General features: G+C 39.7%; 50 protein-coding genes. 28 read left to right on the top strand and 22 right to left on the bottom strand.

What is annotated here, in order from left to right:
• Window positions 1–74: 74 nt before the first annotated feature.
• Complete coding sequence (gene nagB / locus Q4D72_RS07435; RefSeq protein WP_303077128.1) at window positions 75–2018, bottom strand: glucosamine-6-phosphate deaminase; 1944 nt, start codon at window positions 2016–2018, stop codon at window positions 75–77.
• A gap of 379 nt (window positions 2019–2397) precedes the next feature.
• Here nagB and Q4D72_RS07430 point away from each other — a divergent pair, with 379 nt between their 5' ends.
• The 4 genes from Q4D72_RS07430 to Q4D72_RS07415 all read left to right on the top strand — a co-directional run bounded on the left by Q4D72_RS07430 (window position 2398) and on the right by Q4D72_RS07415 (window position 6420).
• The gene (locus Q4D72_RS07430; protein WP_303077126.1) at window positions 2398–3552 is read left to right on the top strand and encodes an OmpA family protein; all 1155 of its coding nucleotides are present in this window, start codon (window positions 2398–2400) and stop codon (window positions 3550–3552) included.
• Window positions 3553–3746: 194 nt separating this feature from the next.
• On the top strand, window positions 3747–4625 hold the full coding sequence (fabD, locus tag Q4D72_RS07425; protein WP_303077125.1) for an ACP S-malonyltransferase: 879 nt from the start codon (window positions 3747–3749) through the stop codon (window positions 4623–4625).
• 64 nt (window positions 4626–4689) lie between these two features.
• Complete coding sequence (locus Q4D72_RS07420; RefSeq protein WP_303077123.1) at window positions 4690–5589, top strand: ABC transporter ATP-binding protein; 900 nt, start codon at window positions 4690–4692, stop codon at window positions 5587–5589.
• Between the two features lie 6 nt (window positions 5590–5595).
• A complete protein-coding gene (locus tag Q4D72_RS07415; protein WP_303077121.1) occupies window positions 5596–6420 on the top strand; it encodes an ABC transporter permease in 825 nt (274 codons plus the stop codon).
• Window positions 6421–6514: 94 nt separating this feature from the next.
• Here the strand turns inward: Q4D72_RS07415 and lipA are convergent, their stop codons facing one another.
• The 6 genes from lipA to fmt all read right to left on the bottom strand — a co-directional run bounded on the left by lipA (window position 6515) and on the right by fmt (window position 13629).
• The gene (gene lipA, locus Q4D72_RS07410) at window positions 6515–7399 is read right to left on the bottom strand and encodes a lipoyl synthase (protein ID WP_303077119.1); all 885 of its coding nucleotides are present in this window, start codon (window positions 7397–7399) and stop codon (window positions 6515–6517) included.
• 69 nt (window positions 7400–7468) lie between these two features.
• Entirely contained in the window at window positions 7469–9892 is a 2424-nt protein-coding gene (locus Q4D72_RS07405) for a glycoside hydrolase family 95 protein (protein WP_303077118.1), read from the bottom strand.
• A 127-nt stretch (window positions 9893–10019) separates the two neighbouring features.
• Window positions 10020–11201, bottom strand: a complete 1182-nt coding sequence (locus Q4D72_RS07400; protein ID WP_303077116.1) for an OmpA family protein — start codon at window positions 11199–11201, stop codon at window positions 10020–10022.
• An 81-nt stretch (window positions 11202–11282) separates the two neighbouring features.
• Window positions 11283–11573 carry a ribosome-associated translation inhibitor RaiA gene (gene raiA, locus Q4D72_RS07395; protein ID WP_303077115.1) on the bottom strand — a complete coding sequence of 97 codons (291 nt, stop codon included), beginning with the start codon at window positions 11571–11573 and terminating at the stop codon, window positions 11283–11285.
• A gap of 29 nt (window positions 11574–11602) precedes the next feature.
• Window positions 11603–12517: a tyrosine-type recombinase/integrase gene (locus Q4D72_RS07390; protein ID WP_303077113.1), complete on the bottom strand. Its 915-nt coding sequence runs from the start codon at window positions 12515–12517 to the stop codon at window positions 11603–11605.
• Window positions 12518–12678: 161 nt separating this feature from the next.
• Window positions 12679–13629: a methionyl-tRNA formyltransferase gene (gene fmt / locus Q4D72_RS07385; protein WP_303077112.1), complete on the bottom strand. Its 951-nt coding sequence runs from the start codon at window positions 13627–13629 to the stop codon at window positions 12679–12681.
• A gap of 137 nt (window positions 13630–13766) precedes the next feature.
• Here fmt and Q4D72_RS07380 point away from each other — a divergent pair, with 137 nt between their 5' ends.
• The 9 genes from Q4D72_RS07380 (at window position 13767) to Q4D72_RS07340 (ending at window position 23296) form a co-directional block, all read left to right on the top strand.
• On the top strand, window positions 13767–14591 hold the full coding sequence (locus Q4D72_RS07380; protein ID WP_303077110.1) for a purine-nucleoside phosphorylase: 825 nt from the start codon (window positions 13767–13769) through the stop codon (window positions 14589–14591).
• A 138-nt stretch (window positions 14592–14729) separates the two neighbouring features.
• Complete coding sequence (locus tag Q4D72_RS07375) at window positions 14730–16133, top strand: thioredoxin (RefSeq protein ID WP_303077109.1); 1404 nt, start codon at window positions 14730–14732, stop codon at window positions 16131–16133.
• 66 nt (window positions 16134–16199) lie between these two features.
• Window positions 16200–17738 carry a YifB family Mg chelatase-like AAA ATPase gene (locus tag Q4D72_RS07370; RefSeq protein WP_303077108.1) on the top strand — a complete coding sequence of 513 codons (1539 nt, stop codon included), beginning with the start codon at window positions 16200–16202 and terminating at the stop codon, window positions 17736–17738.
• A 28-nt stretch (window positions 17739–17766) separates the two neighbouring features.
• On the top strand, window positions 17767–18321 hold the full coding sequence (locus Q4D72_RS07365; RefSeq protein ID WP_303077107.1) for a hypothetical protein: 555 nt from the start codon (window positions 17767–17769) through the stop codon (window positions 18319–18321).
• 2 nt (window positions 18322–18323) lie between these two features.
• Complete coding sequence (locus Q4D72_RS07360; protein WP_303077106.1) at window positions 18324–18788, top strand: hypothetical protein; 465 nt, start codon at window positions 18324–18326, stop codon at window positions 18786–18788.
• Entirely contained in the window at window positions 18788–20461 is a 1674-nt protein-coding gene (menD, locus tag Q4D72_RS07355; RefSeq protein WP_303077104.1) for a 2-succinyl-5-enolpyruvyl-6-hydroxy-3-cyclohexene-1-carboxylic-acid synthase, read from the top strand. The genes Q4D72_RS07360 and menD overlap by 1 nt, the downstream gene beginning before the upstream one ends.
• Window positions 20462–20498: 37 nt before the next feature.
• Window positions 20499–20843 carry a DUF2853 family protein gene (locus Q4D72_RS07350; protein ID WP_303077103.1) on the top strand — a complete coding sequence of 115 codons (345 nt, stop codon included), beginning with the start codon at window positions 20499–20501 and terminating at the stop codon, window positions 20841–20843.
• 107 nt (window positions 20844–20950) lie between these two features.
• A complete protein-coding gene (gene ligA, locus Q4D72_RS07345) occupies window positions 20951–22942 on the top strand; it encodes an NAD-dependent DNA ligase LigA (protein ID WP_303077129.1) in 1992 nt (663 codons plus the stop codon).
• A gap of 102 nt (window positions 22943–23044) precedes the next feature.
• The gene (locus tag Q4D72_RS07340; RefSeq protein ID WP_303077102.1) at window positions 23045–23296 is read left to right on the top strand and encodes a GlsB/YeaQ/YmgE family stress response membrane protein; all 252 of its coding nucleotides are present in this window, start codon (window positions 23045–23047) and stop codon (window positions 23294–23296) included.
• A gap of 86 nt (window positions 23297–23382) precedes the next feature.
• On the opposite strand, the gene Q4D72_RS07335 is transcribed toward Q4D72_RS07340, so the two are convergent.
• Both Q4D72_RS07335 and lpxK read right to left on the bottom strand, forming a co-directional pair.
• Window positions 23383–24117, bottom strand: coding sequence for a biotin--[acetyl-CoA-carboxylase] ligase (locus Q4D72_RS07335; protein ID WP_303077101.1), 735 nt, complete (start codon window positions 24115–24117; stop codon window positions 23383–23385).
• Between the two features lie 26 nt (window positions 24118–24143).
• The gene (gene lpxK, locus Q4D72_RS07330) at window positions 24144–25145 is read right to left on the bottom strand and encodes a tetraacyldisaccharide 4'-kinase (protein WP_303077100.1); all 1002 of its coding nucleotides are present in this window, start codon (window positions 25143–25145) and stop codon (window positions 24144–24146) included.
• 77 nt (window positions 25146–25222) lie between these two features.
• Here lpxK and Q4D72_RS07325 point away from each other — a divergent pair, with 77 nt between their 5' ends.
• Both Q4D72_RS07325 and Q4D72_RS07320 read left to right on the top strand, forming a co-directional pair.
• The gene (locus Q4D72_RS07325) at window positions 25223–25894 is read left to right on the top strand and encodes an HAD family phosphatase (RefSeq protein ID WP_303077099.1); all 672 of its coding nucleotides are present in this window, start codon (window positions 25223–25225) and stop codon (window positions 25892–25894) included.
• On the top strand, window positions 25887–26762 hold the full coding sequence (locus Q4D72_RS07320) for a hydroxymethylglutaryl-CoA lyase (RefSeq protein ID WP_303077097.1): 876 nt from the start codon (window positions 25887–25889) through the stop codon (window positions 26760–26762). The genes Q4D72_RS07325 and Q4D72_RS07320 overlap by 8 nt, the downstream gene beginning before the upstream one ends.
• Here the strand turns inward: Q4D72_RS07320 and truA are convergent.
• From truA to azu, 6 genes are all read right to left on the bottom strand, one after another.
• A complete protein-coding gene (gene truA, locus Q4D72_RS07315; RefSeq protein ID WP_303077095.1) occupies window positions 26754–27497 on the bottom strand; it encodes a tRNA pseudouridine(38-40) synthase TruA in 744 nt (247 codons plus the stop codon). The two genes, Q4D72_RS07320 and truA, sit on opposite strands and share 9 nt — an antisense overlap.
• The gene (locus tag Q4D72_RS07310) at window positions 27497–28879 is read right to left on the bottom strand and encodes a tetratricopeptide repeat protein (protein ID WP_303077094.1); all 1383 of its coding nucleotides are present in this window, start codon (window positions 28877–28879) and stop codon (window positions 27497–27499) included. The genes truA and Q4D72_RS07310 overlap by 1 nt, the downstream gene beginning before the upstream one ends.
• Window positions 28880–29007: 128 nt before the next feature.
• Window positions 29008–29766: a rhomboid family intramembrane serine protease gene (locus Q4D72_RS07305; RefSeq protein WP_303077093.1), complete on the bottom strand. Its 759-nt coding sequence runs from the start codon at window positions 29764–29766 to the stop codon at window positions 29008–29010.
• Window positions 29767–29773: 7 nt separating this feature from the next.
• A complete protein-coding gene (gene mutL / locus Q4D72_RS07300; RefSeq protein WP_303077091.1) occupies window positions 29774–31606 on the bottom strand; it encodes a DNA mismatch repair endonuclease MutL in 1833 nt (610 codons plus the stop codon).
• Window positions 31607–31672: 66 nt separating this feature from the next.
• Entirely contained in the window at window positions 31673–31957 is a 285-nt protein-coding gene (locus Q4D72_RS07295; RefSeq protein ID WP_303077089.1) for a hypothetical protein, read from the bottom strand.
• Window positions 31958–32119: 162 nt separating this feature from the next.
• Window positions 32120–32647 (bottom strand): azurin, encoded by a 528-nt coding sequence (azu, locus tag Q4D72_RS07290; protein WP_303077087.1) that lies wholly within the window; start codon window positions 32645–32647, stop codon window positions 32120–32122.
• Between the two features lie 373 nt (window positions 32648–33020).
• Between azu and Q4D72_RS07285 the strand changes: the two genes are divergently transcribed.
• The 3 genes from Q4D72_RS07285 to Q4D72_RS07275 are packed head-to-tail and all read left to right on the top strand — an operon-like array spanning window position 33021 to window position 37198.
• Complete coding sequence (locus Q4D72_RS07285) at window positions 33021–34403, top strand: regulatory iron-sulfur-containing complex subunit RicT (protein ID WP_303077086.1); 1383 nt, start codon at window positions 33021–33023, stop codon at window positions 34401–34403.
• Window positions 34404–34409: 6 nt separating this feature from the next.
• Window positions 34410–34883, top strand: a complete 474-nt coding sequence (locus Q4D72_RS07280; RefSeq protein WP_303077085.1) for a gliding motility lipoprotein GldH — start codon at window positions 34410–34412, stop codon at window positions 34881–34883.
• A gap of 14 nt (window positions 34884–34897) precedes the next feature.
• Window positions 34898–37198 (top strand): penicillin-binding protein 1A, encoded by a 2301-nt coding sequence (locus Q4D72_RS07275; RefSeq protein WP_303077083.1) that lies wholly within the window; start codon window positions 34898–34900, stop codon window positions 37196–37198.
• A gap of 307 nt (window positions 37199–37505) precedes the next feature.
• Here the strand turns inward: Q4D72_RS07275 and mtaB are convergent, their stop codons facing one another.
• Window positions 37506–38831, bottom strand: a complete 1326-nt coding sequence (gene mtaB / locus Q4D72_RS07270; RefSeq protein WP_303077081.1) for a tRNA (N(6)-L-threonylcarbamoyladenosine(37)-C(2))-methylthiotransferase MtaB — start codon at window positions 38829–38831, stop codon at window positions 37506–37508.
• 264 nt (window positions 38832–39095) lie between these two features.
• On the opposite strand from mtaB, the gene rimO reads away from it, so the two are divergent.
• The 7 genes from rimO (at window position 39096) to Q4D72_RS07235 (ending at window position 46813) form a co-directional block, all read left to right on the top strand.
• Window positions 39096–40397, top strand: a complete 1302-nt coding sequence (rimO, locus tag Q4D72_RS07265; RefSeq protein WP_303077080.1) for a 30S ribosomal protein S12 methylthiotransferase RimO — start codon at window positions 39096–39098, stop codon at window positions 40395–40397.
• A gap of 80 nt (window positions 40398–40477) precedes the next feature.
• Window positions 40478–40966 (top strand): DUF3127 domain-containing protein, encoded by a 489-nt coding sequence (locus tag Q4D72_RS07260; RefSeq protein ID WP_303077079.1) that lies wholly within the window; start codon window positions 40478–40480, stop codon window positions 40964–40966.
• 2 nt (window positions 40967–40968) lie between these two features.
• Entirely contained in the window at window positions 40969–41625 is a 657-nt protein-coding gene (gene aat / locus Q4D72_RS07255; protein ID WP_303077078.1) for a leucyl/phenylalanyl-tRNA--protein transferase, read from the top strand.
• Window positions 41626–42014: 389 nt separating this feature from the next.
• Window positions 42015–43088 carry a peptide chain release factor 1 gene (gene prfA / locus Q4D72_RS07250; protein ID WP_303077076.1) on the top strand — a complete coding sequence of 358 codons (1074 nt, stop codon included), beginning with the start codon at window positions 42015–42017 and terminating at the stop codon, window positions 43086–43088.
• A 461-nt stretch (window positions 43089–43549) separates the two neighbouring features.
• Window positions 43550–44335: a DUF6261 family protein gene (locus tag Q4D72_RS07245; protein ID WP_303077075.1), complete on the top strand. Its 786-nt coding sequence runs from the start codon at window positions 43550–43552 to the stop codon at window positions 44333–44335.
• 30 nt (window positions 44336–44365) lie between these two features.
• The gene (gene pyrF / locus Q4D72_RS07240) at window positions 44366–45184 is read left to right on the top strand and encodes an orotidine-5'-phosphate decarboxylase (RefSeq protein ID WP_303077073.1); all 819 of its coding nucleotides are present in this window, start codon (window positions 44366–44368) and stop codon (window positions 45182–45184) included.
• Window positions 45185–45367: 183 nt separating this feature from the next.
• Window positions 45368–46813: an Ig-like domain-containing protein gene (locus tag Q4D72_RS07235; RefSeq protein WP_303077071.1), complete on the top strand. Its 1446-nt coding sequence runs from the start codon at window positions 45368–45370 to the stop codon at window positions 46811–46813.
• 168 nt (window positions 46814–46981) lie between these two features.
• Here the strand turns inward: Q4D72_RS07235 and Q4D72_RS07230 are convergent, their stop codons facing one another.
• From Q4D72_RS07230 to Q4D72_RS07215, 4 genes are all read right to left on the bottom strand, one after another.
• Window positions 46982–47422: a 6-carboxytetrahydropterin synthase gene (locus Q4D72_RS07230; RefSeq protein WP_303077069.1), complete on the bottom strand. Its 441-nt coding sequence runs from the start codon at window positions 47420–47422 to the stop codon at window positions 46982–46984.
• Between the two features lie 15 nt (window positions 47423–47437).
• Window positions 47438–48115: a GTP cyclohydrolase I FolE gene (folE, locus tag Q4D72_RS07225; RefSeq protein ID WP_303077068.1), complete on the bottom strand. Its 678-nt coding sequence runs from the start codon at window positions 48113–48115 to the stop codon at window positions 47438–47440.
• A gap of 261 nt (window positions 48116–48376) precedes the next feature.
• Complete coding sequence (locus Q4D72_RS07220; protein ID WP_303077067.1) at window positions 48377–49558, bottom strand: dicarboxylate/amino acid:cation symporter; 1182 nt, start codon at window positions 49556–49558, stop codon at window positions 48377–48379.
• A 42-nt stretch (window positions 49559–49600) separates the two neighbouring features.
• Entirely contained in the window at window positions 49601–50611 is a 1011-nt protein-coding gene (locus Q4D72_RS07215; RefSeq protein ID WP_303077066.1) for a 3-oxoacyl-ACP synthase III family protein, read from the bottom strand.
• Window positions 50612–50771: 160 nt separating this feature from the next.
• On the opposite strand from Q4D72_RS07215, the gene Q4D72_RS07210 reads away from it, so the two are divergent.
• Window positions 50772–51737: a lytic transglycosylase domain-containing protein gene (locus Q4D72_RS07210; protein WP_303077065.1), complete on the top strand. Its 966-nt coding sequence runs from the start codon at window positions 50772–50774 to the stop codon at window positions 51735–51737.
• Between the two features lie 61 nt (window positions 51738–51798).
• On the opposite strand, the gene Q4D72_RS07205 is transcribed toward Q4D72_RS07210, so the two are convergent.
• Together Q4D72_RS07205 and Q4D72_RS07200 are read right to left on the bottom strand one after the other, a co-directional pair.
• Window positions 51799–52656, bottom strand: coding sequence for an NAD-dependent epimerase/dehydratase family protein (locus tag Q4D72_RS07205; protein ID WP_303077064.1), 858 nt, complete (start codon window positions 52654–52656; stop codon window positions 51799–51801).
• Window positions 52657–52692: 36 nt separating this feature from the next.
• Window positions 52693–54033, bottom strand: coding sequence for a UDP-glucose/GDP-mannose dehydrogenase family protein (locus Q4D72_RS07200; RefSeq protein ID WP_303077063.1), 1341 nt, complete (start codon window positions 54031–54033; stop codon window positions 52693–52695).
• 198 nt (window positions 54034–54231) lie between these two features.
• Here Q4D72_RS07200 and Q4D72_RS07195 point away from each other — a divergent pair, with 198 nt between their 5' ends.
• Complete coding sequence (locus tag Q4D72_RS07195; RefSeq protein WP_303077062.1) at window positions 54232–55596, top strand: DASS family sodium-coupled anion symporter; 1365 nt, start codon at window positions 54232–54234, stop codon at window positions 55594–55596.
• 30 nt (window positions 55597–55626) lie between these two features.
• Window positions 55627–56118, top strand: a complete 492-nt coding sequence (locus Q4D72_RS07190; RefSeq protein ID WP_303077061.1) for a metallophosphoesterase — start codon at window positions 55627–55629, stop codon at window positions 56116–56118.
• Window positions 56119–56396 lie beyond the last annotated feature (278 nt).

The following is a 56396-nucleotide window of genomic DNA, read 5'->3' as shown; positions in this document are numbered from 1 at the left end:
CCTCTTTTTATTTTTATCACAACAAAAAAGTTGGGCATTTTTGATACCCAACTTTTATCTATGAAAAAAAATCACTAAAAAATCCAACGTTTAAACGCCTCAATAGCAGCATAATCTGCCATACCTAAGGCTCTGTAACGACGGGCTGTTTCGCTGTTGCGAGCTTCGGCTCGTTGCCAGAACTCGCGTAAATCCTCCCCTTGAAACATCGCCCCGTCCTTTTGTGATTGATGGAAGAAAATAGCCTGACGTTTTTTAAGCACTTGATCCGGACTCATCGGTACCGCCATTTCAATTTCGTGAATATCCCACTCGTGCCAAGCGCCTCGATAGAGCCACAACCAGCAATCTTTCATATAATCTTTATGTTTGAGATTTTTCAAAGCAGCAAAAATGGCATCTAAACACACTTTGTGTGTTCCGTGTGGGTCGGCAAGGTCACCTGCTGCGTAAATTTGATGGGGTTTCACTTCCTCAATCAAATCCATAATTATCTTAATATCAGCCTCTCCAATAGGGTTTTTCTTAGCCGAACCTGTTTCGTAAAAAGGCATATCCAAGAAATGAACTTGATTATCAGGAACACTCTCATAACGCGTAGCTGCCAATGATTCGTGACGACGGATACTTCCTTTTAAAAGGCGTACGGCAGGCGCATCAGTTTCATTGGGTTTCTTATTATTGATGGCATCAATAATCTCATTAAGCATTTGAGTATCACCCCCGTTCTTTTTGGTAATATGCTTAAATACTTCGGCAAATTTGAGTGCTTCGTGATTTGAAACGGCAAAATTTCCGGAAGTTTGATACGCTATGTGAACCTCGTGCCCCTGTGAAACCAATCGGTCAAAAGTTCCGCCCATTGAAATAACATCATCATCAGGATGCGGACTGAAAATAATCACGCGTTTTTTGTGAGGCAACTCTCTTTCAGGGCGATGCGAATCATCTGCATTGGGTTTTCCTCCGGGCCAACCGGTAATGGTGTGCTGCAAGCGGTTGAACATCGCGATATTCATATCGTATGATGAACCCGATTCTGCCAACAGTTTCGACATTCCGTTTTCGTTGTAATCCTTATCGGTAAGTTTCAAAATAGTTTTGCCCAAATGCTCACAAAGCCAAATGATTGCTTTGGCTTTCAAATCTTCATTCCATTGACAATCAGCCACAAGCCAAGGTGTTTTAATTCGGGTAAGTTGTGCCGAAGCCTCCTCATCTAACACAAAAGTGGCGTTGTTATGCCCTTGCAAATAAGTTGCCGGCACTTCGGAAGTTACATCGCCTTCAATGGCTTCTTTCACGATTTTGGCTTTGCTGTTACCCCAAGCCAAAAGCACCACACGGTCGGCTTTCATAACGGTTCTAACACCCATCGTAATGGCTTGTTTAGGTACGTTGGCAATTCCGTGGAAAGCGCCGGCTGCATCGGCACGGGTGATATGGTCAAGGGTGATGATACGCGTTCCGGAATTGCGGTGCGAACCCGGCTCATTAAATCCGATATGCCCCGTACGACCAATTCCAAGCAACTGAAAGTCAATACCTCCAAATTCTTTTATTTTTTTATCATAGCTCAAACAATAGTCTACCAATTGTTCACGCGGAACCATTCCGTCAGGGATATTGATATTTTCTTTCGGAATATCAATATGGTTAAACAAATGCTCGTGCATAAAATGCCAGTAACTTTGAACATTTTCCTTTTCCATCGGATAGTATTCATCTAAGTTAAAGGTAATTACATTGTGAAAGCTAAGCCCTTCTTCTTTGTGCAAGCGCACTAATTCTTCATATACTTTAATAGGAGAGGAACCGGTTGCCAAACCCAAAACACATTTTTTGCCTTTGGCTTGCTTGGAGCGTATTAAGTGAGCAATTTCGTGAGCGACAGCCACTGAGGCAGCTACCGAATCAGAGAAAATAACATTGTGTATCTTCTCGTAACGTGTTTCTTCAAACAATCCGGCTGGTTGGTGTTTAATGGATTGTACATTTTTTTCGATTGTTGTACTCATTTTTATTGTTTTATTGATTGTTTATCTTTTTCTAAAAACGAGGTCAAATATACGAATTAAATCTGAAACAGCAGTACAATTTATGAAAGTTTTTTTCTGTTTTTGTAACCGTTTATCAATTAGTAAATTAAAAACTAAACTGAAAATTACTTGCCGCTACATCTATTTTCATTGATAAAGAACACATTTTTTCAGAAGAACAAAACCTCTTTGTTGCTGATTAAAACTTATTTACACAAATTATTTTTCATATAAACAAATAAATTTCAAGAATTTACAAATTAAAAATCAAAAAAACGCCTATTTTTTTAGTTTTTTTTCGCACGCTACTATTTTTTTTATATATTTGCCCCGGATTATTAACAATAGTATTTTTTTTATGAAAAAAATTATTCTATCAGCGATGATGGCTGTTGCGGCAATTACCGCTTCGGCACAAGAACAAGGGCTTAGCCAAAGTAAATTTTTTGACAATTGGCAAATTGGCGTGAATGCCGGTGGGTATCTTCCTACAAAAGGGTATGATTTGATTAAGGATGTTCGTTTTAATTTCGGAGCGGAATTGAGCAAACAAATTTCACCTGTTTTCCGTTTAGGTTTTGATGCAAATGCTTACCTAAACCAAAACTGGAATGGAGCAGAAAGAAATCCATTAGTGATTGAAGAAACTAATGTGGCACTTATTGGTGCTTTTAACCTTAACAACCTTTTTGCAGGTTATAACGGTATGCCACGCAAATTTGAAGTGGAGGCTTTTGCCGGTCCGGGTTGGTTACACAAATTTGAGATGGGTGATAACAACAATTACAACGTGATGACAGCCAAATTCGGAGCTAACTTTATTTTGAATTTGGGTGAAAGCAAAGCGTTTGCTATCAAATTATCACCGTCAATTTTGTATTTTGTTGATGCCCCAAGCTCAGATGCTGCTAACAGTTTGAACATCAACTATTCAAATTCACAAGTGAATTTAGGAATTGTGTATCGCTTCAAAGGAAGCAACGGTGCACGTCACTTCACTACTATTGAAGGGAGAAACCAAGCTGAAATTGACCAACTTAACAGCAATATCAGCAGCCTACAAAGCCAGGTAAACGGCAAAGAAAGTGAACTTAACAGCGCTAAACAACGCATTTCACAACTTGAAAGTGATTTACAAGCTGCCAAAAACCAACAGCCTGTGGTGCAAACCGTTACAAAAACAAAAAACACCTTGGAATCTGTGGTTACTTTCGGTTTAGGAAAATCAACCGTTGATGCTTCACAATTACCTAACGTTGAGCGTATTGCTACGTATTTGAAAAAATATCCTAACAGCCGTGTGGTTATCAAAGGATATGCCTCTCCGGAAGGAAATGAAGAGAAAAACATTGCCTTGGCTAACGCACGTGCCGAGTCAGTTAAAAAAGTGCTTATCGCTCGTTACAAAATTGCTGCTGACCGTATCGTAGCGCAAGGAAACGGTATCGGAGATATGTTCTCTGAACCAGAATGGAACCGCGTAAGTATCGCAACTATCGAAGAAAATAAATAGGCTCGATTTATTTTAAATGTTATACAATTAATTGAAAAAACAGGTTAAATCATTATGATTTAGCCTGTTTTGCATTTGCAGAAAAACTGTAAATTCAGCTGCGAGCAAACCAAATTATTTTTTTTGACGAAAAAACTTGCATTTGAACAAGATTTAGAATAGGTTTGTAAAATAAAAATTTTAATTAAAAAAGTATGAAAGCATATATTTTCCCCGGACAAGGGGCACAGTTTGTTGGTATGGGACGTGATTTGTACGAAAAATCAAATGAAGCAAAAAAACTGTTCGATGCGGCAAATCAAATTTTGGGCTTTGACATTACCAAAATTATGTTTGAGGGCTCTGACGATGATTTAAAGCAAACAAAAGTAACGCAACCCGCCATTTTTTTACACTCCGTGATTTTAAGCAAAACATTAGGCGAATCATTTCAGCCTCAAATGGTTGCGGGACATTCATTAGGCGAATTTTCGGCATTGGTTGCCAACAAAACCCTCTCTTTTGAAAACGGATTGCAACTGGTTTACAAACGAGCGATGGCAATGCAAAAAGCCTGTGAATTACAACCCGGAACAATGGCTGCCGTTTTAGGTTTAGAGGACGCTGTGGTTGAGGAAGCTTGTAAAAAAATTGACGGAATCGTAACGCCGGCAAACTACAATTGTCCCGGTCAGTTGGTGATTTCCGGAGAACTTTCGGCAGTAGAGAAAGCCTGTGAAGCAATGAAAGAAGCCGGAGCCAAACGAGCGCTAATTTTGCCTGTGGGCGGTGCTTTTCATTCCGTTTTGATGAAACCTGCCGAAGAAGAACTGGCAAAAGCCATTGAAAACACGCCTTTCAACAAACCAATTTGTCCTGTTTATCAAAATGTTACAACAACTGCGGTTTACAATCCGAACGAAATCAAGAAAAATCTGATTAATCAACTGACCGCTCCCGTAAAATGGACACAAAGCGTGCAACAAATGATTAAAGACGGAGCCAGCGAATTTATTGAAGTCGGTCCGGGAAAAGTGTTGCAAGGACTGGTAAAAAAGATTGATAAAGAAGCAGTTGTAAGTTCTGCCGAATAATTATTTTCTTTGAGATTGTTAGCAAAACATTTTTCTAACAATCTCTTTTTTAGTTATTTTATCTATGAAAACGATTTTAGAAATTCAAAATCTCTGTAAAAAATTCGGGGCTTTTAACGCCGTAAATAACGTTTCATTTCAAATTGAAAAAGGAAATGTGTACGGCTTGCTCGGACCTAACGGAAGCGGGAAATCAACCACTTTGGGAATGATTTTAGGGGTAATAAACAAAACATCAGGAAGTTACAAATGGTTCAACGGAAGTCTCAGCAATCAGCAAGCTCTCAAACGAATTGGTGCAATTATTGAACGCCCTAATTTCTATCCGTATATGTCTGCCTACCAAAATTTGAAATTGGTTTGCAAAATCAAAGAAATTTCCGATGAAAAAATTGAAGAAAAATTAAAATTGGTAGGCTTATGGGAGTATAAAGACCGGAAATTCAAGGCTTTTTCCCTCGGAATGAAACAGCGTTTGGCGATTGCTTCGGCTTTGCTCAATGACCCCGAAATTTTGATTCTGGACGAACCCACCAACGGACTTGACCCACAAGGCATTCACAAAATCAGAGAACTCATTCAATACATTGCTTCACAAGGAGTTACTGTACTTTTAGCTTCACATTTGCTGGACGAAGTTGAAAAAGTTTGTTCGCACGTAATTGTACTTCAACAAGGAAAAATGCTCTACAACGGACGTGTTGATGAAATGATTACCAACAACGGATTTTTTGAATTGAGCTGTGAAAATAACGAAACCTTAGGTTATCTCTTAACAAATGACCCTGATTTTGAAAAAGTTACTTCTGAAAATGGAATCATCAGAGCCTTTCCAAAAACAGATTTGGAAGCATCAGAATTAAATAAATTGCTTTTCGAAAAAGGTTTTGTACTTTCTCATTTGGTAAAACGAAAAGAAAGTCTTGAAAATCAATTCCTTAAATTAACAAATTCACATAACTAATTCATTATGATACGATTATTACAAATAGAACTTATCAAAATTTGGAACAGCAGAAGCAGCCGCATTTTAATTCTTTCGTATTTCGGACTGCTCACCTTTCTTTCATTGTTTTCAATGATAAAAATTGATTTTGGTGATTTTGAATTCCATTTGGCAAAACAGGGCATTTTTGATTTTCCGTTTATTTGGCATTTTAACACCTTTTTTGCCGATTATTTCAAATTGTTTCTGGCAGTGGTCATCGTATCGATGATTGCCAGCGAATACAGCAATAAAACACTGAAACAGAACCTAATAGACGGATTAAGCAAAAAAGAATTTATTTTGTCAAAATTCCTCACAGTGGTTTTATTTGCCTTAATTTCAACGGTTGTTGTTTTTGTTATCTCAATGATTTTAGGCTTGATGTATTCCACCTTTAACGAAATCGGAATTATATTTTCACAAACGGAATTTCTGTTGGCTTATTTCTTAAAATTGGTCGGTTTTTTCAGTATTTGTTTGTTTTTTTCAGTTTTAACACGAAAATCGGCCTTTTCGCTGGGTTTTTTGATTCTTTGGTACGTCATTGAAGCGATTATTTTAGGAATTTCACACTATAACGACGGCGCTTTAAAACCGTTTACCCGTTTTTTACCATTGGAAGCAATGGGAAACCTCATCAAACAGCCTTTTACCAGAATGTCAGCCATCAAAGAAGCCGCTAATCAGGTGGGAATCAATGCCAACTACAACTATGCCGTACAATGGACAGACATTTTCATTACCCTCGGCTGGACATTCATTTTCATTTATCTTTCATATTATTTGATAAAACGACGTGATTTATGACAAAAAAAACTCCGTCAGAGTTTTAAAACTTTGACGGAGTACCAATGAACGAACAAAAACCAATTTTTATTAAAAAACGAATTCTATTTTTTCTTTACAAAACGTGTTTATGAGCTCGGTATGACGAACGAACCAAAGCACCGCTTTCCACGTGTCGGAATCCCAACGACTCCCCTATTTCTTTGTATTTGGCGAACTGCTCAGGCGTAATAAACTGTTTTACAGGCAAATGTTTTTTTGATGGTTGCAAATATTGCCCTATGGTAAGCACATCTAAATTAACGCTTTTCAAATCGTGAATGGTTTCAATCACTTCCTCTTCGGTTTCGCCAAGACCAAGCATAATCCCTGATTTTGTGCGTTTTGCACCATTTTCTTTTAAATATTTCAACACTTGCAAACTTCGGTCGTACTTGGCTTGAATGCGCACCTCACGAGTCAAACGCCGAACCGTTTCCATATTATGAGAAATCACCTCTGGCTCAACCGCAATAATACGATTTATATTTTTTCCAACTCCTTGAAAATCAGGAATCAATGTTTCAAGTGTAGTTTCAGGATTCATCCGGCGGATTGCCTTAATGGTTTCTGCCCACATAATGCTTCCCATATCTTTCAAATCATCACGATCCACCGAAGTAATTACGGCGTGCTTGATATTCATCAATTTAATGGAACGAGCCACTTTTTCGGGTTCTTCCCAATCCAACGATTCAGGGCGACCTGTTTTTACGCCACAAAATCCGCACGAACGCGTACAGATATTACCCAAAATCATAAATGTTGCCGTACCTTCACCCCAACATTCGCCCATATTAGGGCAACTTCCTGAGGTACAGATAGTATGAAGATTATATTTATCAACTACATTTCTGAGTTCGGTATATTTTTTTCCCGTCGGGAGCTTCACGCGAATCCATTTCGGTTTGCCCTTCGGCGGAAGTACACTACTTTCAACTGCAACATTGTCAATACTCATAATTTTATTTGCTATTAAATTGCCCCCAAAAATACGTTTTTTTTCTGAAATAACAATATTTTACACGATTTACTCAATGCTATACGTGCTTCCTTTTGAGGTTTTGAAAGTAACCACACCGCCTTTTTTGCGTTTTTTCACCAACACTTTTCCGTTGTGAAAAATACGTTTCCCTGCCGGAAGAAACACCTTGCATTCTTTGGCGTGCAACGACAAAATTTGAGCTTTTTGCAAGGAATGATTTTTCCATAAGAAACTCACTTCAAATCCATTACGGGTTTTCATTCCGCGCATTTCGCCGTCTTTCCAATCGGGGTGCGAAGGCAGGGCGGGCAAAAAACGAATCGCGTTATCTTTGCCGTGACTTTGCAAAAGCATTTCGGATATTCCGGCAGCTCCGCCAAAATTTCCATCGATTTGAAACGGCGGATGGGCACAAAATAAATTCGCATAAGTGCCTCCTTTTTGTCCGTGAGTTTCTCCCGACGAAACGGGATAGAGCAACTGACGCAACAAAGTCAAAGCGTGGTCTCCGTTTTGCAATCTTGCCCAAAAGTTTATTTTCCAAGCTCTTGACCAACCCGTTCCGCCGTCGCCACGCATTTTCAAAGTTTTTTCGGCGGCTTGGGCAAGCTTAGGCGTATCCCAAGGCGTAATTTCGTCATACGGATATAAGCCATAAAGGTGTGAAACGTGTCGGTGCGTAGGTTCGGCATCGTCCCAATCATCAAGCCATTCGTTTAAATCTCCGTTTTTCCCGATGACATTCGGTGCCGTATTTTTGATGATATTTTTCCATTTAGTTCGCTTATCCTTATCAATTTTTAGTATTTCGGAAGATTTTAAAACACTGGAAAACAATTCTCTAACAATCTGCATATCCATAGTCGGTGCCATACAGGTAAACCCGATTTGCTTTTTCCCGTTTTTCAATTCAGGAAGAACGTACGCATTTTCGGGCGAATTGGACGGAGCCGTTACCCAGTAGCCCGTTTTGGGGTCTTTTATCAAAATATCTTCAAAAAAGCGGGCGGCTTCTTTCAAAACCGGATAATATTCTTTCAGAAAATCAACATCTTGCGTAAATTTGTAATGTTCCCAAATATGTTCACACAGCCAAGCTCCGCCCGTGAGCGTAGAGCCCCAACTTGCCCCCTCGCCGGGTGAGGTAAAAAACCAAGGATTGCTGATAACGTGAGCCACCCAACCATCGGCATTGTAATAGGCTTTTGCTGTTTTTTTTCCGTTGGGAATCAGATTTTTAGTAAAACGGTGCAACGGTTCTGCCAAATCGGAAAGATTAGTTTGTTGTGCCAACCAATAATTCATTTGCAGATTGATATTCAGATGATAATCCCCATTCCAAGGCGTTTGGTACTCTTCCGCCCATAAACCCTGTAAGTTAGCGGGTAACAAGCCTTTTCGGGAAGACGAAATAAGCAAATAACGCCCGAAATTATAGTACAACACGGGCAAAAGTGCGTCGTTTTCTCCGCTATAAAATCGTTGCAAACGCTCAAAAGTGGTGAGTTTTTCAGTTTCGGCATTGGCGGGCATCGTCCAACGGTTTCGATTGAAAACAGATTGATATATTTCAGTGCTTTCGGCTTGTGAGGTTTCAAAATTTTCAGCGGATTTTGACAAATAACGCCGTGTTTTTTCAGTTATATTTTCATCGGAAAGTGTTCCGTTTTGATGAACATAATTTGTTGCAGCACTGATTTTTATAACTATTTGCTTGGCTGATTTGACCGACAAATGCGTTTCTTTACTTTCCAACATTCCATCAGTTTCAACCGAAGCGATGGCGGCAAATCGCATTCCGCTTTTGTTTTCATTAGAGAGCGTACCTTCCAAAATGATTTCTTTTTCATTGTAAAAAACTTGTGCATTTTTTTCACGAGAAAGCGCAAGGTCAAGTTCCAAAGGCTCGGTTGCCGAAATTTTTATCCAAATCAAATCGTTTTTAAAATCGGCAAAAGCCATTTGTTTGATTTGATTACCTTCTCTGGTAAAAGTGGTGGTTGCCAGTGCTTTTTCCGTATCAAGTACACGCTTGTAATTCTCTACGAAAGCAGTTGATTTCCAATCGATTTTCAACTCGCCCAAAACTTGATAACAACCGTAATGACAATCAGCTCCGTTTCCGTGGCAAGACCCCTTTCCCTGAGCAACGAAATGTTTTTGAAGCAATTGCTGAGCTTCCAAATTTTTTCTTTCAAGTAATAACGATTGTATTTCTTTCAAATGAGTGTGTGCTTGAGGATTATCTCCTTCTTGGCTTCCGCCCGACCAAAGAGAAATTTCATTCAGCACTATTTTATCCACATCGGTTTTTCCAAAAATCATAGCCCCCAAACGCCCATTCCCGATGGGAAGACTCTGTGTAAAATGATTGGCAGGTTTGTCAAAAATAACAGTAACATCTTGTTTTTGAGCTTTTAACTGTTCAAAAAAAGTAATAAACAATAAAAGTAACACTGATTTATTCATAGATAAAGCAATTAAGCGTCCAAAATTAACTTTTTTAGCGGATAAATGCAAACATAATTCAAACAAAAAACCGAGAAGAAAATTCTTCTCGGTTTTTTTTTAAATCTAAATATTATGACACCAACTCTTACTTCAATTCAAAAGTAGTTTTACGTGCGATTTGACGTGCTCTTGGTGAATTTTTATTAACTGAGGTATCTTCGCCCCTTCCTTCGGTAGAAATTCTTGAAGCATCAACACCGGCATCAACCAATAATTTCTTAACAGCTTCTGCTCGTTTGGTTGAAAGTGATTGATTGTAAGTAGTTCCACCCAATTCATCTGCAAATCCTACAACGGTAATATTAGCATTTGAGTTAGCTTTCAAGAACTTAGCTACGAAATCAACAGCCCAAGTTGATGAAATTTGCGGTTTAGACGAATTGAAATCAAAATATGCGTTGATGTATCCTTTACGGATTAAATCAGCTGCCATATCACCACCTTCTGCCAATGCTTTCACGTTTTCTTTGGTTGCATAGTTATCATTCAAGTAGCTTTCAATTTCGTCAGGAACATTGTTTCCGTTTGCATCCATCATTTTGTTTTGTTTGTTAGCAACTTCTTGTTGCAAACCGCTCAAATCTCCTTCCAATGAAGCTAAACGATCTTCAATTTTCTCAAATCGGCTACCATCGTGATGCCAATCAGCGTGTTTACCGTGTTTGCCCAAAGCAATTTGTAAACCGATTGTTCCTGTGATGTTCACCCCTTGAATACCTCTTCTGGCTGATTCTGAATAGGTATCAAAAGTTCGTTGCTGTTTTGCATTGAAGTATACAGACGCATCTGCCAATAGTGTAACTCGGTTTGAAATACGAAGTTGCGGTGTCAATCCCGCTACTGCGAAAGCAACTTGGTCTGCACCCGAAAGCACTTTGCTGTTTAACTGACCGTATCCAACTCCGGCGTGTGCAAGCAAACCTAAATCACTTGTCCACTCTTCAAAACTTAAAGCGCGACCGATGTTAGCAACTGCTTGTAAATTAACATTCCAAAAACTTGATTCAAATTTTTGGCTGCCTTTACCATCTTTAAAAGTGTCATATCCACCCCCTAAGCGAAGACCAAATTTGTTGTTAAACATATAACGAACACCTGCATTTGCCCCCCACAAGTTGGGAGTTGATGTTGAGTAATTGTCCGAAAACGCAGCTATCGGCTTGTTTATACCGCCATTTACATCAATTGACCACTTGTTATAGCTCTCTTCTTGTGCTTGTACTCCCACAAAAACCAAGGAAGCCAAAGCGAAAATGTGTTTTTTCATACTACTTTAAATTACTTAAAAATATATTGTTGGGGCAAAAATATACTTTTTTCTGACACAAAAAATATATTTATGTTTTTTTTAACGTTTTTCTTTATATTTTAATAACATTCGTTCCAGAGGAGTTATTGCACTGTCAATGCCTTCTTCAAAGGTTTTAAACTGCTTTTTCACAACCAAACTCTCACCCGGCACGTGAACTTTTACTTCAACAATTTTATTTTCTTTTGAACTTGTGTTTTCTAATTTTAAATGAACATCGGCTTCGATAATTTTATCATAAAAATGTTCTAATTTATCTAATTTTTTTTGAATAAAATCAACCAATTTTTGGTCAACGGTAAAATCAACTGGATGTACGTGAATTTTCATAAAAATCTAATTTTAAAAGGTTTAACAATCTACTTTTCTGCATTGTTTTGGTTTTTTGCCCGAGGGTGCGCCTTTTGGTACTGGTTTTTGAGTTCGGCTAAACTGGTGCTTGTATAAACTTGCGTTGCCGCCAAACTTGAATGCCCCAACAATTCTTTAACCGTGTTCAAATCGGCACCACCATCTAATAAATGACTTGCAAATGAATGTCGCAACACGTGCGGACTCACAGCCTGCTTGGCAGTTACACCCCGAAAATGTGAGTGTACCACTCGGTAAACAAGCGTTGCATATATTTTCTTTCCGTTTTTGGTTACAAAAAGAACGTCGTCATTTTCTTCACTGATAATGGTATCTCTTTCCGTGAGATATCTCTTTAAAACGTCTTCCGTTTCGGGCAACATCGGGATAAAACGCTCTTTATTTCGCTTCCCTAATACTTTTATCTGTTTTTGATAAAAATCTAAATCACTAATTTTAAGCGAAATAAGCTCAGAACGCCGCATACCCGTGGCATAAAACAATTCGATTATGGTTTTGTTGCGAATCGCTTCGAATGAACTTTTTTGTGAAAAACCAAATAAAACGCTTGCCACTTCGTTTTCTGAAAACGGAAGTTTCATTTTTTTTTCAATCTTTAAAGGAGCAATCCCTTTTTCAAACGGACTTATATCTATCTGATTGGTTTTCTTCAAGAACGAATAATACGCCCTCAAAGCCGATAACTTTCTGTTAATACTCTTAAATGCAATCGATTGCTTAGACAGCATTACAATCCATTTTTTTATTTCGTTTTGAGAAACTGTTTCCAAAGACAGCGATTTTTCGTTTGAAAACTCTTCTTTCAGAAACAACTCAAACGCTTCAATATCAATACGGTACGCAGTAACGGTATGAACAGAATATTTCTTTTCAACAGAAAGATAATCTAAAAATGCGTTCATCTTCGCTTTGTTTTAGCTCCTTGTCCAATCTTGATGTTACAAAGATAAGAAATAATATTCTTTAATTTCATAATAAAATGTTAATTTTTTACTAAATGTAAACTAAACGCTTCTTTTTAATCACGTAACGTATCCAAAAAAGAAGGCCAATCATAAAATCATTACGACACAAACGCTGCATTTTCGGCAAACGAAAATCCGTTTAGTAAATCAGCCGCTTTCATTCGTTTTTTACCGGGCAATTGCAACTCCAAAACGGTTACGAAACCATCTTTCACGGCTACAAGTATTTTTTTGCTTTCGATTTTTATTGTTCCGGTTTCAAACGAATGGTTTTCTTGCTGAAAAACAGCATTATAAACCTTCACATTTACCATTTCTTGTTGATTTTTCAAAATTGTCCAAGCCGTTGGATAAGGGCTGAGTCCTCTAATAAATCGTTCAATTGCAAGACCTTCTCTATTCCATTGAATTTTGCACGTTTCCTTGAATAATTTAGGTGCTTCGGCAAGTGACACTTCTGCAGGTTGTTGGCTTACTTGCTCTTTTCCTTCGGCTATTAAATCTACGGTTTTAAGCACTAAATCAGCACCTTGCATCATTAATTTATCGTGTAGTGTTCCGGCAGTTTCACTTGCTGTGATGGGTGTTTCGGTTTGTAAAATAATCGCCCCCGTATCAATTTTTTCATCAATAAAAAAAGTAGTTACTCCCGTTTGGGTTTCACCATTTATGATAGCCCAATTGATGGGTGCCGAACCGCGATAGGCAGGTAACAAAGAAGCGTGCAAGTTGAAAGTTCCGTGCTTAGGCAATTGCCAAACCACTTTAGGTAACATCCTGAAAGCCACCACAACTTGCAAATCGGGTTGCAATCCTTTTAGGGCTTTTATAAATTTTTCATCTTTCAGATTCGTGGGTTGCAACACCGGAATTCCCTTGCTTTCGGCATAAATTTTTACGGGCGATGCTTGCAGTTTTTGTCCGCGACCGGCAAGTTTGTCCGCCACGGTCACAACTCCTACAACATTATACTGATTTTCAACCAACTGACGTAAACTTTCCAATGCAAAATCGGGCGTACCCATAAAAACAATTCTCAGATTTTTCATTTATTTTCCTTACATTATATAACGGTTTCCTACACCGAAGTTTATTAACTTCGCAAAAATAATATTTTTAACAGAATTAATTATTTGTTTTCAAAAAAATTTTGTTTACTTTTGCAACTAATCTAATTTGTATTACGATGGAAATTTACAATAAAATAAACGAAACGGCTCGCATCATTCAGTCGTACATTTCAGAACACACACCCGAATTTGCCATTATTCTGGGCTCGGGATTGAGCAAATTGCAAAATGAGGTGGAAGTTATCTCTGAGATTAAATATTCACACATTCCAAACTTCCCAAAATCAACCGTTGCGGGGCATACCGGCAAACTCATCTACGGAAAAATCGAAAATCGTTATGTTTTGATGATGTCGGGACGTGTACATTATTACGAAGGATACTCAATGCAAGAGGTAACCTTCCCGATTCGTGTATTTCACAAACTGGGAATCAAACGATTAATCCTTTCGAATGCTTCCGGAGGGGTAAACCCAAATTTTTCTATTGGCGATATTATGATTATTCGCGACCATATTAATATGTTTCCTGAGCATCCGCTTCGAGGCAAAAATTTGGACGATTTCGGGGCTCGCTTCCCCGATATGAGCAAACCTTATAGCCTTGCAATGATTGCCGAACTTGAAAAAATAGCGCAATCGCACAACATCAAAATTCAAAAAGGAGTATACGTTGGCTTGCAGGGACCTTCGTTTGAAACACCAGCTGAATACGGGATGGTACGGATTTTAGGCGGTGATGCTGTAGGGATGAGTACCGTACCTGAAACCATCGTGGCGCGCCACCAAAATATGGAAGTCTGCGCACTTTCGGTCATTACTGATTTGGGCGGACCTGAAATTTCGCCAAATGTTTCACACGAAGAAGTTTTAAATGCCGCCAACACGGCAATGCCAAATGTTATTCTACTGGTTAAAAATCTTATAAAAAATTACAGATAGGCACTTCCTTTTTATCAAAAAACGCTGATAAAACATAAAAAGTATTAATATTTTATCAGCGTTTCATTTTTAACTTGACTTTAACATCCATTCATCACCTGTTTTTCGTATCTTTGCACGCTGAGACGAGATGATTAAATGATGAATAGATTACTACTTTTACTGCTCCCTGTTGTCTTTATGTTATCGTGCAGTGATAATGATAAGGATATTACTTTTTTTAAGGGGTATTTCCCAAATGCAAAAGATTCCATCATTGTACTTTATCACAATGACAAACCCATTGATACCGCTCAACTAAACACAAGCAAAAAGGCTTTGTTTAAGTTGAAAATTGATGACCCCAAACTTTATTATTTTGAAATTGACAACAACTATCAATATCTTTATTTAGAGCCCAAAGATAGCGTTGTTGTTTTTGCCAACACGATGAATTTTAACCAAAGTGTTTCTTTTTCAGGAAAAGGCTCGGTTATCAATAATTTTATGACGGCTCAAATGAACAAAACCGAGCAAGAGGCAGCAATCGTAAAGTCACATAATTATTTCTATCCCAATCAGTATAAAGACCTTACGGATTCTATTTACAACTCAAAAATAAAAATATACAAAACCTTTGTTAGTAACAACCCTGAACTCTCTAAACAGGCAAAAAACATTGCTTTGGTGAGCTCAACGTTTCCCATCTACAAAGAAATGGAAGCTTATCCATTTGTATATCAAAGAAATAACGGAAATTCGGTAATTAATTCACTTCCTATTGGGTTTTATGACTATCGGAAAAACATCAATTACAACGATTCATTTTTAGAGTATTACCGTCCATATTATAGCTATATGGTTATGTTTATCAACAATTTAGCCTTTAAAAAACATACTATAAAAGTTGGTGAAAATGTTGATATCAACAAAAACGAACAATTTCATTTGAAAAAAATTACCGTAATTGACAGTGTGTTCCAAGCCGGAAATCTTAGGGATAATTTATTCCGAAACGCCGCATACGCCTATGTACTAAACATTCAAAACAACAGAGAATGTGATTGTTACATCGAAGAATTTGACCGTTACAATCAAAATAACGCACACAAAACCGAATTGGACGAACTCTTCAAAAGCACCCTTGCCTTACAAACCGGAAAGTTTCCGCCTGATTTTGACCTGATTGACCTTAACGGCAATCGTACCTCCTTACTTAAAATTACCAAAAAAGAACTAAGCATTTACTATTTCTGGTCTGTGAATCAACCCGATATGTCAAACCTTATTTTCAATCGAATTTTGCAACTCAAAACACTTTTCCCGAATGTTAAATTTATAGGAATTGATGTTGGGCAAGACATTGAAAAATGGTGCGAAACCGCCCCACTAACGATCGCCGATAGCGAACAGTATCATTCCACGAATTTTTCTGATTTATCACGTAAATTACTCATTAACAATATCAGTAAGTCATTAATCTTAAATCACAACTCCCGAATTGTTTCGGCTTTTGAAAGTATTTTCAGTCCGAATATCGAAAAAATTCTTTTAAAAAATTAATTCCGCACGCAAAAACTTGTTTTTTAGATTATTTTGAGTATTTTTGTAGGAAAATTTCGGTCAAAAATGCTTGTAAAAATATACGGAAGTGCTGTTTTCGGGGTGGAAGCCACAACCATCACCATTGAAGTGAATATCGACAAAGGCGTTGGTTATCACTTGGTTGGCTTGCCTGATAGTGCCATTAAAGAAAGTAGTTACCGCATCGGGGCTGCCCTGCAAAACAACGGCTACAAAATTCCGGGCAAAAAAATCACCATCAATATGGCGCCTGCCGATATGCGTAAAGAAGGTTCGGCTTATGATTTGAGTTTCGCCATCGGGATTTTAGCCGCCAACGGACAAATACAATCCGATGATTTAGAGCAATATATCATTATGGGCGAGCTTTCCCTCGACGGAAGTCTGCAACCCATAAAAGGAGCATTGCCCATTGCCATACAAGCCCGAAAAGAAGGTTTTAAAGGATTTATCCTGCCGGCACAAAACGCCAAAGAAGCCGCCATTGTTGATAATCTGGAAGTATTTGGCGTTGAGAACATTAAAGACGTTATCGACTTTTTCAACGGAGAAAAATCTCTTGAAAAAACAGAAGTTGATACCCGAAAAGAATTCTTCAAAAATTTGGATTTCCCTGAATTTGATTTCGCCGACGTAAAAGGGCAAGAGTCCATCAAACGATGTATGGAAATTGCGGCGGCAGGCGGGCATAACATTATTTTGATTGGACCACCGGGTTCGGGTAAAACAATGTTAGCCAAACGATTACCGAGCATTCTTCCGCCGATGACCCTACACGAAGCCTTGGAAACCACCAAAATACACAGCGTAGTGGGGCGTATTAAAGACAGCGGACTAATGAGCCATCGCCCGTTTCGAAGCCCGCATCACACCATTTCGGACGTAGCTCTGGTGGGCGGAGGTGCGTATCCACAACCGGGCGAAATTTCACTGGCTCATAACGGCGTTTTATTTCTTGACGAATTGCCCGAATTTAAACGTACCGTACTGGAAGTGATGCGGCAACCGCTGGAAGACCGAGAAGTAACCATCTCACGAGCCAAATTTTCGGTAACCTATCCCGCTTCGTTTATGTTGGTGGCGAGTATGAACCCCAGCCCCAGTGGTTATTTCAACGACCCCGACGCACCCGTAACGTCCTCACCTGCCGAAATGCAACGCTATTTGAGCAAAATTTCAGGACCTTTGTTAGACCGAATCGACATTCATATCGAAGTCAATCCCGTGCCTTTTGAAAAACTTTCGTGCGAGCAAAAAGCCGAAAGCAGCAATCAAATCCGCCAACGGGTGATGGAAGCCCGAAACATTCAAACTGAGCGTTTTAAGGAATATCCGAACATTCATTACAACGCCCAAATGAACACCAAGCAAATCCGTAAATATTGCAAATTGGACGAGGTTTCATTGGAACTTCTCAAAAATGCGATGCAACGGCTGAACCTTTCTGCCCGTGCCTACGACCGCATTTTGAAAGTTGCCCGCACCATTGCCGACTTGGAAAAATCGGAAAATGTGCAACAACACCACATCGGCGAGGCAATTCAATACCGAAGTTTGGACAGAGAGGGCTGGTTCGGAAAATAAGTAACTCATTTCATAAATATAATCAAAAATGAAAGCATACATTTCAATATTAATAATCAGTTTCTTTTTTATCGGCTGTAAATCAGACCAAAAACTTTCAGTAAGTGACGCCGAAAATTTGATTTCAGCCTATTTGGAAGAAAAACCGCTGTACGAAACAGGTAAGTTCAACACCGACAAACAACGATTTGAAAACCCAAAAGATAAAGAACTTATTGAAGCCATCGAAAAATTAGTTGATGACGGTTTTGTTGAAATCACCAATGAAAAAGTCAGAAAAAAATGGTTTTCAAAAGACAGCCTGCACATCATTGAACCCGTGCTTACCAAACGGGCACTTCCGTACATCGTGAGCCACAACAAAAAAAGTTCAGTTGTGAAAACAATTATTTACAAACTCAATGAAAAACAGATAACTATCGAAAAAAGCAACGAAAAAACCGCTGTTTGTTCCGTTATTTTGGATAAAGAAAAAACGCCTTTTTATCATTTCGGGAAAGACCCCAATCCTAAAACGACTTTTGTAAGCCGTAAATTCAAACTGAAATACAACGAAAATTCGGGTTGGAAAATCGTAAAATAAATATGAAAAACGTTACTATTTTAGCTCTTTTTCAGGCACTTTCAAGTGTTGTTTCAAGCGTTTTGATTTCAAAAATGTCGCTTATCGGGCGTATCGGTATCAGCACGATGTACCGTGAATATCTGGTTTTCAAAACGTGGTGGAAAACGGCTTTGGTTTTATTTGCCGCACAACTTTTGCTGATTTTAATGCTTCTAATCGTAAGAAAAATCAGTCCAAAAATTCAAAAAACACTCGCTATCACATTGATTATCATCGGCATAACAGGAACTTATTTCACATATATTGATTTTACCACCACCAGCCACCGAATGATGAAATTCAGCTTTCACTCAGGTTTTTATCTGTTTTGGCTGAGTTGGTTTATCACTTGCTTTTACTTTTTATTTCAACGAAAACCGAAACAAATTACAGAAGCTTCAATTGAAAGCACAGAAATTTCATCTGAAAATCAACTAATTAAATAATGAAACAACCTGCCATAAAACTCGCTCAACACCTGATTCAGGCTTGCAAAGCGAAGAATATTAAACACATCGTCATTTCACCCGGTTCACGGAATGCTCCGCTAACCATCGGATTTTCAAACGATTCGTTTTTTTCTTGTTACAGCATTGTTGATGAGCGTTGTGCCGCTTTTTTTGCACTCGGCATCGCACAGCAAATTAAGCAACCCGTGGCAGTAGTTTGTACTTCGGGTTCAGCGTTGCTCAATTACTATCCTGCTGTGAGTGAGGCTTTTTACAGCGACATTCCGCTGGTGGTGATTTCAGCCGACCGACCTTCAAACAAAATCGATATCGGTGACGGACAAACCATTCGCCAACAGAATGTTTTTGCCAATCACAGTGCCTACAACGCCAATCTTTCGGACAACGAAACGGATGAAAAAAGCAATTTTTACGAGCTAAACAAAGCCCTCAACACCGCCATTGAAGAACAAGCTCCCGTACATATCAACGTTCCGTTTGAAGAACCGCTTTATATGACTACGGATATCGTTTTTCATTTTGAAAATCAACCTATTGTAGAAAAAAAACAATACATAAATCCTGAAAAGAAAGTCGATTTTATCAAAAATTGGAACAAAACCGACAAAAAAATGGTTCTGGTGGGCGTTTTAGCTCCTAATAGCCTGGAACATAAATATATAGAATTATTAGCCAATGACCCTTCGGTTTTGATACTAACGGAAACGACTTCCAACTTACATCATAAGAATTTCATTCCTTATATTGATAAATTACTGACTTTCAGCGAAAAAGATAATTTCTTAAAAGAAGAACTACGCCCCGAATTGTTACTCACCTTCGCTGGATTAGTCGTATCCAAAAAAATAAAAGAATTTTTGCGTAAATTCCAACCGAAATTTCACTATCACGTTGATTTACACAAAGGTTACGATTCTTATTTTTGCTTAACTAATCATTTTCAGACAGATATAAATTTCTTTTTTGAGAATTTGAATGCTGATTTAGAATCCCGAAAATCAGATTACAAACACAAATGGCTGGAAATCAATAAAGAAATTCACAAAAAACACTTGGAATACATTTCTGAAATTCCGTATTCCGATTTGAAGGTTTACAAAGAAATTTTCAAGCAAATACCTAAAAATCAAATAGTTCAACTAAGCAACAGTTCTACGGTACGTTACGCACAACTATTTGAATTTCAACCATCTTGGAAGATTTTTTGCAATCGCGGAACCAGCGGCATCGACGGGAGCGTATCCACCGCCATTGGTGCCGCCGTTGGTAGCCAATCCCCTACCCTGCTCATTACGGGCGATTTAAGTTTTTTTTACGACAGTAATGCTCTGTGGAACAAATACATACCTAAAAATTTCCGTATTTTACTTATAAACAATCAAGGAGGCGGGATTTTCAGAATTTTACCCGGTGACAAATCCGATAAAAATTTTGAAGCCTTTTTTGAAACACCACACCAACTCACGGCAGAACATCTTTGCAAAATGTATGATTTTGAATACGAAAAAACGGATAATTTGGAGGATTTACGCCAAAAATTCAGCAGTTTTTTTGATGAAAGTTCCCGCCCGAAGTTGCTGGAAATCCATACACCGCGACACGAAAACGATAAAGTTTTGTTAAATTATTTCCATTTCTTAAAAAAATAATTTAGTTTTACACTTTAATTTTAAAAACAAAGTCAATATGAGTAAAAGAGATGAACTTATCGAATTGTACGCCAAGGATTTAAAAGAAAAGTGCGGACAAACACCTGATTTAGAATTTTTGAAAAAAGTAACCGTAGGCTTAGGCCCTTCAATTTACAACAAAGATGCTGCAACGGTTGCCGGTTCTGACCAAACGGAGTTAGACCGAGTGAAACAAAACTTTTTAATCAAAAAATTAGGCTTGACGGACGGGCCGGAGTTGGACAAAGCAATTGATTCTGTTTTAGAAACTTACGGAAAATCAAACAAAACCAAGTACCGTGCCGTAGTTTATTATCTGTTGGCAAAACACTTCAAAAAAGAAAGCGTTTACAACAAATAATCAAACCTTTAAATCAAAAAAAGAGCTATCCCCGCGATAGCTTTTTTTTGGTTATAAAAGCCATATAAACAACACATTACACTTAAAAACATTTTTTTGATATGGACATTAAAAACAAAATCAAACAACTGCGAAACGAACTCAATCAGCATAATTACAATTATTATATCTTGGATACTCCTACCATTTCAGATTATGAATTTGACATGAAATTGAGTGAGTTACAAGCATTGGAAAAAGCACACCCCGAGTTTTTTGACGAAAACTCACCAACGGTTCGCGTAGGCGGAAGCATCACCAAAAATTTCAAAACCATTACGCACGAATTCAGAATGTATTCCCTTGATAATTCATATTCTAAGGAAGATTTGGAAGATTGGGAAAAGCGGATTATCAAAGCCTTAGGAAGCGACGCCATTGCCTTTACGTGCGAGCTGAAATACGACGGAGCTTCGGTGGATTTGCTCTATGAAAACGGAAAATTAGTACAGGCAACCACACGCGGAGACGGTTTTCAAGGCGATGAAATCACAGCTAACGTACGCACTATCAAAAGTGTACCTTTACAATTACGGGGCAATTTTCCTGAAAAATTTCACATTCGTGGGGAAATAATTCTGCCCAAAAAAGGCTTTGAACAGATGAACAAAGAACGTATCGAAGCCGGCGAAGACCCTTATATGAATCCGCGAAATACAGCCAGCGGCAGCCTAAAATTGCAAGACACGGCAGAAGTTGCCAAACGTCCGCTGGATTGTTTGTTGTATTCCCTAATCGGAAACATCAGATTATCAACACAATACGAAGGTTTGCAAAAAGCACGTGAATGGGGGTTTAAAGTTCCGAACGAATCCAAACTCTGCCAATCCACTGATGAAGTGATGGAGTTCATCAATTATTGGGACACACATCGCCACGATTTGCCTTACGAAATTGATGGTGTGGTGGTTAAAGTCAATAATCTTGCACAACAAGAAGAATTGGGATATACCTCAAAATCACCACGTTGGGCAATGGCTTACAAGTTCAAAGCCGAACAGGTTTCTACCACTTTGGAAAGCATTTCGTATCAAGTGGGACGTACCGGAGCCATCACACCGGTTGCCAATCTCTCCCCCGTTTTGCTTGCCGGAACCATCGTGAAAAGGGCTTCCCTGCACAATGCCGACCAGATTGAAAAACTGGATATTCGCGTGGGAGATTCGGTTTTTGTGGAAAAAGGCGGTGAAATTATTCCGAAAATTGTAGGCGTAGACCTTGAAAAACGCCCTTCGGACAGCCAAAAAACGATTTATATCGATAATTGTCCCGAATGTGGAAGTGATTTAATCCGAAATGAAGGCGAAGCACAGCATTATTGCCCCAATTCGTATGGTTGTCCGCCGCAAATCACCGGAAAAATACAACATTTTATCTCCCGAAAGGCAATGGACATCGAAGGATTGGGCGAAGAAACGGTGGAATTGCTTTTCAAAAACGGAATTATTCAAAATTACGCCGATTTATACGAAATTACCATCTCAAAACTGCTTCCGTTGGAACGAATGGCGGAAAAAAGTGCCGAAAATATGATAAAAGGCATCGAAAAATCGAAAGAAATTCCGTTTGAACGCCTACTTTTCGCTCTTGGCATTCGTTATGTGGGTGAAACCGTGGCAAAAAAACTGGCTCGGCATTACAAAAATATCGAAAATTTGGAAAATGCCACCACCGAACAACTTACCGAAGTGGACGAAATCGGGAGACGCATTGCCGAAAGCGTTGTTTCTTTCTTTAAAAACACATATAATAAAGAGCTGATTAACAGACTAAAAGCCTACGGACTGCAATTTTCGCTTTCCGAAAAAGAAACTGAAAATCAGACTGATAAATTAAAAGGACTCACTTTTGTGGTTTCGGGCGTTTTTGAGTTGTATTCACGTGACGAACTTAAAAACCTGATTGAGCAAAACGGCGGAAAAGTAGGTTCATCTATCTCATCTAAAACGAGTTACGTTATCGTTGGCGACAATATGGGTCCCAGCAAAAAAGAAAAAGCCGAAAAACTGAATATCCCGATGATTAACGAAACGGATTTTCAGCAAATGATTGCCAATTAAGTTTGATTATTCAAGCAAAAATAGTTTTTTATTGCAAATCATTTGGTTATTACAAAAATAATATCTATCTTTGCCTTGTTTAACAAAAAAAAGTATTTAAATATGGGAATTATTGCAACACTTATTGTAGGAGCTATCGCCGGTTGGCTTGGAGGAACTATCTATAAAGGTAGCGGACTGGGACTTATCGGGAATATCATCATCGGAATTTTAGGCAGTAGCGTAGGTTCTTGGCTATTAGGCTCTGTATTAAATATTTCCGTAGGTGAAGGTTGGATTGCCTCGGTAGTAACAGGCGCTTTGGGGGCAGTTGTTATTTTATTTTTATTCAACCTGATTTTCAAGAAAAAATGATAATTGATTTAAACTTTTATTAAACAGAAAAGATGTTACCAAAAATAGGTAGCATCTTTTTATTTATGTGTAAAAAACCGCACGCGTCAGTAAAGCATTTGCACTTCTTTTAATGAAAATTGCTTGAAAACCTCATCTTCCAGTTCAACTACCAATTCCCCCGAAGGAAACACACCGCGTATAATCCCCAAAAAATCAGTATTTTGCGTCGTTCTAAAAACAGAAATTGTATTTAAACGAAAAAGGTATTTTTTGTACACCGCATAGACATCTTCAAAATTAATCAATTGAACATCAGCAAATTTAATTTGAATTGCTTTTAAAATACGTTTCATCAAATCTTCAATATCAAATTCCCTTCCGGTAGATTTTTTTAATGACGATGCTTTTGGTAAACCACTGAAAATCATTTGATTTACATTCAATCCGATACCGATGATACTTTTATCAATTTGCGTGTTGCGCACCACATTTTCAATCAAAATCCCGCCCACTTTATGTTTGCAAACCAAAATATCGTTAGGCCATTTGATATTAATTTCCGGAACATTCTGTGTTTGAAGCACTTCTGCCACAGCAATTGAAACAAGCATATTCAATAAAAAATAGTGCTGTAATTCAAAATTTGTATGTTTACATAAAATACTGAATGTAAGATTTTTATAGGGTTCTGTTTCCCATTTGGAAGCATATTGCCCCACGCCATTGGTTTGGTTGGGCGTCCATACGGTTAAAAAATTGGGTAAGTTTTCTTGCGTACTTGCTAATTTTTTCAAATAACTATTGGTGGAATCAACCGTGTCGAGTTTTATGATATTCATTTTTTTTATAACAAACTATAAATAAACTACTTAACCCCTAATATTTGCCAAAAAAGTTGTTCGTCTTGCTTTGAAACAAAATCAGTTTCAATGGGTAAATAATATATGTTTTGCAAATGACTTTGCAAGCGTACAAAATCTTTCTCCGTGGTTAAAATACAAAGATATTTTTTTAACTTTTCAATCTCTTCAGAAGAAAAATGATGGTGATCCGGAAAATCAAAATGCTCAAAATCAGCCTCTTGTTCTTTTAAAAACCTAACAAGCGGTTTAGGGTTGGCAATGCCTGTTACCAAAACAAACGACCTTTTTATAAACTCCTTAAAATCAATCGATTTTGATAAGGAATATACTTGGGCAGCATACGATATTTTTGCAAAAACCACTTGTGAATTTGATTTCTTACGAATTTTTTCAGTAATTTTCTCGCGTTCTTCATTTGAAATATCAAGCGGACATTTTGTTACAACAATAACACTTGCGTGAGTGGCTCTTGCTTTGATATCGCGCAAATTTCCGGTCGGGAGCAACCAATCGTCTGTGAATAGATTTCCGTAAGCGGTCAGTAAAATCGTTTTCTTTGCCTGTACTTTTCGATGTTGAAAGGCATCATCTAAAATAATAACATTCGGTTTATCAATATATTGCAGTATTTTCCGGATTGCTTCGGCTCGATTGGAATTCACTATCATCACAATTTCAGGATATTTTTTCCAAATTTGAAAAGGTTCATCACCCAAATCAAAAACGGTTGCATTTTCATCTGCCAACACCAAACCTTTTGTTTTTCGTTTGTAGCCACGACTAACAACCCCAACACCGTAATTGGGCAATAAATGACGAATTAAATACTCAACCATTGGGGTTTTTCCGGTGCCGCCAACGCTTAAATTTCCAACACAAATAGTTGGTTCATCGAATTTTACAGACGAAAACCAACCATAATCATACGCCTTGTGGCGCAACCAAACAATTATGCCGTAAAGCAGGGAAAAAGGCAATAATAAATATCGTAAAAACCGTATCACTTTCTTTTTTACGGCAAAAATACCAACTTTTTTTATTGAAAAAAAATTTATACATTTGGCAACGCAAATTAAAACGAATGAAACCAAGATATTTTATTTTTGATATGGACGGCGTGCTGGTTGATAGCGAACCGATGCACCGACAAATAATTTGTGAAGTTTTTAACGAATTAAAAATCAATTTGTCAGAGCGTTACATTGAAAAATCACTCACGGGAATGTCTGCCGTACCGATGTGGGAAAAGGTAAAAACCGAAGCAGGTAGAAGTGAATCAGCCGACGAATTACTGCAATTTCATCGCGATTATTTTTACGAGCGACTTCCAAAAATAGAAGTTTCCGAAGTTTTGGGAGTTATTGAATTGATTCACAGACTTAAAGCAAATCATTTTTCACTGGCAATCGCTTCTTCTTCCACAAGAAAATTAATTGATTTTTTTATTGACAAATTAAAAATTTCACATTTTTTTGATGTTATAATAAGCGGTGATGACGTGCAATACAGCAAACCTTTTCCTGAAATTTTCTTGAAAGTTGCCGAAAAATATCAAGCTTCACCTGAGCAATTTTGGGTCATCGAAGACAGTAAAAACGGTGTACAAGCCGCCAAAAGTGCTACTATGCAATGTATTGGATTTAAAAATCCAAATTCAGGAAATCAAGACCTTTCAAAAGCTGACATCATCATCAATTCAATGCAGGAAATCACCGACACTTTTATACATAACACATTGATAATAAATGAATAACACAACAAAACATATCAAAATCATTGAATGCCCTCGTGATGCGATGCAAGGGCTTAAAACGTTTGTCCCAACACAAAACAAAATTGATTACATCCAATTGCTTTTAAGTGTGGGATTTGATACGATTGATTTTGGTAGTTTTGTTTCACCCAAAGCAATTCCTCAAATGGCTGATACACAGCAAGTAGTAAAGAAATTGGATTTGAGCAAGACCCAAAGTAAACTTCTTGCGATTGTTGCCAATGAACGGGGAGCTAATGAAGCTATTGATTTTCAAGAAATTACCTATTTAGGATATCCATTTTCTATCTCTGAAAATTTTCAGATGCGCAACACGCACAAAACTATCAGCGAAAGCATCAAAACGCTTGATTATATCAAAAACAAAACCGAAAAATCCGGGAAAGAATTAGTTGTGTATCTTTCTATGGGATTTGGCAATCCGTATGGTGATCCTTGGAATGAAGAAATCGTGGAACAATGGGTGGCACTTCTCTCTGAAAAAAACATTCAAATCATTTCATTATCAGACACCATCGGAAGCGCTGATTCACAATCAATTAAAAACATATTTACGCACCTGATTCCCAAATATCCAACCATTGAGTTTGGCGCTCATTTTCATACCTCGGTACATAATTGGCACGAAAAAGTATACAGTGCCTACACGGCGGGGTGCGTTCGGTTTGATGGTGCCATTCGCGGATACGGCGGTTGCCCAATGGCAAAAGACGAACTGGTCGGGAATATGCCAACCGAAAAACTGCTTTCATATTTCCAAAAAATGAAAGCTGAAACTGGTCTAAATCTCTTGGCTTTTGAGAGTAGTTACAACGAGGCTATGAAAATTTTTGAAAAATCAATCTAAAAAAATATGCTCGGGATACTCGACTTTAACCAAAAAAAGCCCGCACGCAGGCACGGAAGCGCCTGCTTGGCTTCGATTTTTACTTTTTATAACACCCTCAAAATCAGTGATTGATATTTTTTCAAGCCCTACATTCAGTAACGTACCAACGATAGCACGTACCATATTCCGCAAAAAACGGTCTGCCGAAATGGTAAACACAATATGCCCTTTTTGCACCTTCCAAAAAGCCTCATAAATACTGCAATTATAGGTATGTACATCCGTATTTGACTTTGAAAAACACTGAAAATCAGTATATTTAAACAAAACAGAAAGTGCTTCTTCCATTTTTGAAATATCCAACGGAAGGTTCACATACATAGCGGTTTCATTTAAAAACACGTCTTTTTGGGTGAGTATGTGATATTCGTAAGTTCGTTTTAACGCATCAAATCGGGCGTGTGCCTCATCAGTAACCCGATGAATTTTATACACAGCGATATCTTTCGGCAGAAATGAATTCAGCTTATTAACAAATTGATTACCAATATTTTGAGAAAAATCAAAATGCGCAAACATTTGGCGTGCGTGCACTCCGCTATCGGTACGTCCTGCTCCAACTACCTCAATTTCAGTGCGTAAAAGCGTTGTTAATTTTTGTTCGAGAACTTCTTGAACGCTTACCGCATTGGGTTGTTTTTGCCACCCGTGATAGTTTTTTCCGTTGTATGAAAATTCAATAAAATAGCGCATTAGGCTTCCAATAATATTTCTTTTACAAAATCTGAACCGAAAAAAGCCGGAAATTTTTTATCAAAAAAAGCAACCCATTCTTTGCCGTTTTCTATTGCTTTTTTTAGGTAATATTTTGATTTATAGTAGTTTTTCATTCCAGCATTGGCAATTGCAAGCCGATAAAGCGTTGTAACATCATCGGCAAAAAGGCGGTTTGTTTCAGAAGCCACTTGCAAGGTTTTTTCATAATTACCGATAAGCAACAGCAAATCAGCCCAGTTTGCCAATGTATTGAGTGAATAATCACCGTGATGAACAGCTTGGCTGAACGCATATTCTGCTCGTTCCCAATCGTTTAAACAAAAATTAATCTCGGCGCAACGTCTCCAATAGTACGGATTGTTATCCTCAATATGTAACACCTTATTGATGTGTTTCAGTGCCTTAGTGTGATTACCGCGCAAATAATAAAAATCAGCCAAAGTCATCCACGATTTACTCAATTGCGGGTCTTCGTGAACGGCTTTATAGTAATATTGTTCGGCTTTTTCATCATCATTCATCTTTTCAAAACAGCGCCCGATATGCAGATACACCAGCGGAGAAGCATCGTCCAACGTTAAGGTAATCTTGTAATTTTCAATAGCTTTTTGATATTTTTCAAGTTTTTCAAGCACTTTGGCTTTTTCAAAATAAGCCCCCGTGAAGGTATCGTCACTGATGATGGCAAAATCAAAACAACGCAATGCCTCACTAAAATCATCGCGCACCAAATGTTGCTTGCCCAAATAATACCAAGCCACCTCGCAATACGGATTTTTATCCAAATAAGCGTTCAAAAAAGCAATGGCTTCATCATTTTCTTCCAAAATATCATAACAAAAAAGCAATTGCTGTAATGACATATAATCCTCAATATCTTCCGATAAGCATTTTTTGAAATATTTTTTGGCTTTGGTATAATTCTCCATAAAAAGATATTCCATTGCAATGAGGGAATAAATATCAACCAAATCATCGGTCAGTGGTAAGGCATATTTTAGAAGCTCAATGGCTCTTTGGTGGTTGTTAAGTTTTGAATAAAGATTAGCCCGCTGCACGTAAACTTCTGAATTTGAAGGCTCAATGAGTTCCAATTCATTCAATAAGAGCGAGGCTTGCTGCAATTCATCTTCAAAGATAAGCACCTCAACACGCAAAAGTTTCAGCGAAACCGCCGTAGGGTGCTGATTCAGACCAATTTGCAGTGCGTGTTTGGCTTTGTTCATTTTGCCTAACTCCAAATAATGTTCCACAATTTGCTCAAACTCATCAACATCAAAAAACAGAATATGATTTTTTTGCAACATTGATTCAAATTTTGAAACAGAAAAATTTTCTTCCTCTGAAAAGAAATTCATAAAATTAGTCTTTAATTTTTTGATTCAGAGAGCGAAAGTACGGAATTTTAAGCTCCTCTCCTGCTCTTTTCTTATTTATTTATCAACAAGTTTTATTTTGGCTTAATATTCAATTGATAATCAAAATATTACATTCTATCCCAACGATTATTGTTGAACGTTCCTTTCTTCCAGTACCACATCATTACAAACCCAATGAGTGCCCCACCTACGTGTGCAAAATGAGCAATGTTGCCCCCAAAAACAGAAAAACCCGTAACCCCCGAAAACAAATCCAAGCCCACCAAAATCGGAATAAAATACTTGGCTTTTATCGGATACGGAATGAAAATCATCATCAGTTTGGCATCCGGAAACATCATTGCAAACGCTACTAAAATACCGTAAATAGCCCCCGAAGCGCCAACTACGGGTGTAAAATAAGCCGACATCATATCGGTAAATTTGCTTCTGGGAATCACTTCTTCCCAATAGGTGTTATATTTCCCTTGGGCTAAAACATTTTTTATCGTTTCAGGTTCTATTCCATTGTTTTGCAAGGCATTAACCCCTTCCTGAAAGTAATAATAATTTATTGCCGAATGCAGTAAAGCCGCACCGATTCCGCACGAAAAATAGAAAAATAAAAACTTGTTTTGCCCCCAAATTTTTTCCAACGGACCGCCAAAAGCCCAAAGTGCATACATATTGAAAAACAAGTGCATAAAACCGCCGTGCATAAACATATGCGATACACACTGCCACCATTGAAACTTTGGATTTTCAAAATAGTACAATGCCATTAAATTTGACAAATTCAAATTGGGAATCACATTTAATTGCGAAGCCAAAAAGAAAATTACATTTATGATAATCAGATGCTTAACTACTTTTGTAATACGTTCCATAACATTTTTATTTAAAATATTTATCCATTTCCGTGAGTGAAAAAGTTGTATAAATTCGCTTGCCAAAAGGCGAAATCAAACTTTCTTTACAAGCAAACAAATTGTTCACCAACGCTTCTTGTTCTTCCTCCGTGAGTGCCTGCCCCGTTTTGATTGCCAAGTTGTTACAAAGACTTTTGGCAAAGGCCTCTTTTTGTGAAATATCAGTTTTTGGCAGATTTTCAATATGTTGCTGAACCACTTCCATAAATACATCTGAAATCTGATTATCAGATATATGCAATGGAACACCACTCAGAATAACTTTTTCATCTTCAATTGAAATGATAAAACCGATGTCTTCAAAAAGCCCTTTTAATTTACTAATCACCTGTATTTCAGACTTTGAAAAAGAAAGCTCAAACGGAAACATCAATTGCTGACTTACCGTACTACTTGATTGTAAGGTTTTTAAAAATTCTTCATACAAAATCCGCTGATGCGCCCTATGTATGTGAATGGCAAGGAGTTCGCCTCCCAAAGTGGTAATCAAATATTTTTTGGCAAGAAAAAGAATCTTTTTACCCGTTTGAGGAACCTGTGGTTCATCAGCAAACATTTTACTTTCAATCACCTGCTCTTCAATCTGAATCACATCGGTGTGTATCCCTGCATAGAGACTTTCCCAAGCAGGTTGTTTTTTTGTATAACTTGAATAACTTTTTGGTTTTGAATCACTTACTTTAATTTCTTCGGCAAACGGATTGAAATTCGGGTCTACTTCAATTTTCGGAAAAACGGGCTCTTTATCCTTGTACGAATACGGAATATCGAACGACGCATCGCGGTTAAAATCAAGAGTTGGTGAAACGTTAAACTGCCCAAGACTGTGCTTTACCGCCGATTTTAACAACGCATAAATACTGTGTTCGTCCTCAAATTTAATTTCCGTTTTGGTAGGATGAATGTTGATGTCTATCGTCGCCGGATTTACCTCCAAATGTATAAAATATTCGGGTTGTTGCAGGCTTGCTATAAGTCCGTCATAAGCACTTGCTATTGCGTGATTTAAGTATCTATTTTTCACAAACCGATTATTAACCAACAAAAATTGCTGATTCTTGCTTTTGGTAATATATTCAGGTTTTACTACAAAACCGCTGATTTTCAGTATGGGTGTTTCTTCCTCAACGGGTACTAATTTTTCATTGGTTTTACCTCCAAACAAATGCACGATGCGTTGCCTAAAATTTGACGATGGCAAGTTAAAAAGCTCACTTCCATTATTGTACAGTCTAAAATGTATGGTAGGATGAGCCAGTGCCACCCGATGAAATTCGTCCAAAACGTGGCGCAATTCCACCGTATCTGATTTTAAGAAATTACGCCTTGCCGGAATGTTAAAAAACAGGTTTTTCATCGCAATGGAAGTACCATTGGGAGCCACACAAGGCTCTTGGTAAGTTACTTTGCTTCCTTCAATGCGTATTTCAGTGCCTAATTCATCTGCCGAACGTTTGGTAATCATCTCAACGTGAGCAATTGCCGCAATAGAAGCCAATGCCTCCCCCCGAAAACCTTTGGTTTGGAGCCGAAACAAATCTTCTGCCTTTTGTATTTTTGAAGTGGCGTGCCGCTCGAAAGCCAAACGCGCATCGGTTATGCTCATACCAATCCCATTATCAATAACTTGCACTAATGTTTTTCCGGAGTCTTTAATAACGAGTTTAATTTCGGTTGCTTTGGCATCGATGGCGTTTTCAAGCAGTTCTTTCACTGCCGAAGCCGGACGCTGAATTACCTCACCGGCAGCAATTTGATTGGCAACGTGATCGGGTAATAAACGGATAATATCTGTCATATTTTCAAACCTACTTTTATATCACCAAGCAATTGTGAAATAAATTTCGGTGCGGTATCTTTTTTATTATTTTTTAAATATAGATAAGTCAAAATCAAATATATACAACACTAAAAAAATCAAAATCACCAACACAATCAAAAACGTTTTATTGATTGCCATATTTTTTCGGTTGCGGCTTTCTTTACGGATGTCTTGCCATTGCACCGTAAAATGATTGGTTTGCGTTTCACGGTCACGCCTAATTTTCGACCCCATTTCAAAGGCATTCATCGCATCTTTCCCTTCGTAGTAACGGGGCGTGTAATTGTAACGTTTATTTTTCCGAAGAGAAAACAATTTGATTTTCATAGAAATACATTCTTAAAATTAATAGGAACTACCAATTGGTAAAATGCCTCTTGTCTGGTTGGCACTCCACATCTTGCAAAGATACAAAAAAAATACAGAACACAAAAAAAGCTGCCTTTACACACTAAAGACAGCCATATCTGTTAAAAACAATAAAACCTCTTACTCAACAATGAACTTACCTTTCATAATGGCGTAATGCCCCGGAAATGAACACATAAAGTCATACGTTCCTTTTTCAGGCGCATCAAATGTGATGGTAGTTGAGTCACCGCCACCAATCATTTTCGTATGGGCAATTACCTCATCACTTCCCGCAGGCACGTAATCGGTTTCTTTGGCGTTCATTGCCTTACCGGCAAAAGCAGCAAGGTCAGTGCCTTGTTTTAAAAGCACGAAATTATGCCCCATTACCTCCACAGGCATCTTACCAACGTGCTTCAAAGTCAGGGTTACTTTTTCGCCCCCTTTCACTTTAATTTCACTCACGTTATAGGTCATCTGATCGGTACTTTCCAGCACAATGTCATTGCCTGTCGCCATCTTATCGGAAGTAGGTGCCGACTCGTGGTTGTGCTCCGTCATTGAATGCTCAGTCATAGCATCACCACCATTTTTTTTCTTGTTATCCGTGTTTCCGCACGAAACAATAAACGTCCCCATAAGGGCAATCAAAAATATTTTTTTCATATCAATATGTTTTAAAATTCACGACAAAAGTACAAAAGCTTTCTATTTAAAGCAAATCTAAATTACATATTTTTTTCTTTTTATTTTAACAAAAACATAACTAATTAATTAACAAGAAATTAAAAACAAAAATTGTTTAACACACAAAAAACAATCACAACCATATAATTACGTAATTATGTGGTTTTTATCGCCATAAAAAAAATTATAAATTGAGTTTACGCCAAAATAAAATAAAAATCTGTATTTTTGCGGTTTGAATTTTTATAACTTGCCATAAAAATATCAAAAAGTTTAAATACACTAACGGGAATTCAAAATACACAAAATGCTGATGATTACTCATCTGATTTTGTTAAAAAACTAAAAGTAAATGAGTTGCAATAATTGCAGTACAAAAGATAAAAAAGGTTGCGGCTGTGGAGGCGGTTGCAGTTCAGGCGGTTGTTCAAACGGAAAATTAGCCGTTTTTGACTGGCTTGCCAACACACAACTTCCGGGCGGACAAGAAAAATTTGATTGCGTGGAAGTACGCTTTAAAAACAGCCGAAAAGAATATTTCAGAAATCACGACAAACTGCCTCTGCAAATCGGTGATGTGGTTGCTACCGAAGCCGCTTCGGGGCACGATGTGGGCGTTATTACCCTGACCGGCGAGTTAGTTCGTTTGCAAATGAAAAAACACAAAATCAACTGGGAGAGTGAAAACGTACCCAAAATTTACCGCAAAGCAAACCAGCGGGATATTGACGTTTGGAAGGAAGCGCGAGACAAGGAAGAATCCGTACAGAAACAATCGCGTGAGCTGGCAATTGCCTTGGGGTTGGAAATGAAAATATCAGATGTTGAGTTTCAAGGAGATGGCTCAAAAGCTACGTTTTACTATACTGCCGAAGGGCGCGTTGATTTCCGGCAATTAATCAAAGATATGGCGCGGGCTTTTGCCATTCGCATTGAAATGCGGCAAATTGGTTTCCGACAAGAGGCTGCCCGACTGGGCGGAATTGGTTCGTGCGGACGTGAACTGTGTTGCTCCACTTGGCTTACCGATTTTAGAACCGTAACCACCGCAGCGGCTCGTTATCAACAACTTTCGCTCAATCCGCAAAAATTGGCTGGGCAGTGCGGAAAGCTCAAATGTTGCATCAATTTTGAACTTGACACTTACTTAGATGCCCTGAAAGATTTTCCGAAAACCGACATTAAACTACTGACTTCCAAAGGAAAAGCAAGCTGTCAAAAAATCGATATTTTCAAGCGTTTGATGTGGTTCACCTATGACGAAGCCCCTACCAACTGGTACAAAATTTCAGTGGACAGCGTTAAGGAAATCATCACCCTAAACGCCGCGCAAAAAACAATCGCATTGGAAGATTATGCCATTGTGAGTGATAATTTGGGAATGACCTCCTCATTAAATGGTGACATCAAGGAAGTTGTTGAGGAAGACATTACCCGATTTGATAAACCCAAGAAAAACAGAAAGAAAAACCAAAAAAACAACAAAACAAACGCTCAAAAAGGGCAAAACACGGCTAAGAACACAAACAATCAAAAAAATGTAAAAACACCGAAAAAACCAAAAGAACCAACAGAAAATCAAACAACCACAAAAGTTCAAAAAGAACCCAAAAAAGCAAATCCGAACCCCAAAAAAGAGGTTCAAAACAATCCGAAGAAGTTGAAAGACTCAAAAAACACCAATTTTAAACGCAAACCCAACCATAACCGCAACAATACCAACAAAGAAAAATAACAAAAAATGAGAATCGTACAATTACTTTTAGTATTCATTTTCTTTGCAAGTTGTTCAACCAATGTTGAATACACTGAATATGTTTCTATTTCCGATGGTTGGAATAAATCGCAACCCGTTGTTTTTCAATTTGAACAAGATTCACTTGCACAAAAAAATATGTTTATAATGTTACGAAACAACGAAGCATATCCGTTTAGTAATCTGTTTGTAATCACCCGATTGGAACAACCTGACAATAAAGTGATTATTGATACATTACAGTACGAAATGGCAACCCCCGACGGAACTTGGCTTGGCTACGGATATTCAGCCGTGAAAGAAAGTAAATTGTGGTACAAAGAAAAATTTTCATTTCCCGCAAAAGGAAAATACACTCTCCGAATTGAACAGGCTATGCGTAAAATCGGTGAGAATGAAGGTATTGAACAATTGGAAGGCATCACGGAAGTAGGTTTACGAATTGAAACAATCAACTAATAATCAATATAATTATGTCAAAAAAAACAAATACTGATAAAAATATCAATCCGATTGCCAAATGGTTTTGGCGCGTGTTTGCCGGTGGCATTGTGCTCGTTGTATTGCTGTTTCTGTTCGCCTCGTGGGGATTTTTTGGAGAAATGCCTGATTTCAAACGACTTGAAAACCCTGAAACCAATTTGGCTACCGAAATTGTCAGTGCCGACGGAAAAACACTGGGCAAGTTTTATTTAGATGACAACCGTACTCCGGTTAAATTCAAAGACTTACCCAAACATTTGGTCGATGCACTCGTCGCCACCGAAGATGAGCGTTTTTATGAACACTCAGGCATTGACGTTCGCGGTACACTCCGCGCCATTGCTTATCTGGGAAGCAAAGGCGGCGCCTCAACAATCACGCAACAGCTTGCCAAACAGCTATTTCACGGAACAAAAGCACGCGGATTGGAACGCTATACCCAAAAAATTAAGGAGTGGGTCATCTCTACCCGATTGGAAACCCAATACACCAAAGAAGAAATCTTAACGATGTACTTCAACATCTATGATTTTGGTTACCAAGCTGATGGCATACGTTCGGCAGCCCGTATTTACTTCGATAAAGAACCACAGGATTTGTCAGTTGAAGAAAGCGCCGTACTGGTGGGAATGTTCAAAAATTCATCACTTTACAACCCCGTTCGCAATCCTCAGGGCGTTACCAACCGCCGAAACGTGGTGCTGGCACAAATGGCAAAAAACAACTATATCTCACAAAAAGTAAAAGATTCATTACAGCAAATTCCGCTGAAAATCAACTTCACACCCGAAAGCCATAACGAAGGCATCGCCACTTATTTCAGAGAATATTTACGCTCTTATATGAAGGAATGGATTGAAAAAAATCCGAAACCCGACGGCAGCAAACACAATCTTTATTTAGACGGAATGAAAGTGTACACGACCATTGATTCAAAAATGCAAACCTATGCCGAAATCGCTGTACGTGAGCATATGCAACGCCTTCAAAAAGCCTTTGATGCCGAAAATAATCCCAAAAAGAATAAAACTTTTCCGTTTTTGGAAGTTTCAAAAGATGAGTATGCCTCACTCATTGAGCGGGCTATGAAAAATTCGCAGCGCTGGCGGAAAATGAAAGCATCGGGGCATTCCGAAAAAGAAATCAGGGAATCATTCACAAAAGAAACTGAAATGCGCATCTTTTCGTGGGCAGGTGAAAAAGACACCGTTATGACTCCGCGCGATTCCATCTTGTATTACAAAGCCTTTTTACGCACCGGAATGATGTCAATGGAACCACAAACCGGACACATAAAAGCCTGGGTAGGAGGCATTAATTACAAACACTTTCAGTATGACCAAGTAATTCAAGGTGCGCGCCAAACAGGTTCGACCTTCAAGCCTTTCGTCTACGCAACCGCCATCGACCAATTGCATTATTCGCCCTGCTATGAACTTCCTGATATTCAAACCTGCATTGAAGCCGAAAAATACGGAAACGCAACAGCTTGGTGCCCCAAAAACTCAAACGGAAGTTTCTCCGGAAAATCAATGTCACTAAAATATGCCTTGGCAAACTCGGTGAACTCCATCACGGTGAATTTAATGGATAAAGTAGGTCCGGTTCCCGTTATCAATATGGTTCGCAATTTAGGCATTACTTCCCAAATTCCCGAAGTGCCGTCTATCGCACTGGGAACTTCTGACGTAACGGTTTACGAAATGGTTGGCGCTTACAGCACTTTTGCCAACGAAGGCGTGTACGTCAAACCCACTTTGGTAACGCGCATTGAGGACAAAAACGGAACCGTTTTGTTTGAAAACACACCCGAAACGCACGATGTGGTCAGTGCCGACGTGGCTCGCGCCGTGGTGAACCTGATGGAAGGCGTAACCCAATACGGCTCGGGTGCAAGGCTCAGAACCAAAGGCGCTGATTCATATAACAGCCTGTATAAAAATGTAATGACAGGATATCCGTATGCCTTCACCAACCCCATTGCAGGCAAAACAGGAACCACGCAAAACAACAGCGACGGTTGGTTTATGGCAATGGTACCGAACTTGGTAACAGGCGTTTGGGTAGGCGGTGAAGACCGTTCGGTGCATTTCAGAGGAACTGCCTACGGGCAAGGAGCTACAATGGCACTTCCCATTTGGGGATATTATATGAAGAAATGTTACGAAGATAAAGACCTAAACGTTTCAAAATCACCTTTCCCCGCTCCTGAAAATATGGAAATCATCACGGATTGCTCAAAAGAACAGGCAAGCAACTCGGGAGACGATTTCGGTCAGATTGATTTTTAGGTACGAAACAAACATAAACAAAGGGCATTGAATTAATTTCCAAAATTCAATGCCCTTTCTTTTTACAGGAAATAGTTATATAACCTATCTGTTTTTACCTAAAATTCTGCTTCAAATAAGGGAATTAATACAACAATCTGTCTTAAATTGGCTATATTTCTCTCAAAAAATTGATATAAAATAATAAAATACCCTTCCGAACACTATTAAATACCTTAATGAACACTATTTAATACCTTAATGAACCCTATTATAGTCAGTTCGTTTTGATGTGAGGAGGGAAGAATTAACAATCTTTTTGGGTTAGCTATAAAAATTCAAAACGCACCATTCCGTCCGAATCAATTTTGGTGAGTTTTACTTTGTGAAGCGTATTGACCAACGCCGGATTCCAAGGGGTTTTTACCTTGATATAATTTTCAGTAAATCCGTGAATGTATCCCTGTTTGTTTTCGCTCTCAAAAAGAACGGTACGTTCAGTCCCTAACTGACTCTGATAGAAAGCATTTCGTTTTTTGGCAGAAAGCCCTCTGAGCATTTTACTGCGTTTGGCACGAACGGCATCGGGCACGACGCCCTCCATCAACACGGCTTCGGTATTGTCGCGTTCCGAATAGGTAAACACGTGTAAATAAGATACATCAAGCTCGCTTAAAAAATGATACGTTTCCAAAAAATGAGCATCTGTTTCACCGGGGAACCCAACAATTACATCGGCACCGATACAGGCGTGCGGCATTGTTTCCTTAATTTTTTGCACCCGACTTTGATACAATTCACGCAAGTAACGACGTTTCATTTTCTTTAATATATCGTTGCTTCCGCTTTGCAAAGGAACGTGAAAATGAGGCACAAACGCTTTACTTTTTGCCACAAAATCAATGGTTTCATCTTTGAGCAGATTGGGTTCTATTGACGAAATTCGCAAGCGCTCGATGCCTTGCACCGTATCCAACGCCTGCACCAATTCCAAAAAAGTATGGTCGTGTTTTTTATTTCCGAACTCACCTTTGCCATAATCACCTATGTTTACGCCCGTTAGCACAATTTCTTTGATGCCTTGTTCTGAAATTTTTTGGGCATTTTTCAACACATTGGCTATGGTGTCACTGCGTGAAATTCCTCGTGCCATCGGGATGGTGCAGTAAGTGCATTTATAATCGCAACCGTCTTGTACCTTTAAAAAAGCACGGGTTCTGTCACCGATGGAATAACTCCCGACGTAAAAATCAGTTTCCGAAATTTCACACGAATGCACTTGCCCTTCGTTGTTTTTCGTTAAATCATCAATGTATTGGGTGATGTCAAACTTCTCTTTTGCCCCCAAAACCAAATCAACCCCATCAACGGCAGCCAATTCTTCGGGTTTAAGTTGTGCATAACAACCCACAGCCGCCACAAATGCTTTTTCATTTGTTTTCAATGCTTTACGCACAATTTGCTTAAATTGCTTATCGGCATTTTCAGTTACGGAACAGGTGTTGATTACGTATATATCGGCAACTTCCTCAAAATCAACACGCAAAAAGCCTTCATTTTCAAAACTTCGGGCAATGGTTGAAGTTTCAGAAAAATTCAGCTTGCAGCCCAATGTGTAAAAAGCCACCTTTTTTTTATCTTCTGACAAAATCATTTCGTTTTATCTTATTTTTTCAAGGCGACAAAGATACGTTTTTTTCAATTCATCAAAACATTAATTTTCAATATATTTATATGTATCACTGACATAAAACAAGTTAGCTTGTAGTCTTACCTATCAAAATTAGTACATCGGCATTCCAATTTACTATCGAGCCTTATGTTAAAAAAACATCTAATTTATAATTGTTCTAAAACAGAAGTCCGTCAAAGTCAAAAAAAATAAATACCTTTGCCCCCCGAAAAATCAGTTTGAAAGATGAGAACCAAATCGATAAAGAAAAACGTTATCAACGTAGTTACGCTGGGTTGTTCCAAAAACGTGTATGACAGTGAGGTTTTGATGGGGCAACTCAAAGCAGGCGGTAAAGAAGTTGTTCACGAAAAAGAAGGTAACATTGTGGTTATCAACACTTGCGGTTTTATCAACAATGCCAAAGAAGAAAGCATCAACACCATTTTGGATTATGTGCAACGCAAAGAAGAAGGGCTTGTGGATAAAGTATACGTAATGGGCTGTTTGAGTGAGCGTTACAAACCCGATTTGGAAAAAGAAATCCCCGATGTGGACCAATATTTCGGAACTACGGAACTACCCACTTTGCTAAAAGTTTTGGGAGCCGATTACAAACACGAGCTTATCGGTGAGCGACTTACCACAACGCCAAAGAATTACGCCTATCTGAAAATTGCCGAAGGTTGCGACCGCCCGTGCAGCTTTTGTGCCATTCCGCTAATGCGTGGAAGCCACCGAAGTACGCCCATTGAAGATTTGGTTACCGAAGCCGAAAAACTCGCTGCCAAAGGAGTTAAAGAGCTGATTCTCATCGCACAAGACTTAACCTATTATGGATTAGACCTTTATAAAGAACGAAAACTTGCCGATTTGTTGCGGGCTTTGGTAAAAGTGGATGGCATTGAGTGGATTCGCCTGCATTACGCCTTCCCGACGGGCTTCCCGATGGACGTTATCGAAGTGATGAAGCAAGAGCCGAAAATCTGTAATTATTTGGATATTCCGTTGCAACACATTTCCGATTCCATTTTGAAAAGTATGCGACGCGGTACGACCAAAGAAAAAACAACAAAATTACTAAACGAATTCAAGCAAAAACTTCCCGAAATGGCTATCCGCACCACATTAATTGTAGGATATCCGGGGGAAACCGAAGAAGATTTCAATACGCTCAAAGAATTTGTAAAAGAAATGCGTTTCGACCGATTGGGGTGCTTCACGTATAGTCACGAAGAAAACACGCACGCCTACAACTTGGTTGATGATGTTCCCGAACAGGTTAAAATACAGCGAGCCAACGAGATAATGGAAATTCAATCGCAAATTTCGTGGGAACTCAATCAGCAGAAAATCGGGAAAACCTTCCGTTGCCTTATCGACCGAAAAGAAGGAAATTATTTCATCGGGCGTACCGAATATGATTCCCCCGACGTGGATAACGAAGTGCTAATCGACGCCAAAAAACACTACGTTAAAACAGGCGAATTTATTAACGTAAAAGTCATTGAAGCAGCCGATTACGACCTTTATGCCGAACCGATATAAAAAATTAAACCAAAACATACCCGATTTTTCAATTTAAAGTATTACTTTTGTGAAATTCAGTTTGCAAAACTCATAAGAATATGGAATTACAAGGACGTATAAAACACATTTCTGCCATCCAAACCTTTGGGGCGAATGGCTTTCAAAAGCGAGAGGTTGTCATCACCACTGAGGAACAATACCCACAGTTCATTATCTTTGAATTTACCCAAGATAAATGTGCCTTGCTTGATACTTTCCGCATTGGGCAATTGGTAAAAATAAGCTTTAATGTACGTGGAAGAGAGTGGATTAACCCACAGGGAGAGGCTAAGTACTTCAACTCGTTACAAGGATGGCGCATTGAGGACTTGGAAGCCCAGTACCAGCAACAACCGCAAGGCTTCCAACAGTACCCGCCACAGCAAATGATGCCTCCGCAGCAGTTTCAACAGGGCTACCCGCCACAGCAGCCCTATCAGCAACCTTATCCGCCACAGCAAGCCTACCAACAGGCACCACCTCCGGCGGGCGGTTTCCAAACTACGCAACAAACAAATAACGAAGATTTTGACGATTTACCATTCTAAGGTTGATTTATTTAGAAGATAAAACCCCTTTTCCTTCTCCTGAGCTTGCCTCGGCAGAAGGAATTGTGGCATATAACTTTACGTTGACCACTGAAAGGTTGCTCGAAGCCTATCACAAGGGCATTTTCCCGTGGTATAACGAAGATGACCCCATCTTGTGGTGGTCACCCGACCCGCGCTTTGTACTGTTCCCTCAGAAGCTACACATATCTAAACATATGCGAAGGATGTTCCGTAAGAAACCCTACCAAGTTACGTACAACCAATGCTTTGAGGAAGTGATTACAAACTGCGCCCGCATCACTCGGAAAGACCAAGACGGCACGTGGATACACCCCGAAATGATGCAAAAGTATGCCGAACTACATCAAATGGGGTACGCCCAATCGGTTGAAGTTTGGAAAGAAGGTACACTCGTAGGTGGTTTGTACGGTATAAAGGTAGGCAACCTATTTTGCGGAGAGAGTATGTTTAGCAAAGAAAATAACGCTTCACAATACGGATTCATCTCTTTTGTGCAAGAAAACCCGCAACTTGAGCTTATCGACTGCCAAGTGCATAGCGATTATCTCGAAAAACTGGGTGCTGAACACATCCCGAGGCGTGATTTCTTGGCTATCGTAAATAACAACACAAGCCCCTACCCTATCAATCCATAAAATAACGATTCAAAAATGGGCTAACAACCCAACAAAGGTAGGTTCATAAAAATTAGAATCAAATTTCAGGAAGTCAAAGTATCGTTCCGAAAGGACACAAGAGCAATTTCAGCCTATACAAAGTTAGCTTCCTAAATAATACAAGCGTAATTCAAAGGCACTGAAAAAGCAAATGCCAACTTATGAACAGAACTTTAACCCTTAAAAAGGCATCAAAACAAACATCCGACGATCGTTTCAAAACGCTAAAAGCAGGGTAATTACACAACCAACACCGGCTACAAAGCTCTTAAGCATCGAAAACAATAAATACAAAGGTTATTTACAATGCGTTTTTGTTATCTTTGCGCCACTTTTTATAAACATAACAAACATTTAAACACAATAAAATGCTTGACAGACTAAATATCGTAAAACAAAAGTTTGATGAAGTATCCGACCTTATCATTCAACCGGACATCATTGCCGACCAAAAGCGGTACATTCAGCTAAATAAAGAGTACAAAGAACTAAAAGAACTCATTGACAAGCGGGAAGAGTACATCATCATCACCGGAAACATCAGTGAAGCCGAAGAAATCATAGCCAGCGAGTCTGACCCCGAAATGGTAGAAATGGCAAAAATGCAACTCGAAGAAGCCAAAGAAAAGCTACCAAAGCTCGAAGAAGACATCCGATTTATGCTCATACCCAAAGACCCCGAAGATGCCAAGAACGCCGTGATGGAAATCCGTGCCGGCACAGGGGGCGACGAGGCGTCAATCTTTGCCGGCGACCTTTACCGAATGTACACCAAGTACTGCCAATCAAAAGGTTGGAACACTTCAGTGATGGATTTTAACGAAGGAACTTCGGGTGGGTACAAAGAAATCATCTTTGAGGTTACCGGAGATAACGTCTATGGCACGTTGAAGTTCGAAGCAGGCGTTCACAGGGTGCAGCGGGTACCGCAGACCGAGACCCAAGGGCGGGTGCACACCTCGGCGGCGACCGTGATGGTACTCCCCGAAGCCGAAGAATTTGACGTGGAACTGGATATGGCAGACGTTAAAATCATCAGAACGACCTCCACAGGTCCCGGAGGGCAGTCCGTGAACACCACATATTCAGCTATACAGTTGCAGCACATACCTACGGGCATCGAGGTTCGCTGTCAGGACGAAAAGTCACAACACAAAAACCTTGATAAAGCTCTGAAAGTGCTTCGTTCACGACTCTACGAAATGGAATTAGCCAAAAAAATGGAAGCCGACTCCGCGCTTCGTAAGAGTATGGTTTCAAGCGGTGACCGCAGTGCCAAGATTCGCACCTATAATTATCCGCAAGGGCGCGTTACCGACCATCGTATCGGGCTTACATTATACGATTTGCAGAATGTTATCAATGGCGACGTACAGCGCTTGATTGACGAACTGCAACTCGCCGAAAACACCGAGAAGCTCAAAGAAAGTGATGTTTTCTAATATCTCATATTCCACTTAAAAGAACCCGCTTGCAATAACCTTGCAAGCGGGCTTTTTATATCTAAAAATACATTCATAATAGTTAGTCACCTAAGCCAATATAGACAAAGTCACATTCCTAAATATTCAGAAAGCACTTTTAAGTACCCAAAGTTATATTCCTAAGTTATATCTTTCAAACTTTACTAACAAAAAGTATCCTTCCTAAGAATAAGGAAACTACATTAAGGCAGTTTAGTATTCCTTCCTAAAAGATAGGAATAATATTTTAACAACTCACAGGTATATTTAGAAGTTATATCGAACTACATTTAAGCACTTAAAGCCTAATTAGGTTACTTTTAAAAGCATATTCCCCATCACAAAACACCTCAAATGTTAATCTTTCGTTAAACTTATTGCTATTATAAAACTATTTTTGTACGTTTGTCATCTAAAAATAACCCAAAAAAAGTGTTCTTATGAAAAATATCTTAAACATCAAGTCTATCACATTAGACTCTCTAAACAATTTGGAGTATGCTCAGTTTGTTGAAACCTTACTTGGTTTGATTAAGGAAACTACCCCTGAGGCTATCAATGTAGAGGAAAGTGTTATCACTTCAATGAAAGGCTTCCTCAATGACCTTACCGAAGCTACGAAACAGACACGTTTTAGTACCGAAACCCCCAAGATTGCCGATTATGACAAAGAACGAAGCAAGTACATTGTGTACCTAATGTCCGTTCTTCGTGTTGAACGCAACAACATCGACCCGAAACGTAAGGAAGCTGCCGATATCTTATACATAAACCTAAAAAACTATATTGGGATTCAAAGCATCCCTACCCGCCAGAAAACAAATGCCATTACCGGCTTGCTTATCGACATCCGTAAGCCTAATCTGGCGCCTTACGCAAGCATCATCGGCTTTGAAAAGACTATCGAGGCACTTGAAGAAGCCAATAAAAACTACCAAAAGCACGTTTCTGGAAGACGGGAAGACAAGCTTACCAATGCCTTAATTAACACCAATAAAGTACGGCGTGAAGCCAATGCACTCTATAAGTACATCAGTAAGTGTGCATACGCCACTTACCTGCTACAACAGTCTGCCGAGAGTAAAAAATTCATCGATTTACTCAACGGATTGATTGCCGAGACGATTTCTGCAAATAAACAACGCTTAGCTCAGGCTAATAGCAACAAATCCATAAGCAGTTCAGCAGATATTGAGGGTAGTAACGAAATGACCGAGAGCAATTAAGTAAGCACTAAACCAGTAGATTGTATTATTATGACCATTTCAAAACTAATTGAAGTCATTCGCCGAAAGAAATCGTTTTTATGTGTGGGACTTGATGTGGATTTGCAAAAAATTCCGAAGCACCTTTTAGATGCCGATTGCCCTATCTTTGCCTTTAACAAAGCCATTATCGATGCCACCGCACCCTACTGCGTGGCTTACAAACCCAATACAGCATTCTATGAAGCCTACGGAATAAAAGGCTGGACAGCACTTGACCGTACCGTAAGGTATATTAAGGAAACTTATCCGGATATGTTCACCATAGCCGATGCTAAGCGGGGTGATATCGGAAATACGTCTTCAATGTATGCAAAAGCCTTTTTTGAAGATATGAATTTTGACAGCGTTACGGTTGCGCCCTATATGGGGAAAGACTCGGTGGAACCTTTTCTGTCGTTTGCTGATAAAGTAACCATACTGCTGGCACTTACCTCTAATGAAGGGGCTTTTGATTTCCAAACGAAGCTAATTCAGGAAGGTCAAAGGGAGCTTTACAAAGAGGTATTGACCACTTCACAGGGGTGGAAGAATGCTCAAAACCTGATGTATGTGGTAGGTGCTACCAAGGCAAGCTATCTGCAAGCAGTTCGGAAAATAATTCCGAAGCATTTTTTGCTTGTTCCGGGTGTTGGCGCACAGGGCGGTAGCCTTGATGAGGTATGCAAATACGGCATCAATGAGGATATCGGACTACTGATAAACTCCTCTCGTGGCATACTTTTTGCATCTTCGGGTAGTGATTTTGCTGAAAAAGCGGCAGCGGAGGCTTATAAATTGCAGTCACAGATGGAAAAGTGGGTCAGATAAAGGTAACTTCGGCTTCTTAAAGGAAGGTTATTTGTTTCACAAACTTTTCTTAAAAGGGCTGAAAGCCGGTTATTTTTCGTACCTTTGCGCACTTTTTCCACACGAAGGAAAATAGCGATTTCCCTACTTGGGAATTCCGACACGCAAAAGCAGGATAATAAAGATTACTTAAATATAAAACAAATGAGAAAAAATGCAATCTGGGCACTCTGTGCCTTACTTCTGGCTGTCGTAGCCTGTTCAACCAAAGAGAAAGATGCACCTATTGTTATTGAAAAGATATCAATTATTGAACTTTCAGAGAAATCACCCGTTACAATGCTTGAAGGCGAAAGCAAAGAAGTTACGGTTAGCGGGCAATATGTTGAGAAGATTGAAGTTACAACATCCGATTCGAATATTGTTACGGTAAGTACCAAAGATAAAGTTTTCACTATCAATGCCAAAGCAGCCGGTACGGCAACCGTTACAGTTACTTCCGGAAAGGCTACAAAGGCTTTGAGTGTGTCGGTAAACCCTAAAAACCAAGAGGAAGAGCTACCCGTCATTGAACTTTCAGAGAAATCGCCCGTTACAATGCTTGAAGGCGAAAACAAACAAGTTACTGTCAGTGGTGAAAAAGTTACCAAGTTTGAAGTTACATCATCAGATACGAACATCGTTACGGTAAGTACCCAAGACAACGTTTTCACTATCAATGCCAAAGCAGCCGGTACGGCAACCGTTACAGTTACTTCCGGAAAGGCTACAAAGGCTTTGGGCGTGGCGGTAAGCCCTAAAAACGTATTGGTAAACCGTATTGAGTTTGGTTCACAAGTGAAATATCCTATCGGGAAAGGTGCCAAGTTGGAGTACACAATCCACCCTGAGAATGCCACAAACAAGCAACTAACGTGGACATCTGATAATCCAAGTGTTGTAAGGGTAGATAATGACGGAAATATCCACGTTTCAAACGTTGCGAACGGTAAGGCTACCATCACGGCAAAGGCTACCGACGGCAGTGAGGTATCGGCACAAGTAACCATTTGGGCAGTAAACCCCGTGCAGTCTATACAAATCATATTCGGAGATAGTTTCAAAACGGAAGTAGGTCATAAAGGAAAGCTCAATGCAGATGTTACAGGGGCTAACCCGCAGTTCGGAGCTAGTGATAACACACTTTCGTGGCGTTCAAGCAACCCTTCGGTTGTTAAAATTGATAAATCAGGTAACTATGAAGTACTGCAAGAAGGTGAAGCAACCATCACTGCCACTGCTAATGATGGCTTCGGAGCGGAAAGCAGCATCAACATCAAGGCTATTAAGCTGGTTACCAAACTAAAAATTAACAATCTCGATAACAACGGAGAACTTTCCATAAAGAAAAATACGTCACTTCAATTGGAGGTAACTACTTTCAACGGAGATAAACTGGTTGAAACAATACGTAATGGTAAGTCACAAAGCCCGTATGTAACTATCAGATTTAGTTTAAGGGATGAAAAACCAAGTAATTTGGCAGAAGTACGTGACGGAGTATTAAAAGCAACCCGTACAGGCACGTTTACCCTACGCGCAAGCTACTCCAACAGCTTGGAGAATGAAAATCCAACTGAATGTAGCATCAAAGTAACCGTAACGGACTAAGCTACAAAGACACAAAGCTACTTCTTAAAACATAAAATATCCCTTATCAGGCTGTAAAAGGTTGATAAGGGATATTTAATTTAGGTATTTTATCCGGTTTAGGCATAGAAGCGAAGTCTCCGGCTGTTTCTTCACACTCCCGAAACGGTTTTTTAAAACCTTGGGAAACTAACCTCCGGTATAGGTAACGAAGTTTCGGGGCGTTTCATAGACCACTACCTCGAGTTGCAGGTGGTTTGGCAAGTGTCGGCGCAGTCTGTTCCATATCACCACGGCTATGTTCTCGGCTGTTGGGTTAAGTGTTTTGAACTCGGCAACCTCCAAGTTTAGGTTTTTATGGTCGAATGGCTTTTCGATATGCTCGGCAATGAGGTCTTTCAAGCGTTTCATATCCATCACGAAGCCTGTCTCGGGGTCAATGGTTCCTTCCACCGATATGATGAGTTCATAGTTATGCCCGTGATAATGCGGATTGGCACACAACCCAAATATGTTTTGGTTTTCCCGCTCGCTCCATTGAGGATTGTACAGCCTATGGGCGGCGTTGAAATGGGCTACTCGGCTGACCTTTGCCCTGTTCGCTTTGTTCTCGGGGGTTACTTCTTCCATCGGAAAGGTTGGTTCTTAAAATTTGGTTTCTAATTTGATATAGTCCAAAAACTCCTTCCGAAGGGCTAATTCTTTAAATCGACCGCCAAACTCGGCAGTAACGGTACTGCTTTCGATATCTTTGATACCGCGAGAGTTCACGCAGAGGTGTTTAGCGTCAATTACGCACGCCACATCCTCGGTTCCGAGGGCTTGCTGCATCTCTTGCACGATTTGCAAGGTTAGTCGCTCTTGCACCTGCGGTCGTTTGGCATAGTACTCAACGATGCGGTTCATCTTCGAGAGCCCGATTACCTTACCGTTAGAGATGTACCCGACGTGCGCTCTCCCGATTATGGGCAACAAATGGTGCTCACAGGTGGAATACACCACGATATTCTTCTCCACTAACATCTCTCCGTAACGGTAACTATTGTCAAAAGTGGAAGCCGAAGGTCGGCGGTTGGGGTGCAAACCTGCAAATATTTCCTCAACGAACATCTTCGCCACGCGTTTAGGCGTTCCTTTGAGGCTGTCGTCGGTTAGGTCTAAGCCCAACGTGAGCATAATCTGGCGCACGTGGCTCTCTATCTCAACTATTTTTTGTGCGTCCGGCTTGTCAAAAGCATCGGGGCGCAAGGGTGTTTTGGCAGATGTTGTGGCGTGATTGTCACCAAAGATGTCATCATCGTCTAATATTCGTTTGTCAATCATCTTCTTAAAGTCTTACTATTATTGTTTTATATTAAAAGTGGGCAAAGATAAGGCTTTAATTTGAAACCTTGCATAAGGAAAAGTACTTTTTATTGATAGTTACATACGAAAAACTTATGCAAAAGGTAAGCGCCTACAATTACAGGGGCTTATTCCGTTAATTAATAGGCACTTAATTTCATTACGATTTGTTATTTCATCGGAAGGAAGCCAAGCAAGCGATTGTTTTTCATCAACTGACACGCTCTAAAAGGCATCGGACTACGCTCCCAAAGGGGATTTCTTCCCGAAAAGGCTATTAAGCCGATTTACAATTAGCGATACCGCACCATCACCGGTTACGTTACACGCCGTTCCAAAGCTGTCCATCGCAATGTAAAGGGCTATCATTAAAGCTTGTTGTTGCGTATCAAACCCCAACATTGATTGCAAAAGCCCCAAAGCAGCCATAATCGCTCCACCCGGAACGCCCGGTGCCGCTACCATCATAATGCCCATCATCATAATAAGTCCCGAAAAAGACGCAAAATCAACGGTTTGCCCATTCATCAGCATTAAAGCCATTGCACAGGCAGTAATTTTCATCGTGCTTCCCGATAGGTGAATCGTTGCACAAAGCGGCACAACAAAACCTGCAATTCGTTCAGGCACCCCCAATTTGATAACTTGTTGCAACGTAACGGGAATTGTAGCCGCCGATGATTGTGTTCCGAGAGCCGTAGCATAGGCAGGCAACATCGTCATAAGTGATTTTATCGGATTTTTGCCCGAAATCAATCCCGCCAAAATAAATTGCAGAATAAGCAAGGCAAAGTGCATCACAAAAATAACACCGATAATCTTAAAGAAAACATCAATTACCGAAGCTACTTTTCCGCCATAGGCAATCTCAGAGAAAATACTCATAATGTAAAAAGGAAGCAACGGAATAATCACTTTTTCAATTACTTGCGTAATGATATCTCTGAAATCTTTCAGAACTTCGCCCAAAGTGGAATTACTTTTCAACGAAAGACCGATACCTACCATAAAAGCCAACACCAAAGCACTCATTACATCAAGAATCGGCGGAATATTGATGGTAAAAAATGCCTCCAATGCCCGCTCACTCACTTCTGTGGAAGCCACGCTATGGTCGCCAAGCAAGGCAGGAAAAATGGCACTGCCCACAAAATAGGTTGAAAACCCTGAAAAAAGCGTAAATGAATACGCAATCACAACCGTTGCAAAAAGCAATTTTCCTGCGTTTTTACCCAATTCGGCAATGGCAGGCATCACAAGCCCCATAATGATGAGCGGAATTGAAAAACCGAGAAAACTTCCAAATAACTTATTGAAAGTCATAAAAATACGGTTCAGCCACAGCGGAGCGTAAAGCCCTACGGCAATCCCGATTAAAATGGCTATAAAAACCCTGAATAAAAGATTGTTAAGTAATTTCATATTGTTTGTTTTTATGGTTAAAATATATTCATTTTTAGGTGTTTACCATCGGATAATGGCACTTGCCCACGTAAATCCGCTACCAAAAGCAGCCAAAACAACCAAATCACCTTCTTTGATTTTTCCTTCGTAATAGGCTTCCGTTAAGGCAATGGGGATTGATGCCGCCGTGGTATTTCCGTATTTCATAATATTATTAAAAACCTGATTATCCGAAAGTCCGAATTTCTGTTGAATAAATTGCGAAATACGTAAATTTGCCTGATGCGGAATTAACATATCAATATCTTTTGGTGTTAATCCGTTGTTTTTTAATCCCTCTTGAATAACTTCGGAAAAGCGAACGACCGCATTTTTAAAAACGTGTTGCCCATTCATATAGGGGAAATAACTCACATCGTCGGGGTCGTTTTCGGCAACAATGTCTGTAACCCAGCGTTTTGCAATTCCCGGAGCGATAAGAGCGAGTTCTTCGGCGTGAAAACCTTCGCTGTGCAAATGGGTGGATAAAATTCCTTTTTCGGGATTGGTTTCCCGCGACACGATGGCCGCCCCCGCTCCGTCGCCAAAAATCACCGAAACATTACGCCCGCGTGTGGAAAAATCCAAACCGGGGGATTGGGTTTCCGAGCCGATAATCAAAATATTTTTGTACATTCCGGTTTTTATGTATTGGTCGGCAATGGAAAGAGCGTAAACAAATCCGGAACATTGGTTGCGAATGTCCAAAGCCCCAACGGTTTTCAAACCTAACTCTTTCTGTACCAGCACACCACAACCGGGAAAATAATAATCGGGGCTTAGCGTAGCGAAAATGATAAAATCAATATCGTCTTTGTCAATTCCCGCATTTTGAATGGCTTTCAAACTTGCCTTAACGCCCATACTGGTGGTGGTATCTTCGCCTTTAATGACGTGTCTACGTTGCTGAATTCCAGTACGTTCCTGAATCCATTCATCACTGGTGTCCATCAGTTTTGATAAATCGTCATTTGTAACTATATTATCAGGGACGTAAAATCCCAAGCCTTTAATTTTTGAATGATATGTCATAATCTGATTACAATTTTCTCCAAAGGTAAGGTTATTTTTTCTATTAGCAAAAAAAGAAAACGAAATCTTTTTATAAATCAAAAAAATAGTAAGATATTTGCACCTTAATTTTCGAGCTTATAGCAGCCAAACAATCACATAATTTTACGGATAGAAGAAAATGAAAAAAGCAATACAAAATATACTTTACGGACTGGGAGTTGCCTGTGTATCAGGATTTTTGATTAATGCAGTAGCAATCACCAATGAAGAAAACAACATTTTTGAAAGAGAAGATTTCTCGGACACAGCCGATGGAATTTATTCTAAAAATCAGGATATTGACCGCGTGAACGGATACAAAGTTCACGCAGTTGATTTACCAACCGAAATGGATTTTGCCGGTGAACGGGTTCCGCTGGAAATCCCTGATGTGTATGAGCGACTTGACAGGGAATTTTTGGTAAACACCTATTGGCAATCCAATGGTTTACTGCTAATTAAGCGGTCAAACAAATATTTTCCCATAATTGAACCGATTTTAAAACGCAACGGAATTCCGGACGATTTTAAATATTTAGCCTTGATTGAAAGTGGACTACTTGACGTGGTTTCGCCTTCGGGAGCCAGCGGTTTTTGGCAATTTATGAAGACAGCCGCCATTGAACACGGATTGGAAGTAAGTGCCACAGTTGATGAGCGTTATCACTTGGAAAAAGCTACCCAAGCGGCTTGTGATTACCTAAAAAAAGCCAAAGAAAGCACCGGAAGTTGGACGATGGCTGCCGCTGCCTACAACGCCGGAGTTGCCGGAATGACGCGTCAAACCACTGCACAGCAAACCAACAATTATTACGATTTATGGCTCAATTCCGAGACCTCACGCTATGTTTTCAGGATTTTGGCCGTGAAAGAAATTATGAAAAACCCCAAACAATACGGGTTTCACTTCGAGAAAAAACACCTGTACAACGAAGTGCCAACATACATCATAAAAGTGGACAGCAACATTGAAAACTTGGCTGATTTTGCCAAACAATACAACATCACGTACAAAGAACTCAAAATTCACAATTCGTGGTTGAGAGACCGAAAATTGGACAACAAATCCGGAAAAATATACTACATTAAAATTCCGAAGAAATAATTAAAAAAAAAACACCGGATTACACACAATACAATCAATAGTTCACAAACGGACGGCAACCTTAAAGCGTGTCAAGCACCTGATTGATATACGTTTTGATGCACTTTTCGGCTTTCCAGCCCAAGGCTTCGGTTTTTTCGGTAATCACATCGGAGGTCATTCGGTTTCCTTTTCGCTCGGGAAGCATCTCAATAGTGCCGCCAAACATTTGGGCAATTTCCAACACGGTGTACGTTTCTTTATTACCGATGCCATACTCATCGCCTTGCCCCTTTTCGCCCACGAGCAGCAATCCGTTTACGATATCGTCAATATGCGTAAAGTTACGTTGTTGCGTGCCGGGTGAAACTACGGTAAGCGCTTCGCCCCGACGCATTTTTTCGGCAAAAAGTGCAATGAGCGTGGCGTACTTTCCTTCCTTTATTTCACCTTGCCCGTATACGTTGTAAAAATAGACAATCGCGTAATTAAGCCCATACCAATCGCCGTAATTTTTAATAAGCTCGGTGTTTGATGATTTTGACCACGCATACGGACTTTGATTCCTGCCGATACCCCCATCGCCAAACTTGGTACTGCTTCCGGCATAAACCAACTTACAACGATGACGACGGCAAAATTCCAGCACCTTCGATGTCCCTATCTTATTAAAAAGCAAAACCTTATCGATATCATCAAAACTTTGTTCCACCCGCGAGTATTCGCCCAAATGAAAAATAAGGTCGGGGGCAAAATCAACCAATTCAAAAATATGCTCGGTGCTTCCTTCGATGTAATGCACGCCTTTTATGTGGTTTTCGCGGCTTCCGGTAAAATAATTATCCAACGAAAAAACCTGATTTTCGGGATTTTGAACCAATGCTTTACAAAGATTTGAACCCACAAAGCCCGCTCCGCCTGTTACCAATATTTTTTGCATCTGTTTTTGTTGTTTTCTGTTTGATTAATCGTGATTTTACTTGTTGTAACTTTCTGATTGCACGCCAATTTGAATGTACTCAAAACCCTTGTCGCGCAAATTGAAGGCGTTGTACTGATTTCGACCGTCAAAAATGACTTTCGCTTTGAGCAACTTAGCTATTTCATCAAAATCGGGCGAACGAAACTCTTTCCACTCGGTGAGTAACAACATCGCATCGGCTCCTTTTAGGGCTTCGTACTTACTTTCAAAATAGGTAACGTCCAGACCTTTAAGGTAAAACGTTTTTGCTTCGTGCGTGGCTTTGGGGTCATACGCCCGAATGCTTGCCCCGCGTTTAAGAAGTTCTTTTATAACATAAATGGAAGGCGCTTCACGCATATCGTCAGTTTCGGGTTTAAACGAAAGCCCCCAAACGGCAAAGGTTTTGCCCGAGAGGTCATCTCCGTACTTGTTTATAACCTTTTGGGCGATAACCCGCTTCTGCCGATGGTTTACGCTATCAACTGCCGTGATGAGTTGTGCGTCATAGCCCACTTCTTCCGAAAGTTTTTTCAACGCCAGCACATCTTTGGGGAAACACGAACCGCCATAACCGCAACCAGGATAAATAAAACTGTAACCGATACGCGTATCGGAACCTACCCCCAAACGCACTTTGTTCACGTCAGCCCCCACGCGCTCGCAAATATTGGCAATTTCGTTCATAAACGAAATTTTGGTGGCGAGCATCGCATTAGCGGCGTATTTGGTCATCTCCGCCGAGCGTATATCCATCGTAATGAAGCGTTCGTGTTGCATAAAAAACGATGTGTAAAGGCTTTTCATTTTATCCAAAGCGTATTGGCTGTCCGCACCGATAACCACGCGGTCGGGTTTCATAAAATCTTGAATGGCTTTGCCTTCCTTTAAAAATTCGGGATTGGAAACCACGTGAAATGCAAGCGGGCTGTTTCTTTTTAGAAGTATCCGGTTAATGACGGCTTTGACCTTGTCCACCGTACCCACGGGCACGGTCGATTTATTAACCACAATGAGATTGTTTTGCATCGCCTCACCGATGGATTGAGCAACCGAAAGCACGTACTGCAAATCTGCCGAACCATCATCACCCATCGGAGTACCTACGGCAATGAAAACCACTTCCACATCGGCAATGGCGGCGGCTAAATCCGTTGTAAAGAACAAATTTTTACTCGCCACGTTGCGCAAAACCATCGCTTCAAGTCCCGGTTCATAAATAGGGATTATCCCGCGTTTTAAATTTTCTATCTTTTCAGAATTAATATCCACACAAGTTACGTGATTGCCCACTTCGGCAAAGCAAGTGCCTGAAACCAACCCAACATAACCCGTTCCTATAACTGCTATTTTCATTTTTATTCACTATTACTAATGATGCAATACCGCCAAGCAGGCAGGCACACATCGGCAATTGTGCAAAGATACGTTTTTAATCGTAAAATAACCTCTGAAAATGCAATTTTCTTATGCTAAAAAAAATAATCAGCTAAAATGCGAAAAAATAAGATTATTTTCAATAATTTTGTAATCGTATTTAAATCCAAAAATAATATGCAACCAAAACTTCAAAAAACATTCGTTATTGCGGCAGCCGTACTGACCGCCGTTTTGCTCTATTTTTTGCTTCCGTATGAAGAAAAGGTCAATAAAGGATTGGCTATTTTAGCGTTTGTTGCCATACTTTGGCTTTCCGAAGCCATTCACATCACCATAACGGCTTTGCTCGTTCCGGTGCTTGCCATTCTCTTCGGGTTGGAACAGACCAAACCCGCCCTGCAAGCCTTCGCCAACCCCACCATATTCCTCTTCTTCGGCGGATTTGCCATCGCAACGGCATTGAGCGTCCAACGGTTAGACCAATACATCGCCAATCGGGTGATTACCTTGGCAAAAGGTAACTTTACCATCGCCATCTTCTTGTTATTTTCGGTAACCGCCCTGCTTTCAATGGGCATCAGCAACACGGCAACCACGGCAATGATGATTCCGCTTGCCATCGGCTTGTTAAAATCCATCGATTACAATACGCATAAGGGAACATACGCTTTTGTGATTCTGGGCATTGCGTATAGCGCCAACATCGGCGGAATGGGCACCCTTGTAGGTTCTCCGCCCAACGCCATCGTTGCTTCTCAATTGCATCTAAACTTTGCCGATTGGCTCAAATACGGCATTCCGGCAATGATAGGCTTAATGCCTTTGATGTTCCTGACGCTGTTTATCATCTTCAAACCCAAACTGAACATCAAAATTGATACGAAACAGAAAATCGAAAAACTAAACACCAAACAATACATCACCATAGCCATCTTCGTCACTACGGCACTCTGCTGGATTTTCGGGAGTTACATTAACGAAGCCTTTACGGGCATCTTACACATTGAAGCGATAAAAGAATTCGATTCGGTCGTGGCGATGATTGCCGCCGTGCTGATTTGCATCAGTGGGGTTGCCGACTGGAAACAAGTACAGGACAATACCGACTGGGGCGTGTTGATGCTCTTCGGCGGGGGACTCACCCTAAGCGCCATACTCAAAAACTCGGGCGCCGATAAGGCAATGGTCGATGCCATCGTGGTACTCATCGAGGGCAAACATTATTACCTAATCGGCATATTAGTCGCCACCTTTATTATTTTCCTCACCGAGTTCACCTCAAACACCGCCAGCGCCGCCTTGTTAGTCCCAATTTTCATATCGATAGCCGAGGCATTGAATATGAATCCGCTCGGGCTGTCATTAATCATCGGGCTCGGGGCTTCGTGTGCCTTTATGCTCCCCGTTGCCACCCCGCCAAATGCCATTGCCTACGGAACCGGAATGGTGAGCCAGCAAAGTATGGTGCGGACAGGCATACTGCTCAATGTTTTTAGCATATTGCTCATTGCAACCATCGCCTATTGGTTTTGGTTTTAGGAACAAAATGTTTTATTTAATAAACTATAAATGAAGAAAATACTCCTACTTTCCGACACACACGCTTATATGGACGAGCGCATCCTTGCTCACGCCGAAAAAGCTGATGAAGTGTGGCATTGCGGCGATTTCGGGTCGGTAGCAGTCATCGAAGAATTGCAAAAGATAAAACCCTTGCGGGGCGTGTACGGAAACATTGACGGGGCAGACATCCGCAGGCAATTTCCGGAAGTCAATCGCTTTGTATGTGAGCAAACCGAAGTGCTGATGTTGCACATCGGCGGTTATCCTAAGAAATATAGTCCGCTGGCAAAGAGTGAAATTCTGAAAAAAACACCCAAAATCTTTATTTCGGGTCATTCGCATATTTTAAAGGTGATGTACGACCCCGATTACAAGCTCCTGCACCTAAATCCGGGTGCGGTGGGCAAATACGGATGGCAAAAAGTGCGCACGATGTTGCAGTTTGAAATTGATGCTACCGAAATAAAGAACCTGCAAATCATCGAGTTTGAAAAATAATACTTCCTCTTGTATAAAAAACCTTTGGCAAAGTTTTGGAACTTTGCCAAAGGTAAAATGCAACGCAACATAAACAACAGGGAACACAACATAAAACAAAAAATGTCCGATTAGGACATTTTTTTTATACGCAAGAACGCTCAAAAAACCTTTGTCAAAGTTTGGAACTTTGACAAAGATAAAACACAACGCAACATAAACACTTGGAAACATAAAATAAACAACGGGGAACTCAACATCGACACCGCGCAACGCAAACTCAACACCGCGCAACGCAA

The organism is Capnocytophaga sp., from assembly GCF_030532915.1.
Lineage (GTDB): Bacteria > Bacteroidota > Bacteroidia > Flavobacteriales > Flavobacteriaceae > Capnocytophaga.
The sequence above is the reverse complement of the archived record's forward strand: the minus strand, read 5'-3'. Positions and strand labels throughout refer to the sequence as shown.

Coding starts and splice junctions, on each gene's coding strand:
- nagB (WP_303077128.1), bottom strand. CDS start 2,018: ATGAGTACAACAATCGAAAAAAATGTACAATCCATTAAACACCAACCA.
- Q4D72_RS07430 (WP_303077126.1), top strand. CDS start 2,398: ATGAAAAAAATTATTCTATCAGCGATGATGGCTGTTGCGGCAATTACC.
- fabD (WP_303077125.1), top strand. CDS start 3,747: ATGAAAGCATATATTTTCCCCGGACAAGGGGCACAGTTTGTTGGTATG.
- Q4D72_RS07420 (WP_303077123.1), top strand. CDS start 4,690: ATGAAAACGATTTTAGAAATTCAAAATCTCTGTAAAAAATTCGGGGCT.
- Q4D72_RS07415 (WP_303077121.1), top strand. CDS start 5,596: ATGATACGATTATTACAAATAGAACTTATCAAAATTTGGAACAGCAGA.
- lipA (WP_303077119.1), bottom strand. CDS start 7,399: ATGAGTATTGACAATGTTGCAGTTGAAAGTAGTGTACTTCCGCCGAAG.
- Q4D72_RS07405 (WP_303077118.1), bottom strand. CDS start 9,892: ATGAATAAATCAGTGTTACTTTTATTGTTTATTACTTTTTTTGAACAG.
- Q4D72_RS07400 (WP_303077116.1), bottom strand. CDS start 11,201: ATGAAAAAACACATTTTCGCTTTGGCTTCCTTGGTTTTTGTGGGAGTA.
- raiA (WP_303077115.1), bottom strand. CDS start 11,573: ATGAAAATTCACGTACATCCAGTTGATTTTACCGTTGACCAAAAATTG.
- Q4D72_RS07390 (WP_303077113.1), bottom strand. CDS start 12,517: ATGAACGCATTTTTAGATTATCTTTCTGTTGAAAAGAAATATTCTGTT.
- fmt (WP_303077112.1), bottom strand. CDS start 13,629: ATGAAAAATCTGAGAATTGTTTTTATGGGTACGCCCGATTTTGCATTG.
- Q4D72_RS07380 (WP_303077110.1), top strand. CDS start 13,767: ATGGAAATTTACAATAAAATAAACGAAACGGCTCGCATCATTCAGTCG.
- Q4D72_RS07375 (WP_303077109.1), top strand. CDS start 14,730: ATGATGAATAGATTACTACTTTTACTGCTCCCTGTTGTCTTTATGTTA.
- Q4D72_RS07370 (WP_303077108.1), top strand. CDS start 16,200: ATGCTTGTAAAAATATACGGAAGTGCTGTTTTCGGGGTGGAAGCCACA.
- Q4D72_RS07365 (WP_303077107.1), top strand. CDS start 17,767: ATGAAAGCATACATTTCAATATTAATAATCAGTTTCTTTTTTATCGGC.
- Q4D72_RS07360 (WP_303077106.1), top strand. CDS start 18,324: ATGAAAAACGTTACTATTTTAGCTCTTTTTCAGGCACTTTCAAGTGTT.
- menD (WP_303077104.1), top strand. CDS start 18,788: ATGAAACAACCTGCCATAAAACTCGCTCAACACCTGATTCAGGCTTGC.
- Q4D72_RS07350 (WP_303077103.1), top strand. CDS start 20,499: ATGAGTAAAAGAGATGAACTTATCGAATTGTACGCCAAGGATTTAAAA.
- Q4D72_RS07340 (WP_303077102.1), top strand. CDS start 23,045: ATGGGAATTATTGCAACACTTATTGTAGGAGCTATCGCCGGTTGGCTT.
- Q4D72_RS07335 (WP_303077101.1), bottom strand. CDS start 24,117: ATGAATATCATAAAACTCGACACGGTTGATTCCACCAATAGTTATTTG.
- Q4D72_RS07325 (WP_303077099.1), top strand. CDS start 25,223: ATGAAACCAAGATATTTTATTTTTGATATGGACGGCGTGCTGGTTGAT.
- Q4D72_RS07320 (WP_303077097.1), top strand. CDS start 25,887: ATGAATAACACAACAAAACATATCAAAATCATTGAATGCCCTCGTGAT.
- truA (WP_303077095.1), bottom strand. CDS start 27,497: ATGCGCTATTTTATTGAATTTTCATACAACGGAAAAAACTATCACGGG.
- Q4D72_RS07310 (WP_303077094.1), bottom strand. CDS start 28,879: ATGAATTTCTTTTCAGAGGAAGAAAATTTTTCTGTTTCAAAATTTGAA.
- Q4D72_RS07305 (WP_303077093.1), bottom strand. CDS start 29,766: ATGGAACGTATTACAAAAGTAGTTAAGCATCTGATTATCATAAATGTA.
- mutL (WP_303077091.1), bottom strand. CDS start 31,606: ATGACAGATATTATCCGTTTATTACCCGATCACGTTGCCAATCAAATT.
- Q4D72_RS07295 (WP_303077089.1), bottom strand. CDS start 31,957: ATGAAAATCAAATTGTTTTCTCTTCGGAAAAATAAACGTTACAATTAC.
- azu (WP_303077087.1), bottom strand. CDS start 32,647: ATGAAAAAAATATTTTTGATTGCCCTTATGGGGACGTTTATTGTTTCG.
- Q4D72_RS07285 (WP_303077086.1), top strand. CDS start 33,021: ATGAGTTGCAATAATTGCAGTACAAAAGATAAAAAAGGTTGCGGCTGT.
- Q4D72_RS07280 (WP_303077085.1), top strand. CDS start 34,410: ATGAGAATCGTACAATTACTTTTAGTATTCATTTTCTTTGCAAGTTGT.
- Q4D72_RS07275 (WP_303077083.1), top strand. CDS start 34,898: ATGTCAAAAAAAACAAATACTGATAAAAATATCAATCCGATTGCCAAA.
- mtaB (WP_303077081.1), bottom strand. CDS start 38,831: ATGATTTTGTCAGAAGATAAAAAAAAGGTGGCTTTTTACACATTGGGC.
- rimO (WP_303077080.1), top strand. CDS start 39,096: ATGAGAACCAAATCGATAAAGAAAAACGTTATCAACGTAGTTACGCTG.
- Q4D72_RS07260 (WP_303077079.1), top strand. CDS start 40,478: ATGGAATTACAAGGACGTATAAAACACATTTCTGCCATCCAAACCTTT.
- prfA (WP_303077076.1), top strand. CDS start 42,015: ATGCTTGACAGACTAAATATCGTAAAACAAAAGTTTGATGAAGTATCC.
- Q4D72_RS07245 (WP_303077075.1), top strand. CDS start 43,550: ATGAAAAATATCTTAAACATCAAGTCTATCACATTAGACTCTCTAAAC.
- pyrF (WP_303077073.1), top strand. CDS start 44,366: ATGACCATTTCAAAACTAATTGAAGTCATTCGCCGAAAGAAATCGTTT.
- Q4D72_RS07235 (WP_303077071.1), top strand. CDS start 45,368: ATGAGAAAAAATGCAATCTGGGCACTCTGTGCCTTACTTCTGGCTGTC.
- Q4D72_RS07230 (WP_303077069.1), bottom strand. CDS start 47,422: ATGGAAGAAGTAACCCCCGAGAACAAAGCGAACAGGGCAAAGGTCAGC.
- folE (WP_303077068.1), bottom strand. CDS start 48,115: ATGATTGACAAACGAATATTAGACGATGATGACATCTTTGGTGACAAT.
- Q4D72_RS07220 (WP_303077067.1), bottom strand. CDS start 49,558: ATGAAATTACTTAACAATCTTTTATTCAGGGTTTTTATAGCCATTTTA.
- Q4D72_RS07215 (WP_303077066.1), bottom strand. CDS start 50,611: ATGACATATCATTCAAAAATTAAAGGCTTGGGATTTTACGTCCCTGAT.
- Q4D72_RS07210 (WP_303077065.1), top strand. CDS start 50,772: ATGAAAAAAGCAATACAAAATATACTTTACGGACTGGGAGTTGCCTGT.
- Q4D72_RS07205 (WP_303077064.1), bottom strand. CDS start 52,656: ATGCAAAAAATATTGGTAACAGGCGGAGCGGGCTTTGTGGGTTCAAAT.
- Q4D72_RS07200 (WP_303077063.1), bottom strand. CDS start 54,033: ATGAAAATAGCAGTTATAGGAACGGGTTATGTTGGGTTGGTTTCAGGC.
- Q4D72_RS07195 (WP_303077062.1), top strand. CDS start 54,232: ATGCAACCAAAACTTCAAAAAACATTCGTTATTGCGGCAGCCGTACTG.
- Q4D72_RS07190 (WP_303077061.1), top strand. CDS start 55,627: ATGAAGAAAATACTCCTACTTTCCGACACACACGCTTATATGGACGAG.